The following is a 56,841-nucleotide window of genomic DNA, read 5'->3' as shown; positions in this document are numbered from 1 at the left end:
TCCTGATGCAATCGGGTTTGCTGGGCATTTTCACCTCCAGAGACCTGATCCTCTTCTACATCTTCTTTGAAGCCACCCTGATTCCCGCTCTGGTGATGCTGGCCATTTACGGTGGCCCCAAACGGGTTCAGGCCCTCACCAAGTTTGCGGTGTACACCATCGTGGGCTCCCTGTTCATGCTGCTCAGCATGATCGGCGTGAAGTACTACTCTGGTTCTGCAACCTTCGCTCTGGCCGACCTGATTGCCAAGCCGCTGGATCCCAAAGTGCAAACCTGGCTCTTGCTGGGCTTTGTGGCTGCCTTCAGCGTGAAACTGCCCATGTTCCCCCTGCACGGATGGCTCCCCGAGTTCCACGAAGAAAACCACAACTCGGGTGTGCCCGACGTGATGGGCACCCTTTACAAAGTGGGTGGATATGGGGTGTTCCGTTTTGCCCTGCCCCTCTTTCCAGATGCCAGTGAAGAACTGAAATTCATCCTGATGGCTCTGGCCGCTTTCACCACCCTGTACGCAGCATGGATTGCCTTCCAGCAAACCAATTGGAAACGGGTGCTGGCCTACGCAGGCCTCAGCCACATGGGATTGGTGGCCCTCGGGGTGTTCAGCCTGAACGACATTGCCACCACCGGAGCCCTGTACCTGCTGGCCTTTCAGGGCATCTACACCGGAGCCCTGTTCCTGGCTGTGGGCATGATTCACCAGAGAACCGGCAGTGTCAGCACCCACTTCGGTGGTGTGATGGACGATGCCCCTGTGCTCTCTGGTTTGACCATGGTGCTCTGGTTCGCTGCGATTGCCGTGCCCGGTCTGGCTGGATTCATCGGTGAATTCAGCATCATGCTTGGGGCGTATCAGGTGAGCCCCTGGCTGGCGTTCATTGCAGGTTTGAGCGTGATTGCTGCAGGTGCCTACGCCCTGACGGCTTACCAGAAAACCTACTGGGAAACCAAACCACAGGGCACTGCAGTGCTGAAAGACATCACCCGCGTGGAAGGGGTCATTCTGCTCAGCACCGTCGGGGTCAGCCTGATCTACGGAATTTACAGTTCTCCAGCCATTGCCCTGATCCGTCCGGCAGTGGACCAACTGCTTCAGGGACTGGGAGGTTAAGCCATGCCACTGCAACTGCCTGACATCAATTTTGTGGTGATGCTTCCCATCGTGCTGGTGCTGCTCACTGCAGTGCTGGCCACCATTCTGGGCTTCAACACCACCCGCAGGAACATCGCCATGATGGGCATCACCGGACAGGTGGCCGCCTTTGGCAGCCTGTTCTTCCTGTGGGACCAGAACCAGAGCACTTTTGCAGGTGCTTTGCAGTTTTCCAACACCAGCCTGATTTTTGCAGGGATCATCCTGATCGGCTCGATTCTGAGCCAGCTCACCAGTCTGGACCACACCGCCCGCAGCAACCTGAACTTCCCAGAGTTTGACATCATGCTGCTGTATGGCGTGACGGGCACCCTGTTGATCGCTTTCTCTGGCGACCTGATCGTGATGCTGATCGGTCTGGAAGTGATGTCCCTGTCCACTTACGTGCTGGCCACCCTCCAGGAATCCAAACGCAGCGAAGAAGCCGGCATGAAGTACTTCCTGCTGGGATCTGTTGCCAGTGCCATCCTGATTTACGGGATCGCTCTGGTGTTCGGAGCCACCGGAACCTTTGGCTATGCTGGCATCCGTCAGGCCATTGCTGCCGACGCTTTCCAGAACGACATCTTGCTTCTGACCGGAGCTTTCCTGCTTCTGGCTGGTTTCAGCTTCAAAGTGGGCATGGCCCCCTTCCACCAGTGGACCCCTGATGTTTACGCTGGAAGCCCCACCATCGTGACCCAGTTCATGAGCATCGTGATCAAAACCGCTGCTTTTGCCGGAATGATTGCAGTGTTCCTGCAAGCCCTGCCTCAGGCAGATTGGACACTGCCTGCCCAGATCATTCTGGGACTGACCATGATCGGGGGCAACATGGCCGCCCTCCGTCAGGCTGAAATCAAACGGGCTCTGGCGTACTCTGCCATTGCACACTCAGGCTACTTGGGTCTGGCTTTGCTGGCCAACCCTGAGCAGGGCATTCCTGCCCTGATGTATCACTTGCTGGGCTACACCTTTGCCAACGCAGGTGCATTTGCTGTGATTGCCATGCTGCAAAAAGACGACCGTGGTATGTTGATCCCCAAAATGCGCGGTCTCTATTACCGCAAACCCCTGCACGCCATCTCTCTGGCCATTTTCCTGCTGTCTCTGGCAGGCATTCCACCCTTTGCAGGGTTTGTGGCCAAACTGGTGCTGTTCGGAGCTGCGTTCCAGAGCGGTTACATCGCCATGACCGTGATTGCCATTGTGACCAGCATGATTGCTTTCGTGTACTACTTGCGTCCAGCCGTCCTCATGTTCATGCCTGCTGAAGAAGCTCAGCCTCTGGAAGACCGACCTTACCCCAACAGCACCCTGACGGTGCTGGCCAGTGTGGCTGCCACTGTGGTGCTCGGGGTGCTGCCCAACTGGGTGCTCACCCTCTTTGACAATCCACTGATTCAGCAAGCCATGAAGTGAGCCAAAAAAAGAAAACCCGCGAAAGCGGGTTTTTTGTTGTTTTGAATTGGCCTGGAAGGTCAACGGCGGTATCGTGAGGTTTCGGTCTCCGCATCAAACAGGCCGCGCTTTTGTTTGTGGATGGGTTTGTTGTTCATCAGGGACACATACTGCGAAAGGGTGATGGGATTCAGTTTCCCCTGTTCGTCCCTGACAGTGCGGCCAAACTGCACTTCCTGAATGCCGGTTTCTTTCAAGAAAGGTTGGATGGTTTCATAAGTGAAGCCGTTGGCTTCCACCATGATTTTGAGCTTGGGTTTGTTGAGGTTCACCAGTTTTTGCACTTCAGCCTGGCCATCAATGATGCTGATGGCCTGCCCTCTGGTGGTGACCCGTTCCACTCTGGGATACATGCTGAGCAGCATGTAATTGATGGCCAGATCCTGGGTGTGGTCAAAAGCTGCGTTGAAGGCAATGTTGAAGCCGTAAGTGATCGCCTCTTCCAGCAGAAACCAGTTGATCATGGTGCCTTCCGTGGCACCAAAAGCGATGTTCTGCACCCCTGCCTGACGGTAGGCGTCCAGAATTTTGTAGATGCGAGGCTTGCGGTCCGGGCCGTAGGCAAAGTCCTTCAAATCAGGGCGCACCAGCACGTACAGGGGCACCCGTGTTGCCTCCAGAGATTCAGCAATGGTCTTCAGGTCAGGACTGACGCCACCTTGCATGATGTGGCGCGCCAGAAGGATGCGGTTGGCTCCAGCGTTCTGCGCCGTTCGAACTTCAGTGGCATTTTCTACAATGACCTCGGCGATCATGCAGAAATGCTAGCACCGAATTCTGAGGTCCAGCTGAATGAAGTGCATATTGTTGCCCAGAACAAATAATTACAAATCGATTACAGATCTAAATAAAACCGCGTGGTAAAGCAAAAAACACAAACATCTTCTGAATAGAAAATGTATAAATATTCTTTTTCTTGGTGCTTGTAAACTGGTTTTAACAGCATGAACGACGTGCTGGCGCTGAATTTCTGATGTCCAATGCTTTACGGGCTGTTTCACTTTAAAGATTTATGCATCAAGATGTCCATGGCCTGCTCCAGAAACACCAGATCCAGACGTCCAGAGTCATCTCTGGCCTGCGCCCCGAACTGAATGCCTTGAACCCCAGAGTGCCGGATGAGGTCTGGCAAATGGTTCAGGGAAAAACCAGAAAATTCTGCACACACCTCAATCCGGGTGGGGTTCTGGTAGGCAAGCTCTTTGATGGCATCCCGACCCGCCCAACTGTGTTCGGCATCGCCACGGGTGACCACCCGCTTGATTCTGGGGTACATGCCCAGCATTTTCAGCATTTTCAGGGGTTGCTTGATGCCATTGAAATCCTGAAAAGTGATTTCAAAACCGAAAGACAGGATTTCTTCCAGAAAAAACACATCGACGGACTGTTCTTCTTTGACGCTCACTGCAATGTGAGAAATGCCTGCCTGACGGTAGGCTTTCAAATGGCTGATGAATTTGTTTTTGCGTTCATTTTCATAAAAACCATCTTGATAATCTGGCTTGACCTGCACCACCAGTGGAATCCGTGCTGCTTCCTGGGCCTCTGCAAGGGTTTTGAGGTCAGGACTCAGGCCCCCTTTCAGAACATGGCGGGTCAGCAGCAAGCTGTGAACCCCGAGATGCTGGGCGGTGCGGACTTCGGTGGCATTTTCAACCATCACCTCAGCGAACATGCACCCAGTTTAGCAAAGCCCTGAAATGAAAGCAGTGAAGAATGTGCAGGCCCACCTGCAAAAACCACTGCTCTGGTCAAATGGCTCAGGTGAAGTGGCCTCACAATTCAGTACAATTTGAAGGTGCTGGTACAGTTGAACAACATCCTCAAATATTACGGTCAACAGACCGTTCTCGAAGACCTGACTTTTGCCCTGCATGCCGGAGAACGGGTGGCTCTGGTGGGCCGCAACGGAGCGGGCAAAAGCACGGTTTTGAAGCTCATCACCGGAGAAGAAGACCCCACCTTTGGAGAGGTCAGACGCGCACAGGGCACCACCATTGGCATGCTCAGGCAAGACCCTGATTTTGACCCAGAGGACACCATCCAGAGTGTGCTGGATTCGGCCTTTCATGAACTGGATCTGCTCGAAGAGCAACTGGAGCACCTGCAAGCCCGTCTGGGTGAAGCCACCGATGCCGATTTTCAGGCGTACCACGACCTCCTCGAACACTACCAGTTGCGCGGAGGTTACGAACGCAGGGCCAGAAGGGACGCGGTTCTTCTGAATTTTGGATTCCGAGGTCGGGAGTTTGAACGGATCGGAGGGCTCTCTGGCGGTGAGAAAACCCGTCTGGGTCTGGCCAAACTGCTGGTCTCCAACCCCGAGATCTTGCTGCTTGATGAGCCGACCAACCACCTTGACATCAAAATGCTGGAATGGCTGGAAGGCTTCCTGAGCCGCTATGCAGGAGCCATTCTGGTGGTGTCCCACGACCGGGCTTTTCTGGACAACGTCACCAACAAGACCGCCTACATCCGTGACCGTCAACTGAAGGTTTACCCCGGAAACTACTCCCAATTCCGGCAGTTGCTCGAAGCCGAGATGGAGCATCAGCTGAAGGTTTTTGAAGCCCAGCAACGTAAAATCGATGCCTTCAAAGGGGCTGTGGAACTCAACCGTGTTTGGGCCAGAAAGAACAGCCAACTGTTCAAGCGGGTGCATGCCATGGAAAAACGCCTGGAGCGCATGCAATCCCAGCAGGTGGATGCCCCTCCACCAGACGAAGACGTCACGGAAGTGCAGTTCACCTGCGAAGACTCTGGAGAGGTGGTCCTCGATGCGCGTCACCTGTCCAAGAACTTTGCTGGACGCCAACTGTTCAAGGATGTGGCTGTGCATGTCCGCAAAGGTGAAAAAATCGCCCTGATTGGCATGAATGGGGCAGGGAAGAGCACCTTCCTGAAAAGTTTGCTGGGCCTCTTGGATTCAGACGATCCCCGCAGTTCAGTGAAAACTGGAGCGCGGGTGCGTGTGGGCTACTACGATCAGCAACTGCGTGGTGTGGACCCCGAGAGCACCCTCTACGATGAAGTGCGAGCCCTTGTCGAGAAAGATCAGGAGGCCCACAACCTGCTGGGGGCCTACATGTTCCCCTATGATGCCCAGAGCAAACAGGTCAAAAACCTCTCTGGCGGCGAACGTGCGCGGCTTGCTTTGCTGAAACTTTCCTTGCAGCGCTACAACTTTCTGGTGCTGGACGAGCCGACCAACCACCTCGACATGGAAATGGTGGAAAGCCTGGAAGATGCCCTGCAAGACTATCCAGGCACTTTGCTGATGGTGTCCCACGACCGCCGTTTCATTGAAAACCTTTCCGACCAGATCTGGTTGCTGGAAGACGGCCAGTTTTACAGTTATCCCGGCGGATACCAGTATTACCGTCAGAAACACATTCCCGTAGGCCAGAAAACCGAAGAGGTCAAAGTCAAGGTCAAGCGGGAACGTTCCGGCCCGAGCCTCTGGCACCTGAAGCGCAAACTGGAGCAGATCGAAACGGACATCCAGAGCACTGAAGAACAGCAACAAAAAGCCGCTCAGGCACTCAACGAGGCTGCACCTGATGCGGATTTTGCGGCTCTGGGCAAATCCCTTGCCGATCTGGAAGCCAAGCTCATGGATTTGATGGAGCAGTGGGAGGAGCTCAGCACCCAGATTGCTGGAATTGAAGCCTGAACCTGCAGCAAAGTTGGAACCTCAGTGGGCCACCACCAGAGGTTCCTTTTCTTGTGCAGGTGCAACAGCAAACATCTCCAGCAGGGCGGCACTGAACCCTCTGTCACTGAGGTCCAGAAAAAACCGTGCGATGCAGGTCTTCAGGTAAGCCTCCAGAGCGTCCTGACGGTACAGTGCGCTTTTCCAGACGTTGCTGTCTGGCACATCCATGAAAGAGGTCAACTCCAGTTCCTGCAGCACCTCTGCTCTGGGATGCTGGGTCAGGTGCTCTGGGCCATGCTGATAGGCTTCCAGCAGAGCATTCAGGGTTTTGTCTCCCAGAGCGAAAGTCACTTCGGACTGGGCAAGCCAGCGTTGCAGCACAGCAAAAGGAGGCAGGGCCATCAAGAGGATTTGAGGGGCATCGTCCTGATGGGAAAGCAAACGCACCTCGGGGCAGGTCTTTTGCAGATAAGCAATGCCATCGGATTCTGCATACACAGCAAAGTGTGCAGGGTTGGACTTCAGGGCAGTCAGAGCCTCTTTGACCGATTGCCTGTGCACCCGGATGGGACCTTCCTGATGGCTCAGGTCGAGGGGTTCGTGTTTGCGCACAGACTCTGCATCGAACTCCAGGGTGGTTTTGTTCTGGTAGGTGTTGGTGACCAGAGCCACCGAGAGGTCCACAGGGGTGTGGGGCCTCGGGCCTTTGAAATCCCACTTCTTGCCCCGGATGCCGTGCACCCGGAAGCTGTAGTGTTTGCCGTCTTTGCCCATCTGGCGGCTTTCTTCCAGCGAGCCCCTGACCCAGAAATTGGGTGGGCGGATGCCCTCTCCGTAAGGTTCGAAGTGTTCAATTTCACGGAGCAGGCTGAACCGTGCTGCACTGGATGGAAGCAGGGTGTCCATGCGCACCTGAGGCACAGGCACAGGAAAACGGTTCACGAATTCATGCAGGCGTTTTTCAAGGGCCGGGATGTTCTCCGTATAGATGGCGAAACCTGCTGCTCCAGAGTGCCCCCCGTAACGCTTCAGCAGGTCTCTGGCGAAGTTCAGGCCATCCACAGCACTGATGCCCGGAGTGGACCGCACACTGCCTTTGCCTTGCGCAATGATGAACACCGGTTTGTAAAAGGTTTCCAGCAACTTGCTGGCCACAATGCCCATGATTCCGGCATGCCAGTCTTCGTGGGTGACCACAATGGCCGGATCCTCTGGATTGACGATCTGCAAAGCGTGCTGGAACATCTTGTCCTGAATTTCTTTGCGTTCTTTGTTGCGGGTGTCCAGATACACCCCGAGTTCCTGAGCCCGCCTTTCAGAGTGGGTGGTCAGGAATTCCAGAGCCACTTCGGCCTCGCCAAGACGGCCTGCAGCATTGATGCGGGGGGCGAGAATGAAAGCCACATCCCGGGCACTCGGGGCATCGATGCGGTTTTGTTTCAGGGCGGCCTGGATGCCTGCATGGATGCTGTTTTTCATCTGGCGCAACCCGGCTTTCACCAGAGCCCGGTTTTCCCCGATCAGGGGAGCCACATCTGCAATGGTGCCAATGGTGGCGATGTCCGAATATTCAACGGGATCGGGCAAACCCAATTGCTGGTGCACCGCCCACAGCAAATGGTAAGCCACCCCTGCGCCTGTCAGGTTGTGCAGGTCATGGTCGTACTCTGGGGTCAGGTGTGGGTGCACCACCAGGCATTTGGGAAACTCTGCACCCGGACGGTGGTGGTCGGTGACAATCACTTCTTTGCCTGCCTCCAGCATCCGGCGCACCTCTTCCAGATTGGTGACCCCGCAATCCACAGTCAAAAGCAGGTCGCAGGAATCAATGTGCTCTGGGACCTTGTCCGGGTGCATCCCGTATCCTTCGTTCAGGCGGTGCGGAATGAAAGCGTGCACATCTGCACCCAGAGCCCTGAGTCCCAGAACCAGCACACTGGAAGCCGTGACCCCGTCTGCATCGTAATCGCCGTGAATGCGGATGCGCTTTTTGGCCTTCATGGCTGCAATGATGCGTGTGGCTGCTTCGTGCAGGGCCGGGTTGGGACTGATTTTGAATTCGGGGGTCAGGTGTTCCAGGGTCAGGCCTCTGGAATACAGCACCTGTGCCATCAAAGGGCTGACCTCAAAATCCTGCATCAAGCGGGACAGGGTTTCCCTGCTGGCCGGATTGGCAAGCGACCACACAGCTTCTTTCATGGTTGGTTGGGGCTTTCTGCGGGAGCAAACTCTGGAGGAGAGGAGTTGGCGGCACTTTTGCTGAGTTCAAGGTTGCGCAAGCGCTCGGTGCGTGCCGACCACAAGCTGCGCAGGTAAGGTGGAAGCATCAGGAAGAAAGTATAAAAGGCCCCCATCGCCAGTGTCATCAGGAGAAACCACCCCAGAGAGATGCTGGTTCTGCCCCCAAAAAGAAAAGGGATGCGCACCTCCAGAGGGTTTTCCAGTTGAATCATCAAAATCATGCCCAGCAAGGCCAGAAGCAACAAAACCTGAATGTACTGCAAGACTTTCATGGTTCACCCTGTGCGCCATTCAGCGGATATTTGATGGCATTTTTCTGCATTTTGTCTTTCACAGCAGCTTCAAGATCGATGTCCAGTTGGTTGCACAGGTGCAGGAGGTACAGGAACACATCGGCGACCTCTTCGCCCACATGGGTGAGGGTCTCAGGGTCGTTTTTGACCTGCGCACTGGCCTCTGGGGTCATCCACTGGAAGATTTCCTGAAGCTCGGCGGCCTCGACCATCAGGGCCATCACCAGATTTTTGGGGGTCTGAAATTCACTCCAGCCTCTGGCCTCAATGAACGCCTGCTGCTTTTTCTGTACTGCGCTTAAATCCACATCAAGATTCTATCAGGACTTGATGTGTGCTGGCCCAATCTTTCCAGACACTGGCCGCTTTCTTGCGGGCCTCCTCGTGCTTCTGGACCATCAAATCCTGCAACTCTGGCACATAAGGCTCCAGAAATTCAGGGGCTGCATCCAGATGCCCTTTCAGCACTTCCATGTCTTGCATGTTGCCCAGAGCCTTCAGCAACTTGACCAGTTCCTCTGGGGCCTCCTGCACGATTTCCAGCGTGTAACGGTAACGCTTCAGGTGTTTGCGCCAAGCATGCCAGGTGGCCGACTCCTCGCTTTTCAGGACTTTTTTGGCTTCCCTTTTCAGGTTGCTCCAATCCTCTTCCAGCGTGTCCTGAACCAATTCTTTCAAGTCCGATGGGGATTCCTGATCTCTGGGCCGTGAAGGCAATTCCAGTTCAGACCACAAGCGGGTGCGCTGGCTCTGGAAATGCACTTTCAAAAGCTCCAGGGTGGAAGCGTCCGCCTGAAGTTCTTTCAACAACCGCTTCAGGTGGTCGTAAGTCACATCCAGATCCCGAACTGGGGCCAGTGTGCGGCGCAATTTCTTCCACGGTTTCTGGGCTTTGCGTGAAGCACGCAATGCACGCAAGTAAGCCTGTGCTTTGCGGGTCAGTTTGCGGGCTTCATGAATGGCTTCAACCTGTCCAGCTTCCAATTCAATCCAGAGGTCCTGCAACTGTTTTCCATGGTCCATCCTGACCTCCTGTAGGGGCAGTGGTCCCTCCATGATACGGAATCCACGATCAGGAGAATGTCCTGTGGCACCGAAATGCAGAACAAAAAAACCCCCGAGGGAGACTCGGGGGCATGGAAAGTCAAAATCAGGCTTTGGCAGGTTTGCTGGGTTTTTTGTGGGTGGAACGCCAGTTGTTGTAGAACACCACCATGGGGGCCACGATGTAGATGCTGGAGTACGTTCCGATGATGATGCCCAAAAGCAAGATCATGGAGAAGTCACGCAACACGGCCCCTCCCAGGAAGAACAAACTCACCAGAGGCAGCATGGTGGTCACCGAAGTCATGATGGTGCGGGACAGGGTCTGGTTGATGGAGGCGTTCACAATTTCTTTGAAGGGTTTGCCACGCATGATTTTGAGGTTTTCCCGCATGCGGTCCGAAACGATGATCGAGTCGTTCAGTGAGTAACCGATCAGGGTCAGGATGGCAGCCACCGTCGAAATGGTGAATTCCAGTCCCAGCAAGGAGTACAGACCCATCACAATGCCCACGTCGTGGAGCACGGCGATCACACTGCCCACCCCGAAGATGATGTCAAAGCGGAAAGCCACATAAATCAGAATCAGGATCAGACCCAGCACCACAGCACTCAGGGTTTTCTGGGTGAGTTCCTGACCTACGGTGGGTCCCACTTTTTCAATCTGGGTGACCTCTCCACCTTCCAGCTCTCCCAGGGTGGTGCGCAGTTTGTCTGAAGTGGCGTCGCTGATCTCGCCCACTTTGACGGTGAATTGTGCCCCTGCAATGCCGGGGGTCACAGAGCGCTGGATCACTGCAGCTTTGGCATCCACACCTTCAATTTTGGAGGTTTCCAGTTTGGAACGCACATCTTCCACGTCCACAGAAGTGTTGGTGGAAACGGTGAAAGAGGTTCCTGCTGTGAAATCCACCCCGAGGTTGAAGCCTTTGATCCCAACAATCACGCTGCCCACGATGGCCAGAGCCACACTGATGGTGGTGATGAGGGCGGCCGGTTTGAGAAAGTCGATGGTGGGATTTTTGAAGGCTGCCCAATCTGGAGCAGCGAATTGCTTGCGCTGTGCCATCCCTGTCATCATCCATTTGGAGAAAATCAGGTTGGAGAAAGCCGAGCCAATCACACCCACGGCAAGGGTCACAGCAAAGCCTTTGACGGCTCCAGTGGAGTAGTTGGCCAGAGCAAATGCAGACAGCAGGTGGGAAAGGTTCACGTCAAAAATGGTCCAGAACGAGTGGTTGAAACCGTTGTTGACGGCACCACGGATGCCTTTTCCACGGCGCAATTCTTCTTTGATGCGTTCAAAAGAAATCACGTTGCCGTCTACGGCAGCACCGATGGTCAAGACCAGACCTGCAATGCCGGGCAGGGTCAGGGTAGCGCCCAGACCACCCAGAATGCCCATGATGATCAGGCCCGAGTAAATCAGACCGACAGCAATGACCAGACCGAAGTACAGGCCGTAATAGAAGAATGCAAAACCAAACACCAGTGCAATGCCCACCAGAGAGGCGATGGCACCACTGCGAATGGCATCGGCACCCAATGAAGGCCCGATGGCACGGACTTCAATTTCTTTGAGGGGCACAGGAAGGGCACCAGATTTGAGCACCAGAGCCAGATCAGAGGCTTCTTCAGCAGTAAAGCTGCCAGTGATTTGCCCGTTGGTGGACAGGGTGGATTGCAGGGTGGGGGCACTCTTCACTTGGCCGTCCAGCACAATGGCCATGCGTTTGCCCACATTGGGACGGGTGATGGCTTCCAGTTTGGCGGCTCCATCTGGGGTGGTGGTGAAGCTCACCAACCAGCGTCCGCCTGCATCGGCCTGTGCCTGAGCATTCAGGATGATTTCTCCGGTGCCCACTGCAGGACCCAGATCAGACACTTTCATGTCCTTGTCGAGGGTCTGGTTCAGGGCATCGGGAACGATGTGAAAAGTCAGTTTGGCAGTGGTGCCGATCAACTTGCGGGCTTTTTCCTGCTCAGCAGGCTTGATGCCGGGAAGTTCAATCACCACACGGTTGTTGCCCTGTCGTTGCACGGTGGGCTCTGCAATCCCCAGCGCATTCACCCGGTTTTCAAGAATGGTTTTGGCCTTGTCCACGTCGTCAGCACTGGGGTTGGGGGTGTCCACTTCCATGGTGACCCGCAGCCCCCCTTGAAGGTCCAGACCGAGGTTCAAGAATTTATAGTCCTCAGACCACAAAGACAAGGGTGTAGAGGGGTGCTGCCACGGACGGAAAATCCCGAGCAGAGAGGCAATGAGAACCGCCAACACAATGATGGTGGTCCAGATGGTGTTGCCGCCCGGTGCTCTGGCGCGGCGTTTCTTGCGGGGTGCTTGATGCATTGGTGCTCCTTGGATTCACAACCGAACAGGAACGGCCAGAAAACCACTCTGGTCTGTTGGGTATCGGATTGTGCATGAAATAAAGTCTGGAAAAGGATGGGCCGATTCAGGAGCAGGGAATCAGCCACCCTCCAGCATCAATTTTCCCAACCACGGCAAAGGATAGGGGAGATGCAATTTGCTCTCCCTGACCACCAGAGGCACAACTTTTGCCATGACAAACCAAGGCAAAGTGAAAAACCGGGCTGGAGGTGAAGCCGCTTTGATGCTGGGGATTTGAGGGGCAAGCGCCTGACCGACAGAAAGCTCTGGAATGGGTGCAGGTCGCATCGCCACTTCCAGAGCGCGGTTCCCCTGATTTTTCTCGTACTGGAGGCCCAACCATGGGACCAGAGCAAAAATCAAGGGCAGCAGTGCTTTGAAAATCAAAGGCACTCTGGAACCGGACTGGACTTGCATTGCCGGGATATTTTACAAGGAATTGAAGGTGAGTGCTAGGGGTGGTGTGTTTGTTGCTGAGGGCCAAGGGCCCAGAGCCGAGGGCAGGATGCAACATTCCGTCAAGGATCATCATGGAAGCGAGGTGTGTTGTTCTCTGCAGCGAAGGCCAGATCTTCTCGTTGATGAGGCTTTATGGCTTGTGCTCTTCTGAGCCCTCTTCCCCTCAAGCCCTCGGCTCTCGGCCCTCAGCAACAAAAAAGTCCCGCAAACATGCGGGACTTTTTTGTTTGTTCTGCTTAAGAAGGTGTCACTTCGACCAGTTCAGTGGCCTCGATGATGTCGCCTTCCTGGATTTCATTCCAGTCTACGTTGATTCCGCATTCGTAGCCGCTCTGGACTTCACGCACATCGTCTTTGAAGCGTTTCAGGCCGATGATGGTGCCCGAGTACACTTCTTTGCCTTTGCGTTTGACGACCACTTTGGCGTTGCGTTTCATGCTGCCGTCTTGCACGTAAGATCCGGCAATGGTGCCGAACTTGGGGTGCGAGATGGTCATGCGCACTTCGGCCTTGCCGAGGTAACGCTCTTCGTAGACGGGCTCCACTTCGCCTTTGAGCAGGCGGTCCACTTCATCAATCAGTTCGTAGATGATGCGGAACATCTTGACGTCCACGCCTTTTTGCTCTCCGGCTTTTTTGACAGGAGGGGCAGCGGTGACGTTGAAGCACAGGATGGTGGCACCCGCCGTGGACGCCAGCAGCACGTCGGATTCACTGGGTGCACCAATTCCGGCCAGCATCACGTTGATGTTGAGGTCATCGGTTTTCTTGCGGGCCAGAATGCCCTGAATGGCTTCCAGAGAACCCTGGGTGTCGGCACGCAAAATCAGGTTGACTTCGCGGGTTTCGCCTTCAAGGGCTCCAAACACGTCGTTGAGGGAGAACTTGCGGCGGGTGGAAGCGGCTTCTTCTGCTTCGCGGCGCTCGTCCACACGTTTGCCCACGATTTCGCGGGCTTCGTGCTCGTTCTTGGCGGAAACCACCATGTCACCGCTCTGGGGAACGGCAGAAAAACCAAGGATCTGCACGGGGGTGCTGGGTCCGGCTTTTTTGATGCGTTCGCCGTAGGAATCCACCATGGCTTTCACTTTGCCGTAGGTTTCACCCACCACGAGGAAGTCAGAGACGTGCAGGGTGCCTTCCTGAACCATGACGTTGGTCAGCACACCGGCCTGTTTGTCCACTTTGGCTTCCACGACCACACCCTTGAATTCACCGTTGGGGTCGGCGCGGAATTCTTCCAGTTCAGCAATCAGGGAGATGTATTCGAGGAGTTCCTCGACACCTGCACCGGTTTTGGCGCTGATCTCGGCGGTGATGGTCTGTCCGCCGAATTCCTCGGGAACCAGACCCAGAGCCATCAGGTCGTTTTTGACTTTCTGGGGGTCTGCACCGGGCAGGTCCATCTTGTTGATGGCCACAATCAGGGGAATGTTGGCGGCTTTGGCGTGGGCCACCGCTTCACGGGTCTGGGGCATGATGGAGTCATCTGCTGCAACCACGATGATGGCGATGTCTGCCACTTTGGCTCCACGGGCACGGATGCTGGTGAAGGCTTCGTGGCCGGGGGTGTCAATGAAGACGATTTTGCCGCGGCTGGTTTTGGCTTCGAAAGCACCGACGTGCTGGGTGATGCCCCCGGCCTCTTTGGCCGCCACTTTGGTTTTGCGGATGTAGTCCAGCAAGCTGGTTTTGCCGTGGTCCACGTGGCCCATGATGGTGACCACTGGAGCACGCAGGGGGGTGTCGCCACTGTCCTCTGCTTTTTCGGCTTCTTCTTTTTTGGTGGGCTGCTTGGGGGTTTGCTCTTCGGCAACCATGGCCCGGATCAGTTCCACAATGTCATCTTCGATGGTGCTGGAAGCGGACTTGTAAGACACGCCCAGATCGTTCAATACATCGAGCATTTTTTGGTTGTCGAGGCCTAACTCTTTCGCTAGGGTGTAGATGCGTACTTTGGACATCAAGACCTCCTGGTACTCAATTGTTCGCTTAAACGTTGGGCACTCTTGCCCAGCCTGCGGAGTTTTTTCTCATTCCAGCAGGCTGGAGAATCTGCACACACGTAAGCGCCCCGCCCGAACCTGTCCTCATCCTGCAAAACCCAGCCTTCAGAAGATTTTCTGAAGCGAAGCATCTCTGGTAAGGGACGCTTCTTGCGGCAGGCAATGCAGGTGCGCTCGGGCGTAAAAGACACGGACTTACTCCTTCAGGTCCACGTCACCCTCGGGGGTGGCACTGGCAACGGATTTGGAATCTTTGAACAGGGCATCGAACGCTGCGCGTGCAGAACCGGTGCTGGCTCCAGAGACCTGCTTGTCTCCCTGCTCAGCGGCCTGCAGCATGGCTGCGTCCAGATCGCTGATGGCTTTGGTTTCGCGCAGGTCGATTTTGAAGCTGGTCAGTTTGGCGGCCAGACGCACGTTCTGTCCACCTTTGCCGATGGCCAGAGAAAGCTGGTCGGGCATCACGGTGACGGTGGCTTCTTTTTTGTCTGCGTCCACTTCAATGAAAGCGGCCTTGGCAGGGGAGAGGGCGTTGCGAATGAACTCTCTGGGGTTGGCGTCCCAGAGGATCACGTCCACGCGCTCTTTACCGAGTTCACCAGTGATCGCCTGAATGCGGTTGCCACGGTGACCAATGCAGGCACCGATGGGGTCCACGTTGGGATTGCGGCTGAACACGGCCACTTTGGAGCGCTGTCCAGCTTCACGGGCAATGGACTTCACTTCCACGATGTTTTCGGCAACCTCGGGGATTTCCTGTTTCAGCAGGTAATCCAGCAGGCGCTCATCTGCACGGGACACCAGAATGCTGGGGCCACGGTTGGTCTTTTTGACCTCTTTCAGGTACACCTTCACGCGGTTGCCGTTCAACAGGCGCTCGCCGGGAATTTGCTCCTTGGGGGGCAGGATGGCTTCGCCGTGTCCGAGTTCCACAAAGACATTGCCTTTGTTGTCCATGCGGACCACGGAAGCGGTCAGGACTTCGCCTTCGCGGTCCTTGTACTCGTTGAACACGATGTTGCGCTCGGCTTCGCGCATGCGCTGGGTCAACACCTGTTTGGTGGCTTGCAGGGCAATGCGGGTGAACTTTTCACGCTCGACGGGAAATTCCATTTCCATGCCGATTTCCACTTCGGGGTCCAGTTCCAGAGCATCTGCCAGCGAAATCTGCTTCTGCTCGTCTTCGACTTTCTCGACCACTTCGCGGATGATCAACACTTCCAGTTCACCGCTCTGGGCATCCAGGTGCACTTCGATGCGTTTCTCGGGTTCGACGTTGCGGGTGTAAGCCTGCTGCAACGCCTCCTCGAAAGCTTTGATCAGTTGACCCTTGTCGATGTTGCGCGCAACAGCCAGGTCATTGAGTGCGTCCAAAAATTCTCTGTTCACGTTTGCTCTCCTTGAAAATCAGCGGTGACGGTCCGGGAACTCTGCAAGGTTGGCCTGAAAATCGCCAACGCGCAGGGTCACGCCTTCTTCACCGTGATCAAAAGTCACCATGTCACCGTTCACTTCTTTGATGGGAGCGGTGAAATTTTGTCCACTGGAACGCACCTTGGCTTTCAGGCCCAGCATGCGCTCAAAATGACGGATGGTTTTTAAGGGCCGTTTGGGTCCGGGAGATTCGAACTCCAGACGGTATTCCTTCTTGATGGGGTCCAGACGGTCAAACTCAAGGCCCAAAGTCTGGCTGCACAGTTGCAGGTCTTCGGTGGTCACAGGTTGCTCGTCCAGGCGGTCAATGCGCACCACCACAATGGGGGTCCGCTGGGGATTTTGCACCTGAATTTCCAGAACCTCGAAACCCAGAGGCTCCAGGATGTTGACGGCGATGCTTTCCAGATTCACGTTGCACCTCCCCCATGAATAAAGGGTGGGTCTACACCCACCCCTATGAACACAGGGATTCTTCGCTCAAGGCTTGCCCTCGAACTGCATCGGGCTCAGGCCCGAGACTACACTTAAGTATACGGTATATGGGGGGAAAAAGCGAATTCGTTGCTGCAAAGTCTGGGGGGTCATGTCAGGAGCAGAAGGCAGAAAGCTGAAAGCAGAAGGCAAAGAATACCCTCTGCTTTTACACTGTATGGGTTCCATGAAAGCCACGAACTGCCCAGGTTGGACTTCATATTCATGGTCAAATGTTCACAGATGAAGCTGTGCTTTCAAGCCTTCAGCCTTCGTCCTTCTGCAACCCTTCAGTGCTTGCTTGATTTCACAACCTCAATCACGATGTGGTCGTCTTCCAGACGGGCCATTTCGGCATCGAAGTTTTCGTTTCTGCGCATGGTGTCCATGACTTTGCCCTCTGGAGCACGGGCCACGGCTTTGCCAATGCGGATCTGGGGTGAGGCGATGGGTCTGGCCCAGATCACGCTGGTTTCGTTGCCGTGCGCTCCAGCATGGGCCATTCCGCGCAGGGCTCCGGTCACAATCACATCGCCACCAGCAATGAGTTCCACGCCGGGGTTCACATCGCCGACCACCACGAGGCTGCCGGGGTGCTCGATCCGCATGCCAGAGCGCAGTTGCTGGGTCAGGATGCGGGTTTGAGGGGGCAGGATGGGTTTGCTGGGTGTGGCAGGAACAGCAGGGGCGGCAGCAGGGGTGTTGCTCTGGGATGTGGAGCTGCCACTTGGAGCACTTGAAGTCTGTTGCGCAGGGGCCCGATTGGCCACAGAAGGACGGATGCTTTTGAGTTCGGCACCCAATTCGGTGAGCAGTTGGCGGGTGTGTTCAATGATGTGCCAACCGATGTCCTGTTCAATTTCGAGGGAAACCTGTGCTTTGGACAGGACCTGCGCCCGCTCTCGCAGCTGGGTGTTCAGGATGTCGATGGTGTCTTTGCTGTCCAGCAGCAAGCTGAGACCACTCAGCGTTCCGCGCAATTTCATATCTGTCTCATTCTACATGGAGAGTGGTAGGAAATCATGCCCCCTCATGGTGTACACTGTTTCAAGAGAACCTATGAAGGGAAAACAAAGTGGTATTTGAATCAGGAGCAGTGGTCACAGGGCGGGTTGCCCGCATTACGGATTTCGGTGCTTTCATTCAGTTCGAGAACGGCGAAGTGGGCCTCGTGCACATTTCCCAGATCGCCCACAGCTATGTGAGGAATGTCAGCGACTACCTGCAAGAAGGCCAGACCATCGAGGTCAAGGTCCTCGGGCGCGATGAAAAAGGCCGTCTGGACCTTTCCATCAAAGAGCTTCAGGATGCCCCCGAGGAAATGCCCCGTCCTCGCATGATTGGCCGCCAGAGCCCCGAGTTTGAAAACAAATTGCGGTCCTTCCTGCGCGACGCCAAAGAGCGTGGCCCCGGTGAAAAGGGCGGCAAAAAGCGCAAGAAATAAGCATTCACCATTGCAAAGGAGGTCCCGTGCAGGGACCTTTTTTCATGCCTTTTGGATCTTGCCGGGCTGTGGAGTTTCAGGTCCCATGCCTTGAAACTTCCTGAGTAACCGCCGTATGCACGTATACTTTCCGTCTTGCAAGGGGTCGGTGCTAGGATGTCCTGACCATGACTGCCCGTTTATTGATTCACTGCCCTGACCAGCCTGGCATTGTGGCTGCGGTTTCAGGCTTCTTGACCCAGCAGGGATGCAACATCATCCATGCAGACCAGCATGCCACAGCCAAAAGCGGTGGCGAGTTTTTCATGCGCATCGAGTTTGAACGCGGCAAAGCCTCTGGAGACATCCTCAAAGGGGCGTTTCAAGCCATTGGAGACCAGTTCTCCATGGTCTGGAGCATGAGCTTCGATGAAGTCAAACGCATGGCCATTCTGGTCTCCAAATACGACCACTGCCTGCTGGACCTGCTCTGGAGGCAGCGCAGGGGAGAACTGGACGTGGAAATCCCCCTGATCATCTCCAACCACCCGGACCTTCAAAAAGATGCGGAGTTCTTTGGGGTGCCTTTTTACCACCTGCCAGTCACCAAAAACAACAAGCAGGAACAGGAACAGCGCATCCACGAACTGATGCTGGAACACCGTGTGGACTTTGCAGTGCTGGCCCGCTACATGCAGATTCTGTCTCCAGAGCTGGTGGGCAAGTGGCCCAACCGGATCATCAACATCCACCACAGCTTTTTGCCTGCGTTCATTGGGGCCAAGCCTTACCACAGCGCATTCCAGAGGGGGGTCAAAATCATTGGTGCAACCGCCCACTACGTCACCAACGATCTGGACGAAGGTCCCATCATTGAGCAGGATGTGGTGCGGGTGTCGCACCGTCAGGCCATTGAAGAACTGGTGCGTCTGGGTGGAGACATCGAGCGTCAGGTGCTGGCCCGTGCAGTGCGCTGGCACGTTGAGGAACGGATTCTGGTGTACGCCAACAAGACCGTGGTTTTTTACTGAAGTTTTGCAGAGCAACACTCAACATAAAAAACAGACAAGCATTTGCTTGTCTGTTTCACTTTCATGGATGGGTTCAGGGTTGACGCAGTTTGACTTTGTAAATCACGGCCAACTGGTCTTCGGTTCCAAAAGCATCTGTTCCGTCCAGCACACCGTCCCGGTTGGTGTCTGCACCCACAAAGAAAACAGACGCCGTTTGACCAAAGGCTTTCTGGAATTCATCTGCGGTGACCAGAATGTTGCCATCTCCAATGCGAGACAGGGGTATCCAGTTTTGTTTGTCCAGGCTGACCAGCAACCGGGCATTGGGAGAGACCAGAGTGAACTGCACCAGATCGGTGTTCTCTGGGATGGTCAGTTGCAAGCTCACCCCATTGACCGCTTCATTGACGGTGAACTCTTGCAGATAGGTGATGGTTTCTCCGGGCAGGGCACTGGTTTTGTCGGTGACCTGAATGAGGTTGTATTTTTCCTGTGCAGCGGCCATGGAGGTGAGCAGAGCAGCAACCAGCATCAGTCTCTTCATGGGATCAGCTTAGCGTGTTTGCGAAGCAAAATTCCACAGCTGAAGTTCAGGATTTCATCATCAAAGTCACAGAGAGCAAAGCGTCAATTTCTGCAGGGTCCAGATCCTGCCCGATGAACACCAACTCTGTGAAAGCCTCTGCTGGATTGTTCCACTCGCCCAGAGGTTCAAGGGTCATGAAGCGTCCAGTGTGGTTCCACAAGATGGCAGTGCTGTGCCCTGAGTACACCCAGCCTTTGGAACGGATGATGTTTTTGGGGAGTCCTTGCTCAAGCACCTCATACAGACGGTCGAGGTTGATGGGATCGAAGCTGCGGAAAATGTAGGTGCCCAGACCGTATTCTTCGCTTTCAGGGGTGTGCTCTTTTTCGAGTTCCAGCATCCATGCGTCCAGTTTGCTCATTTCTTCGAAATCAAACAAACCCACGTTCAGGATGTCTTCTGCTGGGACCACGCCTTTGGTGCTTTTCAGGACTCTGGCTTTCGGATTGGTGATGGCCACCAGTTCTTCCAGTTTCTGGACATCCTCTGGATTTGCGACATCTTGTTTGTTGAGGATCAGGATGTTGGCAAATTCCAGTTGTTCTTGCAGCAGTTGCCCGTAACCCCTTTCCAGATCGTCTCCTTCGATGGTGCCGGGTCTGTGGTACATCTCGAAGAACTGGGCAGAATCCACCACGGTCACCATTGCATCAATGTGCACTTTTCCGAGCAGGTTGGGAATGCTCGGGTCCAGATCCAGTTCTTCGGGGGTCAGGCAGAAGCTCTGGGCGATGGGCAGAGGTTCGCCAATGCCGGTGGACTCAATGACGATTTGGTCGAGTTCCCGGGTTTGCAGCAGGTCATGGACGGCTTCCAGCAAATCTCCGCGCAGGGTGCAGCAAATGCAGCCATTGGACAGGTCGATGGTTTTTTCATCGGTGTGAACGATGGTGCTGGCATCAATGTTCACGGCACCAAATTCATTGACGATCACGGCGATTTTGCGGTCTCGGGTGTGGTTCAGGAGGTGGTTGAGCAGGGTGGTTTTTCCGCTGCCCAGAAAACCACACAACACGGTGATGGGGATGCTGTTCATACTGATTAATGATAATCAAATATCAATAAATGTCAAGATGAACCTTCATTTGGTGTGATCTCACACAATTCACAGCTTGTATCAATAAAGTAACTTTTTGGAGGAAGTTCATGAAGAAAATTGTGATGGTCAGCATTCTCGCCCTGATGGGCAGCGCATTTGCAGCAGGCAAAACCTACATTCTGGGCAGCTCTGGTGCAGATGCCAACTTTGTAACGGATGGCAAAGGCAACGCCACTTTTGGTGTGAATTTGGGTCTGGGCCAAGAAAAGTTTCTGGGTGACTTTGATGGTCGTCTGGAAGCAGGTTTCGGTGTTGTTGGGGGCGCTTTTGGCTTCGGTGTTTCTGCCGACCTGCTCTACCCCTTTGGCAAAGGCGATGTGAAGCCTTACATCGGTGCAGGTCTGGGTTTTGATGTGTTCAACAACAACACCGCATTCGTGTTGCGTGGTGATCTGGGGGCCGATTTTGAATTCACCAAAACCGCTTCTTTCTTTGCTGAATTGAACCCCAACATTGTGTTCGCAGGTGGCGACAACGCTGTGAACCTCAGTGGTCGTGTGGGTCTCAAAGTCTTCTTCTGAGAATTTGACCCCCTCAGCAAAAGCAAATGACCCCTGAGGGGGTCATTTTTGTTTGTCAGGATGTGCTTTTACTTCAAGCGGAAGTCCAGAGGCCGCAGGTAAAATTCATTGATGGCGGTGCTGCTGACCACTGCGGTGGCCGGGGTGGTGCGTTTCCAGTGGGTGCGGTTCACCAGCGTTTTGACCCGCTGGATTTCTGCTGCTGTGAACCCGAGGCTTTCGATGTAGGCATCCGGGTACCCTTTCAGGTAGTGTTCCAGAATCACATCGGCCTTTCTGTAAGTGATCCCGAGATCTCCTTCGTCGGTCTGGCCTGCTTCAAGGTCAGCGGTGGGGGCTTTGTGCAGAATGGCATCCGGCACACCCACATGCTCAGAAAGGCCCCAGACCTGCGTTTTGTAGAGGTCGCCCAGAGGGTTGATGGGGGGGGTGTCGTCTGCGTGCCAGGTGAAGTAACCAAACAGGCGCTCGGTCTTGTTGCCCGTCCCGAGGGTCAGGGCGTGGTGTTTTTCCGACTGGTCAAAGAGCACCATCATTCGGGCACGGGCCATCAGGTTGCCTTTGCGGCGTCCGGTGATCTCGGGATCCAGCTGGGCGTAACCTTCTACGATGGGGGTGATGTCCACGGTGTCCAGCTTCACGCCAAAAGCGTCGCAGACCAGTTTGGCGTGCTCAAAAGAGGTGGGTGCAGACTGCCGGTGGGGCATGGCCACTGCATGCACATTTTCTGCTCCCAGAGCCCGAACTGCCAGAGCAAGGGTCAGGGCAGAATCCACCCCTCCGCTGACCCCGATCAGGCCTTTGTGGTAGCCCCTCCAGCTCAATTCTTCCTGAATGAAACGCTGCAGGTATTCTGCCAGCAGGGGGTAATTGAGGTCCAGCATTTCACTGCCCCGATTGGCTTTGAGGATTTTCATTTTTCACCCCGATGCACCACGCGGTTCAGGTCCGGCAGAATGGATGGCAGATTTCCCTGCAAATCGGCCAGCAGGGGGTTGTCGTAGCGCACGGCAGGAATGCGTTCCAGATCGATCTCGGCCAGCAGAGCGGTCTCTTCAAAAGCCGGTGCAGAGACCATGATGTTGCCCTCTGGATCCACGATCAGGCTGCCTCCCACCATGCCCTTGCCCCCTTCAAAGCCGATCAGGGAACTGAGCAGGGTGTACATCCCATGCTCGGCGGAAACCGCCTGTGCCAGAGCGCTCCAGCGCTCCATGTTGGCTGGCCCCTGACCTGCAAACCCTCTGGCTGGACTGGCTGAGGGCACGTAAACCACCTGTGCGCCATCCAGCGCAATGATGGTGCTGGTGATGGTGTGCCAGAAATCCTCGCAGATCAGCATGCCCACGCGACCAAAACGGGAATCAAAGGCCTGAATTCTGGAGCCTCTGGAGATGTAGCGCTCCTCGTCGAAGACCCCGTAGGTGGGCAGAAACACCTTGCGGTGAACGTGCAAGATGCCCCGTCCGCCCAGTTCGATGTAGACGCAGGAATTGAAGAAGGTGCCCCCCTCACGCTCGTAGAAGCCGATCACCAGGTCCAGCAGTCCCGGCCATTCCAGAGCCTGATACAGGCTTTGTAGGTGGGCATAAAGTTCTTGCTGGGTCAGGGCCAGTTCGCGCACCCCGCCTTGCAGAAAATAGGCGGTCAGGAAAGACTCGGGCAGCACCACCACATCGGGTGCCTCGGGTTTCAGTTCTTGCAGGGCACTTTGCAGGCGTGTGAAATTGCCTTGCAGGTTCCCTTTTTCGGGTTTCAGTTGTAAAACGGCGTGTTTGATCATAAAGGCTCCAGCAGGGGAGGAATTTGAAACAGGCTGTGGCGCACTTCATCTGGCTCTGGATAGTCGGTGCGGAAGTGCCCTCCTCGGGATTCCTCACGTTCCAGAGCGCCCCTGAGCACCGTGTCAGCGATGCGGGCAAGGTTTCCAGCTTCCAGTTCTTCGATGCTGCCTGCTCTTGGCTCTGGATGGGGGAGGGTTTGCAGGGCCAAACGGATGGTTTCTGCGGTGCGGTTGATGCCAGCCCCTGCACCGATCACCTGCTGAACGCTGGCTTTGCTTCCCACCGTTTCCAGCACTGTTCTGGAGGCTGGGATCTCAAATTTGAGGTCCTGTCTGGCCGCCTCAACGGCCCGCACCCCAAACACCAGACCCTCTGGCAGAGAGTTGCTGGCCAGACGGTTGGCTCCATGAAGCCCCGAGGAAGCCACCTCTCCAGCAGCGTACAAGCCTTCCAGCGTGGTTTTGCCATTCGTATCGGTCAAAATGCCGCCGATGGTGTAGTGCACCGCAGGACTGACTGGCACAGGTTCTCTGGAAATGTCCACGCCCTGAGATTTCAGGCGCTCATAAATGCTGGGAAAACGCTGCTGAACAAAAGCTTCTCCCAGATGGCGCAGGTCCAGATACACCCGCCCAGTTTTGGTTTCCTCTGCATCAATGGCTCTGGCCACCACATCCCGAGGCGCGAGTTCCTGTAGGGGATCGTACTGGTGCATGAACCTTTCCATCTGCCCATTCAGCAACAGGGCACCTTCGCCTCTGGCGGCCTCGGTGATGAGGAGGCCCCGGTTTCCAGCCAGAAACACCGTCGGGTGAAATTGCACAAATTCCATGTCCCGAAGCACAGCCCCAGCCCGGTAAGCCAGAGCAATGCCGTCTCCGGTGGCTTCCTCTGGTGCGGTGGTGACCGGATACATCTGTCCGAAACCCCCGGAGGCCAGCAGAACTGCACCTGCAACGTGGTTTCCTTCGGTGGTTTGCACACCCACCACACGGCCAGTGTCTGAAAGAAGCAAGGACTGCACAAAAGCCCCTTCCAGCACTTCAATGCCCTGATCGCGCACGACCTGTGTGAGGGTTACACTGACCGCACGACCCGAGGCATCCCCCCAGGCGTGAAACACCCTCGGGTGGCTGTGACCTCCTTCAAGGGTCTGGTGGTCCTCGAAGGGAACCCCGTAAGAGAGCAGCTTTTCAAGGTGCTGGGAGGCTTCTTCCACAAACAGGCGCACGGTGCTTTCATCACACAGGCCGCGACCTGCCTTGAGGGTGTCCTGAATGTGGGGCTCGATGTCCTCTGGACTGGTGGGAAAGGCCAGACCCCCCTGTGCCCAGAAGGTGGATCCACTTTCCAGCTTTGCCTTGCTGATCAGCAGCACGCTGAGACCCAGAGCTTTGGCGTGCAGAGCAGCATACAGCCCGGTGATTCCACTGCCCACAATCAACAGATCATGCTGCATTCTGTGCTCCATTGCTGTGCTCATCGAAAATGACCTCATTTCTACAGAAATGAAGGCACAGGGTCACTGTGCCTTGCAGGTTGGGATCTTCAACATCATCCGATCTGGATCATGCGCTCGATGCTTTTCAGGGCTTTCTGAGCGACATCCTCTGGCACCTCGATCTGGTTGTTGAGGTCGCGCAGGGTTTCATACACGTTTTCCAGAGAAATCATTTTCATGTACTCGCACAGGGCGGTGCGGTTCACCGGAATGAAGTTCTTGTCAGGGACTTCACGGCGCAGGCGGTGCACCATGTCAATCTCGGTGACCACGATAAAATCCTTGGCGGCAGACCCTCTGGAGTGGCTGATCATGGCCTCGGTGGACAGCAAAGGGGTGTCCGGGAAGTTGTAAATGGCGTGGCTTGCACATCCACACTCTGGGTGGATCAGGAACTCTGCACCGGGATTCTCGGCTTTTTGTTTGTCGATGTCCTCGGGACGGATTCCGGCGTGCACGTGGCACTCTCCGAGCCAGATGTCCAGTTTGCGCCCGGTCTGGCGTTCAACGTGGGCGGCCAGAAACATGTCTGGAGCGAAGAAAATCTTCCTGTCTTTGGGAAGAGAGTTCACCGCAGCCACGGCGTTTCCGCTGGTCACGCAGTAATCGGCTTCTGCCTTCACATCTGCGGTGGTGTTGACGTAAACCACCACCAGACCGTCTGGGTTTTCCTGTTTCCAGTTGCGGACATCCTGAGCGGTGATGGTGTCTGCCAGAGAGCACCCTGCATTCAGGTTGGGCAGCAGCACTTTCTTGTTGGGGTTCAGGATGGAGGCGGTTTCGGCCATGAAGTGCACGCCTGCAAAGACGATCACTTCGGCTTCGGTTTTGGCTGCCTGACGGGCCAGTCCGAGGGAGTCTCCGACGTAATCGGCGACCTCTTGCACCTCGGGACGCTGGTAATTGTGGGCGAGCACCACCGCTTTTTTCTCCACTTTCAGACGCTGGATTTCAGCTTTCAGTTCTTCGGTGGTGCGGAAGGGCTCCAGTTGAATCAGGTTCATCTCGTCACCTCTTGGGGTTCGAAGCCGGGGAAATCGGGTGGCACTTGGGTGCATCACCCCTCCGGGCAGACCTACTTTCTCTCATAATAGCGCCATAGATCTATGGGAATCATGAGAGGTGTTACGTGTTTTGCGTAACTTGCAGGGGAACCTCTGGAGGTTGTTTGGATGTTTTGAAAAAGAGATGAATTTGCAGGACAGCAAAATTCCATCCAAAAACAGTCTGGTGGATCAACCTCCGAACCTAAAGGTCAGGACCCATCACCAGACTGTCATTTTGGTGTCAGGACAGCCGAACATCCAGCGAAATGTCCAAACTTGTGGCGGAATGGGTCAGTGCCCCCACGCTTACGAAATCCAGACCGAAAGTTTTGATGCGATGCAAACGCTCGATGGTCATGTTTCCGCTGGCCTCCAGAGAGACCTCTGGTTTGAGCTGGTTGCGGATCTGCACAGCTTCCTGCAGGTTTTCATCGTTCATGTTGTCCAGCATGATGCGGTCTGCACCCGCCTCAATGGCCTCATGCAATTCTGCAAGGGTCTGCACTTCACACTCGATTTTGATCAGGTAGAACTGCTCTTTGGCAGACTGGATGGCGTTTTTGACTCCTCCGGCTGCGACCACATGGTTGTCCTTGATCAGCAAACCATCGTCCAGACCGAAACGGTGGTTGTGGCCTCCGCCTGCACGGACTGCCGCTTTTTCCAGATCCCGCCAGAGGGGGGTGGTTTTGCGGGTGTCCAGCACCCTGGTGTTGCTGCCTTCCAGCGCATCTGCAAACTTGCGGGTCAGGGTGGCCACGCCAGAGAGGCGCTGCATCAGGTTCAGGGACAGACGCTCACCCAGCAAAATGCTGCGCATGCTGCCTGTGACCCTTCCGAGCACCTGCTTCTCAAGCTGTGCACCGTCCTGAACGTCCCATTCCACGTTTAAGGCAGGATCAACCAGATGGAAGACCTCTCTGGCCACCTCCAGACCAAACACCACACCGGGACTTTTGAGTTTCAAAAGCCCGATGCCCTGCTGGCCCTCTGGCACGGTGGACAGGGTGGTGACATCGCCACGGCCAATGTCTTCCTGAAGGGCAAACTTCAGGCGGTCCTGTAAACTGAGCATCTTTAAGCCTCTTGGGAGGTGATGAACGTGAGGTTGCGGTCCCTCTGGGAGCGGTCCAGACCGAACCCATACACGAAGGCATCGGGGATTTCAAAGCCGGTGTACTCGACAGGCACCTGCACTTTGCGACGGGAAGGCTTGCTGAGCAGGGCAGCCACTTTCAGGCTGGCAGGCTGACGGCCTTCCAGATAGTGCAGCAGGTAATTCATGGTGATGCCGGTGTCCACAATGTCTTCCACCAGAATCACATGGCGGTTGGAAATGGGCAGGCTCAGGTCCTTGATGAGTTTGACTTCACCGCTGGACTGCTTGGCATTGCCATAGCTGGACACCGCCAGAAAATCCACGGTCAGGGGGAGCCCGATGGCCCGCACCAGATCGGCATGGAACAGGAAAGCACCATTGAGGACGCAAATCAGGTGGGGCTCCTGACCAGCATAGTCGCGGGTGATCTGCTCACCGATTTCTTTGATGCGCTGTTGCACCGCTTCAGCGCTGATTTGAACTTCTCCGTTACCAGGGGAAAACACCATACCCAAAGAGTGTAACATGTCGGGAGAAGGCCGAGGGGCCTGCGGCCCGCCGAGGGCCGAGAGCACAGGGCCGAGGGCTAAAAAAGCTTTGGCCAAAGCAATCAAGGGCGCAGCACGCTGCACCCCTACATTGACCTTTAACCATTTTTAACATATTTGAGACGATGCTCTCGGCTCTCGGCTCTCGGCTCTCGGCTCTCGGCTCTCGGCTCTCGGCTCTCGGCTTTAAGTTGACAACTCTTCCTTCTCCCTGACCCTCAGCACCCTCACCGCTCTGGGCAGCACCCGAGCGTGCACCGGGGTCACGGCGTCCTCGATGACTTCTCCGTCGTATTGGATGGGCAAAACGGGATCGGTGCGGATGGTGATTTCACGGCAGTGGTAAATTTCCACCCGGTCGCCATAATCCACCTTGCCGACTTTCAGGTGTTTTTTGATGCTCTCGATGATGCTGGGGACCAAAGCCAGAGGGGTGTTGCCTTTCAGGACAATGATGGTCAACAGCCCATCTGCAGGGTCAATGCCTTCTGCAATGGGCAGACCAAAAGTGGCCATGCCAAAGTTGGCGATCATCACACTCATGCCTCTGGTTTCCACGGTGTGCCCGTCCATTTCAAGGACAATGTCTGCCTCTGGAACAGCAATTTTTTTCATCATGGCCACCACATAAGCGGCCACCCCGAGGGTGGGTTTGAGTTCTTCACTGGCATGGATCATTTCGGCATCAAGGCCAACCCCGGCCAGCATGGTGAAGCCGTATTGTTTGGTGCCCACCACCAGTTCCGCCAGATCGATTTTGGAGGACTCTCCATGTTCGAGGAGGTCATACAGGTTTTCGGCATGGTCCTGAATCCCGAGGTTGACGGCAATCAAATTGGCGGTTCCAGCAGGAAAGGGCAGCATGGGGATGTCCTTTCCTTGTAGGGCGTGGGCCACACAACTGATGGTTCCGTCTCCTCCTGCGGCCACCACCGCATCAAAGGTGTCTGCATCTGCTGTGAGGGCTTGAGGGGTGGTTTCATGGCTGAGTTCCCGTTCCACCACATTGATGCCTTTTTCAATCATCAGGTCACGAAATTCATGGAGGTTGTGGTTTCCCCGGCCTGCTTTCTTGTTTTCAATGATCAGAACCCGTTGCATATGTTCTCATGGTAGTGATCCGTACACATCCACAATCGTGAAAAGCGCTACAGGTCACTTTGCCTCAAGGCTTCGTTAAACGACTTGCCTTGCTGCATGGTGCATCCAGATACAATACGTCCATGCGTTTACCCGACCTCACTCAGGTTCCCGGGGTGCTTGGTGAAATCTGCACCCTGAGGGCCCAGGATTACACCCTTCCTGCCACCACAGACTTCCCTGTGCAGCCCAGAGCCCACCGTTTCGAGCAGGCCCTCAGAAGCCAACCTCTGGCCCTCATCGCAGAGGTGAAGCAGGCCAGTCCATCCAGAGGGGCCATCGCCGAATTGGACCCTGTTGATGCTGCCCTCTCGTATCAGAGGGGTGGAGCCAGTGCCATCAGCGTGCTCACCGAGGAGCGTTACTTCAAAGGTTCCCCTGAATTTCTGAAAAGCGTGGTTGCCAAAGTAGAGATCCCTGTTTTGCGCAAGGATTTCGTGTTGCATCCCCACATGATTGAAGAGGCTAAAGAATGGGGAGCCAGCGCAGTCCTCCTGATGGTGTCTGTCCTTGGAGACCTGACCAAAGATTATCTGGACTACACCCACCACTGTGGTCTGGACGCCCTTGTGGAGGTCCACACCGCTGCAGAACTGGAGATTGCGCTGGCCTCTGGAGCACCCATCATCGGGGTGAACAACCGCGACCTGACCACCCTCAACATCGACCTGGAGGTATCCCCCAGACTGATTGCACAGGCCAGAGGGGCCGGTTTTGAAGGCGTCCTGATTGCAGAGAGTGGCTACTCCACCCCAGAGCAACTTTCCCGCATCCGTGGGGTTGCCGATGCCGTGCTGGTGGGCTCCAGCCTCTCTGGAAGTGGCAGTCTTGAGCAGGCGACCAGGGAGCTGTTGAAGGTTTAAGGGTTCAAGGGGATGTGTTTTTGAAAAAGTTTACAGTTGACAGCAGACAGCAAGATTTTTCTGAGCTGAAGCGCGCAAGATTTGCACCGCTCTCAGACCACCAAAAACCACCCAAACTGTGAACTGTCTGCTGTCAACTGTAAACTTCTCGAAACGGAGATGCCATGCCAGAACTGGTTTTCATGGGCACATCGGATTCCAAAGGGGTCCCGCGCTATTACTGCACCTGCAAGGTCTGTGAGCAGGCCAGAACCACCGGCCAGAACCGCAGAACCCGGTCCAGTCTGCTGATTCAGGGTGCACAAAACACCCTGATCGATGCTGGACCCGATTTTCATGCCCAGTCCACACGGGAAAAACTCACTGAAATCCATACCCTCTTGGTCACCCATGCCCACAATGATCACATTCTGGGCCTCGGGGATTTGCTGGATTTTGTGACCTACGCCAGAGGCCACCTCCCCATGTACGCCCCGTCAGAAGTGGTTCCCATGGTGAAATCCCGCTTCGCTTATCTGGACCGTCTGGACTGGTTGAAACCCCTGCCCGGTGGTCTGGTGCTGGAAGGGTATCAGGTGCAGGCCTTCAAGGTGCCACACGGGGCCAACGGCTTCAGCTATGCTTACCGTTTTGACAGCCTGAATTTTGCGTGGGTCTATTGCCCGGACAGCATCAACATCTCTCCTAAAACCGAGGAGGAATTCATGCTGGGACTGGACCTTCTGATCCTTGGGACGTCCTTCTGGAAAGAACCTTACCCGATGCAGACCCGCAGCGTATATGACGTGCAGGAGGCTCTGGACCTGAAAAGCGTTCAGGCTGCCAAAAAGGTGATCCTCACCCACATGAGCCATGACATTGATGCAGAGGTTGCCGTGCTGCCAGAGCATGTGAGCTTGGCGTTTGATGGGATGAGGGTGTGGGTGCCCTAAGAAGGCCAAGGGCCGAGAGCACAGGGCCGAGGGCTAGAAATGCTTTGGCATCAGCAATGAAGGGCGAGGCATGCCTCGCCCCTACAGACGTTTCCCTTGACGATTTTTACTGTGTGTCACACGATGCTCTCGGCTCTCGGCTCTCGGCTCTCGGCTCTCGGCTCTCGGCTCTCGGCTCTCGGCTCTCGGCGAATCCTTACTTCACCCTCACCACCAGAAACCCATCCAGCCCCTTCTGCGTGAACGTCGGAACCATGATGGCTTCCACACGTGGGTCCATGCCAATGAACGCGTTCAGTTCGCGGATTTTGCGGTACTGGCTTTCTTTGAGGCTGTTGTCCAGCACTTTGCCGTGTTGCACCACATTGTCCAGCACGATCACGCTGCCCGGACGCACCAGACGCATGGCGAATTCATAGAACTCGGGGTAGTGGGGCTTGTGGGCATCGATGAACACAAAATCGAAAGGCTCTTGCTTGAGAAGGCCTTTCATGGTCTGGATCGCGTCCCCTTCGATCAGCTGAACCCGACTCTCCAGTCCGGCCTCCTGGAAGGTTTCTCGGGCCACCTGTGCAGCCAGAGGGTCCATTTCGAGGGTGACGAGTTGTCCGTTTTCAGGAAGGGCTCGGGCCAGCCATGTGCCGCTGTATCCACCCAGACTGCCCACTTCCAGAATGCGTTTGGAGCCGTGGATTTTCACCAGCATCTGGAGCATTTTGGCCTGTGTGGGGCTCAGGTGGATGTTTCTCAGGCCTGCGGCCTCACTGCGGGTCAGGATGTTGCGCAAAAGGGCGTCTTCATGGGCGTAATGTTTCTGGATGTAGTGGTCCAGAATGTACAGGGTGTCCAGATTGAGGGTTTCGTCGGTCACAGGTCACGCTCCAGCCAGGAGATGTTTCCTCCGGCACTTTCCAGCACGCCATCCAGACTGTCCAGAAAACGCTTTCTGGCATTTGGGTAGTCTGGATGGTCTTTCAGGGACCTCAGCAGGTCAAAAAGCACCACATTCGGATGCACCACCCCATCCACCGTCACATCGGTGCGGAAGTGGGTGTAGTGGTCCAGCAAACGGTAGGCGGGCTCCAGAGCGCAGGAGGCATCGAATGCTGGGGGTTTGGGGGCAGCAAACTCGATCATGGCTTTAACTTAACAGGAAACTGTGGCCAGAGGATGAACTTTTCTTGCCATTTGTTCGCTGTCTTACTCGATCTTGAGCAGGATGGATTTCAGGTACAGGCTCTCGGGGACCAGCAGCATCCACGGGTGATCGGCAGGTTGGTAAGTCACGGTGATCACTTCGGCAGTGCGTCCGGTGTCGGCCATGGCCAGTCGGGCAGCGTCCAGCATGTCTTCCACGCGGATGTAGTGGGCACAGGTGCTGACCAGCACATGTCCGCCGGGGGAGAGCATTTTGAAGATGTGCCCAAGCCCCTCACTGAAGATGCGTTTGGCCTGAGGCACATCGTCTTTGCGCTTGGCCAATGTGGGCGGATCAAAAACCGCATGCTGAAAGGTGCGTTTTTCTTTGACCAGATCGGAGAGCACTTTGATGGCATCTCCCAGACGCATGCCCACCTGACGGTCCAGGCCGTTTTTCTGGGCCACCCGTTCCAGAGTCGCCAGAGCGGTGGCATCTTTGTCAATGGCAAGGGTTTTGGCTCCCTGTTTTGCTGCATGCAGGCTGAAACCGCCCGTGTAGCTGTACACGTCCAGAAAGTGATCCCCGTCTTTGACCAGACTGGCCATCAGATGGCGGTTGTCCCTCTGGTCCAGAAAGAAACCGGTTTTCTGGCTGTCCAGAGGTCGGAAAGAGAACGCCACGCCTCCCTCGGTGAACTGCACCTCCTGAGGCACTTCTCCCCACAGGATGCCAGTGGTCTGGCCCATGCCTTCTTTGTTGCGTTCCACAGTGTCAGAGCGTTCATAAGCTGCGCTGGCTCCGGTCACCTGCTTCAGGGCAGACAGGATGATCTCACGGTGCTTCTCTACGCCAGCATTGCGAAATTGCACACTCAGGATGCCATTGAAATAATCCGCCACGATGCCGGGGGTACCGTCTGCCTCTGCGTGCAGCAAACGAAAAGCCTCGGCTTCAGGAAGGCGGGCTTTGCGCTTGTCCCATGCCGCCTGAATGCGGGCACGGTAAAATTTTTCGTCGATGTTTTCCCGTTTCAGGGTCAGCATGCGCAGGGGAATGCTGCCTGTGGGATTGAAGTACGCCCGACCAATGAACATGCCGCCTTCGGCATGCACATCCACCACGCTTCCGGCCTCAACTTCTGGGACCTCCAGAAGGTCTCCCGAGTAAGCGAAGGGGTAATGGTTCAGGAGTTTCTTTTCTTTGCCGCTTTTAACTCTGACTTTCACGCGTCTCAGTGTACCCTGTCAGACGCTGAAGTTCTCCCAGAACTTCTGAGCCGTGACTGAAGGGATTCACAAAACGCCAGTGGCGGGCGATGTTTCCATCTGGACCAATCAGGAAGGTCTGGCGGTCTGCCTGTCCGGTCAGTCTGCTGAACAACCCGAGCACCCCATACTGGGCACAAATTTTCTTGTCGCTGTCTGGTATGAGCGGATAGTGCAGGGTGCAGCTCTGGCGGAACTTGGCCTGATGGGCTTCGGTGTCGGTGCTGATTCCGATCACCTGTGCCCCGAGCCTCTGGAACTCTGGAAGGGCGTTCTCAAAACTTCTGGCTTCGATGCTGCAACCCTGTGTGTTGGCTCTGGGATAGAAAAACAGGACCACCCAGCGGCCTCTCAGGTCTTGCAGGTTGATTTTTTCCCCCTGATCGCTGGTGCCTTGAAAGAGGGGTGCTGGATCTCCAATGCTGAGTGACATGGGGTCATTTTAATGAATCTCTGGGTCCTTTGTTTGTAATGTGGTGCCGGGTCGGGAATAAATGCTGTTCTGCCTCACCATCAGACGTTCATTGATCAAAGAGCGCCTCAGGGTGGCCACATCGTCATGGAAGGCCACCAGCACCCGGTTGACTTCCAGTTCAGTGTAGGTGCGGTCAAAATCAAAAGCCTCCACCAGTTTTTCCAGCACAAAGCGCTGCTTTTTCAGTTGTGAAGGAAACTTGACCAGTTTTCCATCTTTGAAAAAAGCATGCAGCACTTTGTCTTTTTCGCTGAAGCTCTGGTCTTTGGATGGGCGAAACAGAAGCAAGTTCTTGATTTGCACGTCCAGAGCCTTTTCATTCAGGCGGTAAACCTGATAGTACTGCTCTTTCTGGGCAAGCACCAGTTGCTCTTCCAAGAGCAGGTTCATGTGATGGGAAACGGTGGCCGGACTGAGGTTGAGCAACTTCGCCAGTTCCTCCCCATGCCTGCTCTGTCCTTGCAGCAAGTGCAGGATCATCAGTCTGGAAGGGTGGGAAAGGGCTTTGAACAGGGAGGCGCTTTTCTCTGGGGTGGTGAAATCTGGTTTGATGTCCATAAAACCAGATTAATCCAATTAGATAAACTTCGAAATAAATCAAATGGCTTGCAGAGGGCCTGAGGGCAAAAAAGCTCTGGCTTCAGCAATGCAGGGCGAGGCACACCTCGCCCCTACCATTTTTCTTGACCATTTTTCTGGGTGAAAAATCATGCTCTCGGCAAAGCTTGACAACTGTTAATGGATCATCCACCATGCCTTCTGCCTTCTGCCTTCTGCCTTCTGCCTTCTGCCTTCTTCTTGCCCCTTAAAGCGTGCCTCGGTGACGGCACCGTCGGCACTGGGGCGCTGCCTTCTGCCTTCTGCCCCCAGTGTTGTACCCTATCTACCACATGCCTGACCTGCTGGACCCTTTAACTGCATTTCGTGGAAAACCTGTGCTGCTGGCCCTCTCTGGAGGTTCAGATTCGGTGGGCATGCTGCTGGCCCTGCACCAGTTGGGCATTCAAGTCACCGCTGCCCACTTCAACCACCAGATCCGTGAAGAAGCCGTACAAGACCAGGGTTTCGTGCAAGACCTCTGCCAGAGGTTTGGAGTTCCTCTGGAGGTGGGGACGGCTCCAGTGAAAACCATTGCTGCACAAAAGGGATGGTCGTTGGAGGAAGCTGCACGCAATCTCAGGTATGGTTTTCTGAGCAGGGCAGCCAAACAGCACAAGACGGAAGTCATCCTGACCGCCCACACCCTGAACGATCAGGCCGAAACGGTGCTCTGGCAACTGGTGCGTGGTACGGCCAAGGCCACTGGTATTCCTCCTGTGCAAGGGAGGGTAGAGCGTCCTTGGCTCGGGGTTTCCAAGCAAGACATTCAGGACTTTTTAAAGCAGGCTGGTCAAGACTGGCGTGAGGATGCTTCCAATCAGGACCCTGCCTTCACACGCAATTTCTTGCGCCTCAACGTCTTGCCAGAGCTCAGACGGCTCAATCCTCAGGTGGATGTGGCTCTGGCAAGATTTGCCCGGTACAGCAGGGAAGACGATGCTTTACTCTTTGAACTGGCAAGCAACATCACCCCTTACACAAGGTGGGACCAGCAACCTGAGGCTTTGCAAAGGCGTTTGATTGCCCAGAGCCTTGCCAAAGCCGGGATTGAATTTGACAGCCAGCACATCGAGCGGGTGCAAAAAGCCCTCCATTCCCCTCAAGTCCAACATCTGACTTTTCCCGGAAACCACCAGATTACAGTGCAGCAAGGGCAAATCTCAAAATCTGCTGTTTACGCCAAACCAGAGTTTGCTTATCCAGAGCATCTGGAGTTGCGTCACCGTCAGGATGGAGACAGAATTCGCCTTTCTGGAGGGACCCGCAAGGTTTCTGATGTGCTCACCGACCTGAAAATTCCCCGAGCAGAGCGGGATCAGGTCTGGTTGCTTGCAGAAGGGCAGCAAGTGCTCTGGTTGGGCCTCCATCCCGCTGTGGTTGCAGAGGGGTTCATGGACCTCAAAACCGATGCCCACTGGATGAAGCAGGCTTTGCAGGAGGCCGAAAAAGCCAGAGATCAGGATGAAGTTCCCATCGGAGCGGTGATTGTCAAAGAAGGCAAAGTGATTGCTGCTGCACACAACCAATGTGCTGCACTGCATGACCTCACCAGACACGCTGAACTGGAAGCCATCCGTCAGGCCAGCACAGGGTCCAGAGGGTACCTCACAGATTGCACCCTGTATGTCACCCTGGAACCCTGCCCAATGTGCATGGGGGCGATTCTGGAAAGCCGGATTTCGCGGGTGGTGTTTGGGGCCAGCAATCCCAAAATGGGTGCTCTGGGGGGAGTGTATGATCTCCTGAGAAACCACTGGGGCCACATCCCAGAGGTCACGCCCCATGTGATGGAAAAGCAATGTGCTGCCCTGCTGACCGGTTATTTTGCCTTGAAGCGCCAGAGCAAGAAAGGAAACCATGGAACCTGAACCACAAGACCTCCCAGAAGCTGTCAAAATGCAGGTGGATGCCCACATCGAACAGGCCATTGCTCTGGAAGAACAGGGGCAATTGCAGCAGGCAGAGCAGGTCTATCAGGCTGCGCTCAACCTCATCCCGGAGCCGAAATATGCTTTCTGGGAAACCATGCGGATTTACGTGGGCTTTGGCGAGATCCATTTTGTGCAGGGCCAATTTGAACAGGCTGCCCACTTTTATCAGGAGTGCATGAAAATGCCTGAGGGTTTCATCAACCCTTTTGTGCTTCTCAGGCGGGGTCAGATCGCTTTTGAGCAGGACGATGCCATCACCGCTGCGGAACACCTGACCCGAGCCCTGATGCTGGAAGGCACCGAAATCTTTGATGAAGAGGACCCCAAATATCTGGATTTTTTGAAAACCGTTCTGAAAGCCCCTCCGGGCGGATGGTGATCCAAAAAAGCAGGGAATGGCCCTCCTCTGGAACCCCTCACAACCTTCAGCCGATGTTGAGACCCACATTGAAAGTGGCGGTGTACCCTTTCTCTGGACTGCCCGAGAGGGTCAGCATCATCTGGTTTCCACCGTTTTTGTAAAGCATGTCGGTGCTGTTGGGGGTGTCCCGTTTGCCTTTGCCCTTGTAAGGGGCCACAGCATGAACCTTGTCGGTGACGGCCTCATCGAAGAAAAGCTGGGAAGCGAAGTCTCCGGTCACTTTGCCGTTGGTCACGGTCCGCAGGCGGTAATGGATGTGCACTGCGCGGCCTGAATACCAGCCCGGATAAATGGTTTTGAAGGTGGCTTCGCCTTTTGCATTGGTCATCTGGTAACCACGCAAGAAATTCTGACCTGTGGTGTCAAAACTGCGGTCACTGGCATCGGAGTACACGCCCAGAGCGTCGCAATGCCAGATGTCCACCATCACGTCACTGCGGGGCTCGCAGGTGTTCAGGGCGACTCTGGAGACTTTGAAAATCAGGGTGAGAGGAACCCCTTCTTTGACTGTTCCGGTTTTGGTGTCTTTGCGGACATCGCTGCGGTTCAGTTTTTCATCCACCCAGTAAGGGCCTTCGGTCATGGCAGGGCGCACCACACAACCGGGCAGGCCACTGGCTCCACTGTTGCCTGCACTGGTGCCCATCCTCTGGGAAAGGGCACTTCCAAGGAGGGTGGCCCCTGCTGCTGTGCCAGAGGCCCATCCAAAGAGCTGGAGTGCCTGTCTGCGGCTGAGCACCTTGCCTATGGGTTGGTCATCGTTGTCCATCTGTTCTCTCCTTGTGGGGTGATTTGATGAAACCGAGTATGGCAACAGGGTGTTAAGAAGCGGTGAAGCTTCAGCGAATCACTTTGGCAGGCTCAATGCGTGCGGCTTTGCTGGCAGCAGCAAAACCAGCCAGCAAAGTGGTGGCCAGACTGACGATGTTGACCCACACGAAATCCAGAGCCTGAATTTGCACAGGCAGACTGGAAATGAAATACAGGTCTCCGGGCAAGCGGATCGGATTGAGTTTGAAGTAGTAACTCACCCCAAAACCCAGAATGTTCCCGAGGATCAACCCACCCACCCCCAGAATCAGGCCCTCCAGCATGAAGGTCTGCAAAATCCATTTCTCCGGGGTGCCCATGGCCCGCAGGATGGCGATTTCCTGTGTTTTCTCGAAGACACTGAGGATCAGGATGTTGGCGATCCCGAAGGCTGCCACAATCACGATCAGGAACACCACAATCCCAATCACCCGTTTTTGCAGGGCCATTTGTTCAATCAACGTGGCGTTGATGTCCTGCCATGGCTGGGGGGCATATGCCTGATATTGTCGCATCAGGTCAAAGCCCACTTCCCGGGCTTCCATGGGGTCTTTCAGGTTGATGCGGTAGCTGATTGGGCTGTCTGGATTGAGTTTTTTGATGTCCTCCAGACGCATGAATGCATAAGCCTGATCGATCAAAATGTACCCAGAGCGAAAGGTCCCTTTGACTTTCAGGCTGCCCCGTTTGTACTGGCTGTTGAGCAAGCGCACTTCATCGCCGGGAAAAGCCCCGATGGTGCGGGCCAGCACCTCGCCCAAGACAATTTCATTGGGTTTGAGGGTGCTGATCAGTTGCATTTCCTCTGGGCGCAGGTTGAGCACCCCGGCTTCCTGAGAGGTCACCCCGAGCAAGGTGGCAAAATCCACACCTGCAGGCAGACCTTCCGTGGCCGGACGGGTGATCAGGGCTTTGTCTGCAGCAAATGCACTGAAAGCCTGAACTTTGGGGTTGGCTTCAAGGGCTTTTTCCAGCTCCAGATTGCGCTCGGGTTTGCTGCCCACCAGGGCAATGTGTGGGATGGTTTTCAAGGTGGCATCAATCAGGGATTGGGTGAATCCATTGGTCAGTGAGAGGGCCGTCACCAGCACCATGACCCCCACAGCAATGCCCACAAGGGTCAGGGCATTCTGGGTGCGCCTGCGGCGCAGGTGTGAGAAAGCCAGAGTCAGAATCAGTCGCATGACGCCATCAGCTTAACTGAGGACTGTGAGAGGATGTCTGTTTTGCATTGCAAAGGCCCATTTGCAAAAAAGGTCAGAAATGGCCCTGCAAGCGGTTCAGACCCAAACAAAGGGCTGTCACCCGATTTCCCTGCACTTCCAGAGCGCACTTCAGGGGTTGCTCGGGATCTTCGATTTCAAACACATTCTGGCCCAGAGGTTTCAAGTTTACCCCCCGGCGCCATGGTCCAGTCAGGGTGTGAATCAGCAACTTTCCATTCTGGAAACGCAGTTTCAAACCTCCGGGTTGAGACAGGAAAACCAGAGGTTTTTCCACGCCACGCACCTGTTCTGCATAACTGCGGGCAAACTTCAAACTGGACAGGGGCAAGCGGGTTTCTTGAGGTTCAGGTTGTCCCAGAGCTTCCTGTAAAAATTTCAGGGGCAGGGTTTGCACTTCAGGAGATGCAGAATTGGCCATCACCACCACCGCCAGCCCTTTTTCTGGACACACAAACAGGTTGCTGTTGTAGCCGATCCAGCCTCCAGAGTGGGAATACACTTCATGCCCTCCTTGATTTTCGATCAGAAAACCCAGTCCCATGCCCATCAGGTCTGGATGGACCTGATGGTGCCTCTGGAACACCTCTTTGAACGACTCGGGTTTCAGCAGGGCAGGAGAGAAGACAAGCAGGCTCTGGGCATAAGCCACCATGTCATTCAGGTTTGCAAACACCGCTCCGGCGGGTTTCACCACGATGTCCAGATCAGGTGCAGCTTTAAAACCTTGTTTTTTCTGGAGGTGTGGCAAGGCACGTTTCTCTGGCCTTCCATATGCAGGATTTTGCATGCCTGCAGAAAGCAACACCCTTTGAATCAACACTTCAGAGAAAGGTTGCCCGGTCACATCTTCCACCAGTTGCCCGAGCAGTGCAAAGGCATGGTTGCAGTAACTCCAGCGGTCCTCTGGGGGATAAATGGGGGTCAGGCCTTTGCGGTAGTACTCAGGCAGGGGAGGGGCATCCTTGAGGCTTCCCAAAGCGCCTGCAGGCAAAAGCAGGTCTGTCAAACTGCGGAAATAACCCAATCCAGAGGTGTGGGTCAACAGGTGCCGGATGCGAATGGGGTTGTTCACAAAAGGGCTGTGAATCTGGATGCTTTTGAGGTGCTGTTCCACCGGATCATCCAGTTTGATTTTTCCACCCTCGACCAACTGCATGATGCACAGGGCCACCATGGTTTTGGTGATGGATCCAATGCAAAAAGGGGTCTCTGGCGTGATGGGAACCTGCTTCTGGACATCGGCCCATCCGGCCACGTGGGAGTAAATCACCTGATGGTTCCAGAGCACCGCCACGCTGTTGCCTGCGGTTGACGATTTGAAGGGTTCAAAGATGCGTTGTGCCACTTCAGAAAGGTTCATGGTGCCTCCGTTTCAAGTGAGCCCTGACCTGTTCCAGCACAGCCCGTTCTTTGCTCTCTGGTGGCAGCAGGGCCAGAAGGATGAATTCGGCTGTCGGATCATTCAGCACCTCTGGAGGCCCGAGCAACGGACGCAAGAAGTCACTTTCTGCAAACTCCAGAGCCAGACGGTCCAACTCGGCGGGGTCATCGGTCTGGTCCACCCTTTGGGTCCAGGACACCAGCTGGTCACGAACTTCAGGGTGTTCTTCCATGAACCGAATGTCCTGTTCCAGTTGTGCTGGATCTTGCAAGGCCGGGTAACTCAACATCTTGCCCATCAACTGTTTTTCACGGGCAATGGCGGTTTCTGAGAGGGTTCCAGAGAGGTTTTCAAGCTGTGCTTTCCAGACCTCTGGCAGTTTCTGTTCCAGCAAGTCCTGAAAGGGTTGCCCTTTTTGCAGGAGGTGTTCGGCTTTGCGTTTTTGCCCTTGCATTTGTTCGATCTGGCGGTCCAACTCCTGCACCTTCAGGGTCAAGAGTTGTTGCAGCACTCGATCACGTTCTGGGCTGTCCAGCACATATCCAATCTCATTCAAGGTCAACCCGAGGTTTTGCAGGTCACGGATTTGACGGATGCGCTCCAGATCCTCGGGGGTGTACATGCGGTATTGCCCTTCGGTGCGCGATGGGTCCCTCAGCAATCCCACTTTCTGGTAATGGCGCAGGGTTTTGGTGCTCACCCCCAAAAGGGCAGCAATCTGACCAATTTTGAGCCACACTTCAGGCATGCTGTTCACCTCTGTGGCAGCATACAACCCTGCCCGTGGGACAAGGTCAAGCCCACAAAAAAACACCCCTGCAGGGGTGTTCAGAACCACTTGAGATTCAGGCGGGCCGGATTTCGATGCTGCAAGGTGCTTCTTTGAAGGTGAAGCTGAAGTGGCTCTGGATGAAGCTTTGCAGGGCGTCCAGAGAAGCTTTGATTTGCAGCACAAAAGTCGGTCTCTGGGGATCGGGTGGCAACACGCACAAAGCGTGGCCTTCTTGTTGTGCAGCGAGGGTGAGCTTTTTGATCAGCCGTTTCAGGCGTTTTTGCTGGGAATCAGGAAAAGACAAATTCAATTGATGCATGGTGATGAAGCCTCCTAAAAATGGCATTCCGGAAGAAGGGGTTGAGGCCGGTTTTGCCTGATACGTGCACAGTCTAGAAATTTCACAGCTTAGAAGTGTTAGCAGGATGGTTGCGGGTTCTGCATCAAACCTTTAAGTGCTTTTCAGCTTCATCACAGCCTGAAAACATTGTGTTGCAGGGTCAAATTCTGATGTTGAAAATCAAAAGGAGGTGGATTCAAATCCACCTCCTTTACAGCCTCTGGATTTTTACTTCAGGATGGTCAATTTGACCTGACGGACACCCCAGGCTCGGGCTTCGCTCATGGTGCGCATCCAGATGTCCACCTGACCGTACTTTCTGGGATGCATGGTGTCTTCCACAAAGAAAACCGTTTGTGACAGCATGCGGTTGTAGTAAGAGGCACCAGCGCCCAGCAGTTCAATTTTGACTTTGCTGCCATAGGGAATTTTGCGCAGCATGTCCCGGCTCAGGGCCACCACGCCAAAACGGGTGCGGGATCCTGTGGCAGTGATGTTGGGGGTGGCATCGGTTTGCCCGACAAAACTGTTGTAGGCGGTGGCTTTCAGGACGAAGCTGTTGCCTGCACGATAGTTGGCCGGTACCACTTTTGCTTGTGCTTTGGGTGTGGCCTTTGCAGTCTGGACTTTCTGGGTCACTTTGACCGTCTGGACAGGTTTGGCCACAGGCTGGGTGAGTTCCAGAGCCTTTTCTGCCAGCTGGTCTGCAGGCAAAATGGGATCGGTGGGAACTTCAACTTTTACAGATTTTTTCTCGGCTTCTCCAAAGGCGGAGTTGCTGATGTTGAGGACGCTGCAAAGCATTGCAGTTCCGATCAGGGTCAATCTCAGGGTGCTTTTTGCCATAAGTCAATGAGTCCTCTACCCACCTGTTTGTGGGTGATGTAGATGCAGGTTGTGCTGCTTTGGGTCGATCGATGCGTGGTCTCAGGTTGGATTCAACACGCGACTGGCTTTTCCCGAGGACTGGATGTGCCGTTGATGCTTTGTGGGCCTTGGATTCACTGCTGCTGAATGCTGAAGGCGAAAGCAATTCTAGACTTGCCTAACTTAAGTTATGCTGAATCTGTGAGTAAAGTCTAATAAAATGTCTTTTTGTTACTCATTTTATTCTCACGAAGATGGTTAAAATTGATACGAATCAAAATTTTTTTCCTTTGTGGTACAGCAGAAGAAACATGATAAAACATTAAAACGAAAAATTAAGATTCTCATCATTTTTGAATTGTAAAGGGGTGTTTCAGCGGGTTTTTGCCTGCTTTCGAAGCCTCAAAGAGCAAAAAAGGGGGTTTTGCCCCCTTAAGTTTGTCAAAACCCCTGAAGAAAGCTGAGGATCCCCAAGATAAACTCATAAACTACTCATTATGTCTATGGTTAAAAATGAGAAATCATTCGTTCAGCAACCCTTCGTACACTCTCAAATACTGCGGAACAATATGATGGGGCTGAAAATGCTCGACTGCCCGAGCTCGGGCCCTTGCACTGAAAGCAGCATGAAGTTGCTCATCCTGAAGCAAATTTAATGTTGCATCGGCCATGCCATCGATGTCGCCCACATCACACAAAAAGCCTGTCTCCCCCTGAATGTTGACTTCAGGGATGCCCCCAATGTTGCTGCTGACCACCGGAACTCCACAAGACATGGCCTCCAGAGCCACCAAGCCAAACGATTCCTGACTGGAAGGAAGCAGGAACACATCTGCAATGCCCATGATGGTTTCCACAGACGGGTAAGACCCGAGGAAATGCACCCGCCCAATGACACCGAGTTTCTGGGCCAGCTCAAAAGCTCTGGAACGGTCTGGACCATCGCCGACCATCAGCAGGCGAGAAGGAACTTCGGTCTGGACCCGAGCAAACAACTCAATCACATCAAGGGTGCGTTTGATGCCCCTGAAATTCGAAAGATGCAAAATGATTTTCTCGTCTGGATGGGCAAATCTTGCCCGATACTTGGCGTCCGTGTTGCGCTGAAAGCGGTGCACATCCACAAAGTTGTAAATCACATCAATGGGCACATCCACATTGAAAATGTCTTTGGTGTGGTTCGCCAGATACTGGGAAACTGCAGTTACCCGATCAGAACGCACAATGGCATGCCGCGTTGAATGGCGAAAAGCCGGATCCAGTCCGATCAAGGTCACATCGGTGCCGTGCAAGGTGGTGACCACCCGGGTTCTCTGGGTGATGTCCTGCGCCATCAGGGCACTGGTGGCGTAAGGAATCGCGTAGTGGGCATGGGTGATCTGGATGTCGTGTTCTTGAATCACTTCTGAAAGGGTGTTTGCTGTATTGATGGTGGTCAGGGCCTGCTCGAACAGGGGATATTCGTAGCGCCCCACCTGATGAAAGAAAACATTGGTGCAACAATCCAGTGCAGACAGGCGGAAAGGCTGTGCTGTGGAAACAAAATGCACTTCATGGTCACGCTGGGCCAGTTCCACCCCGAGTTCGGTGGCAACCACGCCCGAGCCACCGGCAGTGGCATGGCAAAGGATGGCAATGTTGGCGTTGTTCACGGGTAAGATTATAGACCTCTCATTTCCATCCCATCGTCACGGAAAGCAGGTTTATCAGGAAGACTAAGCCATTCACCTTATCGGCTGTTTGAAGAAGGTCAAAGCAGCACATGCAGTTTGCTTTTCAAGATGTTCTGAACGTTTCTGGGCACAAAAGGATGGTGTCTGAGGGTCCACTTTTCTTTGAGGGTGAGTTCATGGTGCAGGTAATCGTGCAAAATCACCTCATCAAAGTCTGCTTCTGGTCTGAACATCCGTTTGTATCTCCAGAATTCCCGAATGGTGGACCGCCCGAGCAAAGCCCCCACATACAGAATCTGTCCGATGATGCCAGTGCTGGACAAGAAACCACTCTGGTGGTAGCTGTCAAAAAAAACTGAGTGGTCAAAAGCAGTCCGTTTGAACTGGATGTTCCATGTGCCCTTTTGGCCTTCCAGCACCACATAAGCTGCATGGGGCTCGGGTGCGTCTTCGACAGAGAATCCCACAGAACCCACATTGCAGAAGGTTTGGCGGTTCAGGCTGGTTTTGCGCTGTCTGTGCGTGTGTCCTGCCAGCACAAGACCAAAAGAATGCCCGGACAGCACACCAGAGAATTCAGCATCTGTCATGGAAAGGACTTCATCAAATGCACTTCTGGGACTGGCGTGGCAGAGCAACACCTCTGGAAGCCCTGTCACCTGAAGGGTGTGGGTCAGGGGCCACTGCAAGAGGGTGCTTTCCCCATCTTTCATTTGGTTGGCCCAGAAACGTGCTGGAGCAAAACTGGCAGAAGTGTAATGTTCTTCGGGGGCAGTGCCCTGCAAGTGATGCAAGAGCATCACTTCATGGTTGCCATACACCGTGACCAGTTGTTGTTGCTGGATGAGGTTCAGAACCTCTGGTCCTTGTACCCCCCAGTTGACGTTGTCGCCCAAAAGCAGGATCTGGTCTGCATCCTGTACGGCCTGCAAAACGGCTTCAAATGCCTGTAAATTCCCGTGAATGTCGGACAGCACTGCAATTTTGCTGGATCGTCCCATGTATTGAGTATGTTGTGTAAGACCATGATAATGATGAACATGCTCATCGATTTTTGAGCGTTTCGCAAATCGGGTATAATGAAGTGTTATCGCCCCGAAATCACGGGGTTTTTTCTTGCAGAGGTCACAACATGTCCAACCTGTCCCATGAAATTCAACGCAGACGCACGTTTGCGATCATCTCCCACCCGGACGCCGGGAAAACCACCATGACCGAAAAGCTGCTGCTCTACGGAGGCGCCATCCAGAGTGCAGGTTCGGTCACCGCCAAGCAAAACCAGAAACAAACCCAGTCCGACTGGATGACCATCGAGCAGCAGCGTGGAATTTCCATTTCCAGTTCAGCTCTGGTCTTCGATTACCACGGTTACCACATCAACCTGCTGGACACCCCCGGACACCAGGACTTCTCGGAAGACACCTACCGCACCCTGATGGCCGTGGACAGTGCCCTGATGATGCTGGACGCTGCCCGTGGTGTGCAGGCCCAGACCGAGAAACTGTTTGCGGTGTGTCGCAACAAAAACATCCCCATCATCACCTTCATGAACAAGATGGACCGTCCGGCCATGGACTTCTTCGAGCTTCTGGAGCAGGTGGAAAGCACCCTCAAAATCAAAGTGGTGCCCATGACCTGGCCGATTGGCTCGGGTCCAGATTTCAAAGGGGTGTACGACCTGCAACAGAAACGGGTTTTCCTGTTTGAACGCACCGAACACGGCAAAAAACGTGCCCCTGTGCAGGTCGCAGACCTTTACGATCCCCAACTGGAAAGCCTGCTGGGCTCTGATGCCCTGCAGTTGCTCCAAGAACAGGTCGAGATGGTGGAGGGTGTGCTCGATCCCCTCGACATGGACCTGTTCCTGAGAGGGGAGATGACCCCGGTCTTCTGGGGAAGCGCCATCACCAACTTCGGGGTGGAAAACTTTCTGGACGCTCTGGTGGAACTGGCCCCTGCACCCCATGCCATTGAAACCACGCTGGGCAAGCTGGAACCCACCGAAGAAACGTTCACTGGCTTCATTTTCAAATTGCAAGCCAACATGAGCAAACAGCACCGGGACCGCACCGCCTACATGCGGGTGGCCTCGGGCACTTTTGAACGCGGAATGGCCGTGATGCACACCCGCACAGGCCGCGAAATCCGCCTGTCCAGAGCACACACCCTGTTCGCACAGGACCGCGAAAGCATCGAGGTGGCCTACCCCGGTGACATCGTGGGTCTGGTGAACCCCGGTGTGTTCCAGATTGGCGATGTGGTCAGTGTGAATCCCAAGATTCGCCTCACCGATTTCCCGCGGTTTACCCCAGAGCACTTTGCAACGGTGTCTCCCAAAGACGTGAGCAAGCGCAAAGCCTTCAGAAAAGGTCTGGAGCAACTCTCTGAAGAGGGTGTGGTGCAAATTTTCTTCCCCACCGATGGGGCCAGAGATCCCATTCTGGGCGTGGTGGGCCAGTTGCAATTCGAGGTCTTCGAGCACAGGATGCTGGAAGAGTACGGCGTGGCCATTGATTTGATGCACTCCAGCTACAAACTGGTGCGCTGGTTGGCCGGTGAACCGGGTGCTCTGGCCCGTTTCGCCAAACACGTGGAAGACGACCGTGGCCGTCCGGTGATGCTGTTCAGAAACCGTTTCGATCTGGAATTTGCCCTTGAGCAGCACCCTGATCTGGAATTCTTGCCCCAGCCCAAAGACATGACGGTCATTCAAGACTGAAGTTTTCAAAACATGGTGTTCAGAGGGGTGGGAGATGCAGGTCTTCCACCCCTTTTGTCTATACCTTTTTGATCAATGAGTGAATTCTGCTGAAAAAATCGGTCAGCCAGAAAGTGGCTCTTGGAGCAAGCGCAGACCTCTGGTTTTTGCCTCTGAAAAAATTTTCAAGATGATCGGAGGCACGTGAAAGCCATGAAATCCTTTTCGTGAACCAAAACACATTGAAAAACAGATGTCTGGAATGAATTTTTTCTCTAAATTGTGTCTTTGAGAGAAAGCGCAAAAAGGGTCTGAAAAACACCCTTGTCCCGAGTTTGTTCTGTTGACGGATAAACCCGGGCTTGCTAACGTGGACATACTTACCGTTAAAACATCCACCAAGGAGAAAAAAGATGTCCAGAACTGCACTCTGGCTCACTGCCGTGTTGACCCTCGGCGTGGGCACCACCTCTTGCAACCTTTTTCAGCCCCCAGTAGACACCCAGGCACCAGATGCTGCCCTGAAAAGTTCTGCCACAGCCGTCACTGCACAAGGGCCCATCAAGCTCACGGCCACCACCACGGCCACCGATGTGGCCAGAGTGGTCTTCTACAACAAAGGCAAAAAAGTCTCAGAAGACACCTCTGCTCCCTATGAAGCGGTGATTGACGCCACGGCAGCCCTCAACGGAGAACACATTTTTACGGCACAGGCCATCGACCGCTCTGGAAATGCAGGCATGTCCGATGCCGTCAATGTCAGCGTGAACATCGCAGACACCTCCATTGTGGAACTGTTCAACAACGGGAATTTTTCGAATGGGGACGCTGGATGGTGGACCAGTGGCACCTCGCCCCTCAGCATCAACAATGGGGAAGCTTGCACCACCATTGGCAACCCCGGAGCCAACCCTTGGGATGTGATTGTCGGGCAAGGCGGAGTGGGTCTCAATCAAGGGGCCACCTACACCCTGAGTTTCAGGGCCAGAGCAGATGTGGCAACGGGTTTCAAGCCTTTGTTGCAACTGGATGGTGCCCCTTACACAGGTTACTTTGCCACAGAGGTCAATGACCTTGGGCCAGCAGCCAAAGATTACCAGTTCACCTTCGACATGAAGGAAAAAAGCGATGCCAAAGCCACCTTCCAGTTTCAGATGGGTGGAAAAGTGGCCACCAAAGTGTGCATTTCCAATCTCTCCCTGAAAGGCCCCAAATTTGGAGCAGACGGCACCTCTGGACCCGTGGACCGACGGGCCATTGTGCGTCTCAATCAAGAAGGCTACCTGCCAGAGGCCCCCAAAACCGCCAGCATCGCCCACGATTCCCTTGCCCCTCTGGACTGGAAAATCCTCAAAGACGGCAAAACAGTCACCAGTGGCAAAACCAGAGTGTTCGGACAGGATGCAGGTTCTGGAGAACACGTCCATCAGGCGGATTTCTCCAAACTGAATGCTCTGGGCGACGGTTACGTGCTGGAAGTGGGCGGTCTGAAAAGCCATCCTTTCCGCATTGCCAGAGACATCTTCAGCAAACTGCAATACGACGCTCTGGCGTACTTCTATCACAACCGCAGCGGCATTGAAATCAAAGCCGACCTGGTGGGAGACGCCAAATGGGCCAGACCTGCGGGACACGTTGGCGTGGCACCCAACAAGGGAGACCTTGCGGTGCCTTGCTTCGATGGCACCGACACACAGGGCAACAAGTGGGAAGGCTGCAGTTACACCATTGACGGCTCCAAAGGCTGGTATGACGCAGGAGACCATGGCAAATACGTGGTCAACGGTGGAGTTTCGGTCTGGACCCTCATGAACCAGTATGAACGGGCCAAAAAGCAGAACCTGCTTGCGGTTACGGCAGACGGCAAACTCAAAATCCCCGAGAAGTCCAACGGCACCAACGACCTGCTGGACGAAATCCGCTGGGAAATGGACTTCATGATGGGCATGCAGGTGCCAGATGGACAGACCCTCAAATTGCCCAGAGGCGACCAGAGCGGCAATCTGAAGGCCCTCACCATGACCGCCGTGGACGCCTCTGGCATGGTGCACCACAAACTGACCGACGTGGCATGGACAGGATTGCCTTTGCGCCCTGACCTCGACCCTCAGGCCCGTTATGTGTATCCTCCTTCCACTGCAGCCACACTGAACCTTGCTGCCACTGCTGCCCAGTGTGCCCGCCTGTTCAAAGGTGTGGACAACGCCTACAGTGCCAAATGCCTTGCTGCTGCCGAAAAAGCCTGGAATGCTGCCAACCGCAACCCGGATGTGTACGCTTACGACCTGTTTGTTGGTGGTGGTCCATACGGTGAAACCACAGTTTCGGACGAGTTCTATTGGGCCGCTGCAGAATTGTACGCCACCACAGGAACCGCCAAATACCTGACTTTCCTGAAAGCCAGTCCGCTGTTCTTGCAGGCTCCCGTCAAAAAAGACATTTCATGGGGCGAGTTGACGCAGGCAGGCACCATCACTCTGGCCACGGTGAACACGGGTCTGACCAGTGCAGAAGTGCAGAAGGCCAGAGACAATCTGGTGACCGCTGCAAATGCTTATGTCGCAGACGTGGACAAAGTGGGCTACCGTTTGCCCTTCCAGGCAGAGCAGTACCCCTGGGGTTCCAACAGCAGCATCGTGAACCGTGGGATCGTGATGGGCGTGGCTTATGATTTGACCGGCCAGCAAAAATTTGTGGACGGCATGCTGGAAGGCATGAATTACCTGCTGGGACGCAACCCCATGGACAAATCCTACATCTCGGGCTACGGCGAGAACCCACTCAAAAACCCCCACCACCGTTTCTGGGCGCACCAGAACGATGCCAGCTTCCCAGAGCCACCTGCTGGAGCCCTCTCTGGAGGTCCCAACTCTGAGAGCTTCAGCGATCCCGTGGCTGCCCTGATGAAAGGCAAATGCGTGGGCTTGACCTGCTACATTGATGACATCGGGGCATGGACCATGAATGAAATCACCGTCAACTGGAATGCGCCACTTTCCTGGGTTGCTGCTTTCCTCGACAGCAAAGCCAGCAAGTAAATCTTTCAACAAAATCAAAAGCCAACCTCAAAGGTTGGCTTTTTCAAGTTCTGGTTTTCTCAAATGTTTTCCAAGACAGGCCACTTTCTGATGTCTGAACAGAACCACATGCAAATTTCTTCAGGTTGGGGAAACAGGCTTAATGTGGTTCCAAAACGAAAGCGAAGTGCAACTCTGTACCCTCAGGAAAATGCTTTTGAAAGTAGGTTCGAATTTCAGAGATGGCTGCCTGAATGGCGTCTCTGGGATCACAATTTTGGTTTAGTGAGGTGGCATAGATGTGTTCCATCTGTGGATGGCGGTGACCCTCTGGGGTGATTTTGAAAGCATCAAAGCCAAGAATCAGGATGTTTTCTGTCTCGCATTGTTCCAAGAGTAAGGGAACAGCAGAGGCAGAAAGGAGGAAGTCCTCACCCATCATGATTGTTTTGGGATCAACTGAAAGAAAAAAATCATGTTCAGACCACATTTCATCCTCTGGCTTGACGTGTTGCAGTTGGCTTGCAGATTGTCACAGGAATTTCAACACTGACACCCAATGAAGTTCAGTTTTCCAGAGCCATGCCCAGAGCCAGCAGAAGGGGCTCTGACCACGCGGGGCCAGTCAGGGTCAGGTTCACCCCCATGCCATCTTCTCGGAAGCCCACAGGCACGGTCAGGCCGGGATATCCAGCTTTTGCAGGCACATCGTAGCCGTACCATTTGGGGTAAACCAGAGCATCGAGCTGGTGTTCTTGCAGCAGGTGGTCCACCCCGAGGTCTCTGGAGTACTGCAAGTCCAGTTCACGGGCATGGTTGTATGCAGGGTTCCCAAGCGTTCCAGAGGTGCCATTGGCAGCAAGCAGCAACATCTGACCGTACTTGAGGCCCTGCTCGGGGTTTTCATCGTAGAAAGCGATCAGTTCGGTCAGGTTGGAGGGTCCATTTTGAACCCCAGCAAGGTAAGCGTTGAGGCCTTCTTTGAATTCGTAGGTCAGGACCTCCCACCTCCACTGGTGGCTGAGGTCTGGATGCGGATATTCCACATCCACCAACTCCATTCCTTGATCCTGAAACTTCTGCAAAGCCGCTTCGAGCAAAGGGGTTTCTTCTTCGGTCAAGAGTTTGAAGCTTTCCCTGAACACCCCGAGACGCATACCAGCTTTCACCTCTGGCAGCGTTGGATCTGGAAATGCCTGCGATTGAGGGTCTGATGGGTCTTGCCCCAGCATGGCGTGAAACAGCAACGCAGCATCTTGAACGGTGCGGGTCATGGGTCCTGCTGTGTCCTGACTGAAGGAAATGGGAATGATGCCCGCTCTGGAAATGCTGCCCACGGTGGGCTTCAAACCCACCACCGCACTGTGGTTGGCCGGATGGATGATGCTTCCACTGGTTTCAGAGCCAATCGCAAACACTGCCAGACCTGCTGCCACGGCCACGCCACTGCCAGAGCTGGAACCGCCCGTATCCTGACCTTTCAGGCGGAAATTGACGGTCTGACCGCCCAGAGAACTGTACCCATTGGGCATGTCGAGGGTCATGAAGTTGGCAAACTCGGTCAGGTTGGTTTTCCCGAGGATCACACAGCCTGCTTCGCGCAACTTGCGGACCAGAAAAGCGTCCTCCTGAGGAAAATGGTCTTTCAGGGCAATGGACCCGGCGGTGCAAGGCACCCCCACCACATCGATGTTGTCTTTGATCAGGATGGGGAGGCCATGCAAAGGGCCACGCACCTGTCCAGCCTGGCGTTCATCATCAAGGCGCTTTGCCTCTGAAAGGGCCTCTGGGTGGGTGCAAATCACGGCATGCAATTCAGGGTTGAGTTCTTCAATGCGCTGCAAGAAATGCCGGGTCAGGTCCACACTGGTCAATGGACCGGACTCCAGTTGCCTTTGCAATTCCGGGGCCGATTGCTCATGGAGGGGTTTCATGGGGTCAATCTAACAAATTCATGAGGGGCCACAGTAAGGGTTATTGCTTACCACCACGCTGGACGGTGTTTTTTTGATGTTCGGGACGTTTGTTTTCTGGACTTTGTGAAACGGGGACAAAAGGTCTGGTGTTTTCATCGAGATGTGTTAAGATATGGACACCAAAGACGGTGTAGCCTCGAAAAAAGGCGTATGGGACAACATGCGCTGAGCCGCTTTGGCGTTATACAAGAGGGGTGATCGTGTGAACATCTATAAAATCTCTGGACGTAACCTTGAAATCACCGAGGCCCTCCGCGACTACGTGAGCAGCAAACTCTCCCGACTGGACCGCTTCAATGAAAACATCACGGAAGCCCGAGTGGTGATGAGTGTGCGTGAAGCGCGCGACTCCCAACGCAGAAACCGGATTGAAGTGCAAATCAACATTCCCGGTGGGATCATCCGTGCCGAAGAATCCAACAGTGACATGTATGCCGCCGTGGATCGCGTGGTGGACGTGCTGGAGCGCCAGCTTCGCAAATTCAAAACCAAACTGCTGAAACGCCGCCATGAAACGGTCCCTGCAGACATCACCCTGCATGAGACCGAAGAGTTTGAACACCCCGAGATTGTGCGTTCCAAACGCTTCGAAATGCGTCCCATGAGCCCAGAAGACGCCGCTGTGCAGATGGAAGCTCTGGACCACGACTTCTACGTGTTCCTGAACAGCCAGACCGATACCGTGGCTGTGGTGTACCGCCGCAAAGACGGCCATTACGGCCTGATCGAACCCAACATCTGAACCCACCTGACCTTGTGTCCCCGGAGTTTTCTGGGGATTTTTGTTTGTCTGTGACGGACATCATCACGGGTAGACCTCTGGCTTCTATCATGGATTCTGGAGAGGTGCCCCATGCTCACCCGTGCCCGTGGTTTTCTTCAACACTTCTGGACCCACCACCACCAGCAGGTCAAAGACAGTGCCATGAACACCCTCTTTGTGGTGGTCATCGTGGGTGTGCTTTCCCTGTTTCTGGCTTTTGCAGATGGACCTGGCAGAAACATCACAGTGGTCACCATGCTGGCCAGTTCCCTGAAAAACATCAGCCAACAGGCTTTTGACACGGTGAATTTCGTGCAATCGGGCATGGCCACTTCAGGCAAGACCGACCAGAAGGTGTTTCTGATTGATCTGGACCAGCAAACCGTTCAGCAGGCTGCAACCCAGCAAGCCGCCCAGAGCCGCTGCGAATTTCAGGACCCCCGCAAATGTGAAGCTCAGGGGATGCCCTATTTCAACCGGAATGCGCTTGCAGGCATCCTGAGCAACCTGTCCCGTTTTCCAGAGAAGCCACAGGCGGTTTTCATTGACTTGGACCTCTCCTATCCCGATCCCTACTCAGATGGAAAGGCTCTGGTTCAGGCCCTGAAAACAGCCCCTTATCCGGTATTTTTGCCTGTTCAAAAACATTCCCGTCCGGGCACCTTTGTGCTGGATGGTCGAATTTATCCCATGCAGCAGTTCCCCAGCCTCTGCTTCGTAGACCACCACCTGCTCCTCGATGAGGGGGATTTCAAAGTTCGGCAACTGGCCAACCCCACCGAAGGCCGTCCTTCTGTGGCAGAAGCCCTGTACCGTGTGGGCAGAGGAGAACAGGTCAAAACCCCGGACCGGATTTGCAATGCTGCTGGGCAGCCTGCTTCAGGAAGCATGGAGGTGGGGGCTCTGGTTTACAAACGCCTCAACAGAAACACCGAATTGCAGTTCTGGGAAGGGCTGGAGGTTCGCAAAGGCACAGATTTCCTGAACCACCCAACAGAGCAGCACCTGTTTGACCCCGGACTGGTTTTGATTGGGCGCACCGATCCTGACAGCGGAGACAACTACTACACCCCCATCAGTTCGTTTCTGAAAACCCCCACCAGTGGTGTCGAGGTGCATGTGACCAGCCTGATGAATCTGCTCAGTTACAACCATTTTGGAAAAAACGCAGCAGGAATTTACGTGCTTTTGTTTGCAGCCGTGACTTTGTTTGCCCTGCAACTGGCTGCCACCCTCTTGATTGACAGTGCTTTCAAGCTGAAAAACCTGTTTGGTGATTTTCTTGAAATTGTGATGGTCTGGCTTCTCATGTTGATTCCTGCATCAGCCATTTTGCACGGGCAGGGTTATTTTCTGGATTACACCCTGCCTCTGGTGGCCCTGTATTTGCTGCGCACGTTCATGAAACTCCGCAACCCTGAAGAGGCTTCTGAGCCTGCCAGTGACCCACCCGAAAACCCAACCCCTCCCGAGGAGGCCCGAGCATGACCCGAAAGTTGCTGCCCATATTCCTGAGTCTTGCCCTGCCACTCTGGGGTTTTGCCTCTGCCCAGAACGTTGAGCTGACCATCACCCCACGGTCCAGCACCACTTACAAACTGGTTCTGCCCAACCAGAGCAGCAAAACCTACACCGGAAAACAAACCTTCACATGGAACAAAGGTTCAAAAATTTGTGTGGAAAAAGGCTCCATCCGCTATGACCTGCTGGTCAATGGCAAGAAGAAGCTGTCCAAATCGATGTTTCCAGACTCGGGCTGCGAAAGGATATGGGCACCATCCCCTTCTTTCACAGAAGCGGTGGCCAATTACTTTGATGGCATCACCCGCTTTTTCCTGCCTGCTGAAAACACTGTGACGGTGGCGGGATCGTCCAAATCCCTGACCCTGACCACCTGTTTTGACCTGAGCACCGACGTGGTGTTGCCTCCGCAATACCCTTTCAATGTTGTGGTTTTTCCCCTTGATCTGGGAAAACCTGCACTGCTGCAACTGAAAGACGATCAGGACCGGATTTTGCTCCGGCAGGTGTCTTCTGGCACAGACACCTCTTTGCAGGTGGCCGTGCAGGACTTCAAAAAAGCCAGAAAATACGAGGTGTATGATCTCAGCTCTGGCTCACTCACCTTGCTTTTTGAGGGAAAAACCTTCTTTGGAGACTGGCAGGAGTTGGATTTCAGTGCCATGACCCTTGAAGAAAACATGAACTGGTTGCTGGAAAGCCAGATTCAGCCCTACAAGGTTGCGGTTTACAATCACCTGTCCCACCAGTCGGACCAGCAAAGCCAGAGTGTGGCCAAACGCATCGCTGAAGACATCCGTCAGGCTTACCTTGCTTATGACCCAGACACGGCATTTGAATGCAATGCCATTCTGGACGAGCACCAGATGCAGTCCAACTGAGCGGCACTGCTCCATCTCTATACCCACATTCAGCAAAAAGGTCGCTTTTCAGCGACCCGTTTTCATTCCATCCAAGCCAGAGCGGTTTGTCTGTCCAGGTCCAACTGTGCTTTTAAAGCGTCGAGGCCAGCAAATTTCTGCTCATGCCGGATGAAGCGCTTGAATTTGACGGTGACCTCCTGACCATACAGGTCGCCCTGAAAGTCCAGCAAATGCACTTCAAGGCGCACGTCTTCGCCTTCCACAGTGGGGCGTTTGCCCACGTTGGCAATGCCAGAGAAGCTCTGGTTGTCCCAGCAGAACTCCACAAAGTAGACCCCTTTGGGAAGGAGTTTGCCCTCTGGAACTGCCACATTGGCTGTGGGGAAACCGATCAAGCGACCCCGTTTGTCTCCGTGCACCACCACGCCCATGGCTTCATACTCCCGGCCCAGCAACTGGTGGGCATCTTCAACTTGCCCACTGTTCAAAAAGCCTCGAATGCGGGTGCTCTTGACCGCCTCACCATCCAGACTGAGCATGGGCAAAGCAATCAATTCCGGGGTGATGGTGCGCAGGTCATCCAGACCACCGCTGCGGTTCTTGCCAAACCCAAAATCCTGCCCCACCACCACTGTTTTGGGACGCAACAGGCTGAGGTCGTTCAGGAATTCCTCTTTGGGACGGGCTGCAAATTCACGGGTGAAGGGCACCGCAATGACCTCATCGATCCCGAGTTGCTTGAGCAAAGCCAGTTTCTCTGGCAGGGTGGACAGGAACTCTACCCCCTGAATCAGCACACGGGTGGGTGGGTCGAAGGTGTAAACCACACTGGGCACATGGTGCATTCGGGCTTCGGCAATCAGGGTGTTGAGCAGGCTCTGGTGCCCGAGGTGCACGCCATCGAAAGAACCGATGGCAATCACGGTGTCGGTGTGGGGTCTCTGGGTGGGATGCTGGTAGGTTTTCATTTTGAAGGGCCTGGGATTGTCGGACTTTCGTCACAATCAGCAGATAACAGTGTACAGGGAAATGACAGAGGTGTGGCAGGGATGGGCAGAAGCCGAGAGCAAAGGGCCGAGCCGAGGGCAAAATGCAAAGGCAGAAGGGGCCAATCGCCATCGTAGGGGCGAGGCGTGCCTCGCCCTGAATTGCACAAGCCAAAGCTTTCTGGTTGTCCTCGGCTCTCAGCCCTCGGCAACCAACAAAAAAGGCCAGGGATTCCCCGGCCTTTTTTGTTGGTTCTTCAGTCCCTGTCGCCGTATCTCAGAAAGGCGGGGATGTCAAAATCCAGTTGGTCCACTTTTCCCCGGGTCTGGCGGGCCATGCTTTCGATGGCGCTGCGACGCTGGGTTTGCACAGGAGATTCGTTGAAGCCGGTGGCAATCACGGTCACGCGCACTTCGTCTCCGGCGTTTTCGTCGAAGGACACACCGAACAGCATGTCGGGTTCGTCAAAGCCAGTGGCTTCGCGGATTTTCTCCACGATGGCGTTGGCATCGTCGAGGGACAGGTCGTAACCGCCCGTGACGTTGACCAGAATGCGTCTGGCACCTTCGATGCCGCGTTCCAGCAGGGGAGAGTGCACTGCACTGGCAGCAGCCTCTTCTGCAAGGTTGTCGCCACGTCCAGAACCGATGCCCATCAGGACCGTGCCAGCACTGACCAAGAGGTTGCGCACGTCGGCGAAGTCCACGTTGATCATGCCATCGACGTTGATCACGTCGCTGATGCCCTTCACGCCGTAGTACAACACGCGGTCTGCAATCAGGAAAGCATCCCGGACGCTGACTTTGGGCCCCACGGTGGTGAGCAGACGTTCGTTGTTGACCACAATCATGCCATCCACGCGCTCGGCGAGTTTGGCGATGCCTTCTTCAGCAACGCGGCCCCGTTTGGGACCTTCGAAGCGGAAAGGACGGGTCACGATGGCCACCGTCAGAATGCCCATTTCTCGGGCAATTTCGGCGACCACGGGGGCACTGCCGGTTCCGGTTCCTCCGCCCATTCCGGCGGTGATGAACAGCATGTCGGTGCCGTCCAAGTATTCACGGATGCGTTCGCGGTCTTCCAGAGCGGCTTTTTCGCCGACCTCTGGATCTGCGCCTGCACCCAGGCCACGGGTGAGCCTGTCCCCGAGCTGGATCCGCACCTCGGCATGACTTTTGGCAAGAACCTGCGCGTCGGTGTTCCCTGCAATGAACTCCACGCCTTCAAGTCCAGATTCGATCATGCGATTTACGGCGTTGTTCCCAGCTCCGCCTAATCCAATCACGCGTATCTTCGCTGCTTGCATTGCTTCTCCTTATTCACACATCCTACTTTATTTTTACCGTGTGCAACCCGTCCAAATGTCTTCTTTTCAGAAGAAATCTTTGAAGATGTCCTTCAGGCGATCCAGAATGGATTTGTTGTTTCCGGGGGCCTTCTGGGGTTCTTTTGGCGCGGTTGTGACGGGGTCGTCCAGAACCGTGGTGGGTTGAATCACCGGGGTGCTGTTCACGACCGGAGCAGGGGTGTGCGTTTGCACTTCCTGAGGGGTTGAAGGGACGGTGGCGGCCACAGGTGCCTTGGTGCGGGTGGCTCCGGAAGTGGGCTGTTCATCCTGCATGTAGGCGAATCGCAGGAGGCCGATGGCGGTGGCATAACTGGGTTTGGCAACCAGATCCTTGAGCCCCCCGAGTTTGGTGGGGGTGCCCAGTTTGACAGGCAAACGGAAACGGTCCCGGGCCAGTTCTCCCATGCCTTTCATCATGTTGGTGCCGCCCGTGAGGATCACGTTGGAGGTGATGATCTCGATGGGGCCCATGGCATGGTCAATCTCACCACGCACCAGAGCGAAAATCTCTGCGACGCGGGGTTTGATGATGCGCGACAGTTCGAAAGGGGAGATGCTGGTTTGCACACCCGCTTGCGTGATTTCCAGCATGGCGTCTGGATCGGCAAGCTCGGGGATG

Annotated in this window: 54 protein-coding genes (2 of these 54 running past the window's edge); 15 read left to right on the top strand and 39 right to left on the bottom strand. The window is 54.7% G+C overall.

Annotated elements, in window-relative coordinates; genetic code table 11:
• Window positions 1-1,112, top strand: the 3' portion of a protein-coding gene (locus tag Q371_RS07590) for a complex I subunit 4 family protein (RefSeq protein ID WP_034338371.1). Its footprint begins 310 nt before the window's first position; the window shows 1,112 of its 1,422 coding nt (coding positions 311-1,422); its start codon lies beyond the left edge, outside the window; its stop codon occupies window positions 1,110-1,112.
• Window positions 1,113-1,115: 3 nt separating this feature from the next.
• Entirely contained in the window at window positions 1,116-2,555 is a 1,440-nt protein-coding gene (locus Q371_RS07585; protein ID WP_051963623.1) for an NADH-quinone oxidoreductase subunit N, read from the top strand.
• Window positions 2,556-2,614: 59 nt separating this feature from the next.
• On the opposite strand, the gene Q371_RS07580 is transcribed toward Q371_RS07585, so the two are convergent.
• Window positions 2,615-3,349 (bottom strand): copper homeostasis protein CutC, encoded by a 735-nt coding sequence (locus tag Q371_RS07580; RefSeq protein ID WP_034338368.1) that lies wholly within the window; start codon window positions 3,347-3,349, stop codon window positions 2,615-2,617.
• A 242-nt stretch (window positions 3,350-3,591) separates the two neighbouring features.
• Window positions 3,592-4,269 (bottom strand): copper homeostasis protein CutC, encoded by a 678-nt coding sequence (locus Q371_RS07575; RefSeq protein ID WP_034338365.1) that lies wholly within the window; start codon window positions 4,267-4,269, stop codon window positions 3,592-3,594.
• 123 nt (window positions 4,270-4,392) lie between these two features.
• Between Q371_RS07575 and abc-f the strand changes: the two genes are divergently transcribed.
• On the top strand, window positions 4,393-6,267 hold the full coding sequence (gene abc-f / locus Q371_RS07570) for a ribosomal protection-like ABC-F family protein (protein ID WP_034338584.1): 1,875 nt from the start codon (window positions 4,393-4,395) through the stop codon (window positions 6,265-6,267).
• A 21-nt stretch (window positions 6,268-6,288) separates the two neighbouring features.
• On the opposite strand, the gene recJ is transcribed toward abc-f, so the two are convergent.
• From recJ to Q371_RS07520, 11 genes are all read right to left on the bottom strand, one after another.
• On the bottom strand, window positions 6,289-8,448 hold the full coding sequence (gene recJ, locus Q371_RS07565; RefSeq protein ID WP_034338362.1) for a single-stranded-DNA-specific exonuclease RecJ: 2,160 nt from the start codon (window positions 8,446-8,448) through the stop codon (window positions 6,289-6,291).
• Window positions 8,445-8,762: a LapA family protein gene (locus Q371_RS25495; RefSeq protein ID WP_051963621.1), complete on the bottom strand. Its 318-nt coding sequence runs from the start codon at window positions 8,760-8,762 to the stop codon at window positions 8,445-8,447. Before Q371_RS25495 ends, recJ begins: the two co-directional genes overlap by 4 nt.
• Window positions 8,759-9,091: a MazG-like family protein gene (locus tag Q371_RS07555; protein WP_034338359.1), complete on the bottom strand. Its 333-nt coding sequence runs from the start codon at window positions 9,089-9,091 to the stop codon at window positions 8,759-8,761. The genes Q371_RS25495 and Q371_RS07555 overlap by 4 nt, the downstream gene beginning before the upstream one ends.
• Before the next feature lies 1 nt (window position 9,092).
• Window positions 9,093-9,806 (bottom strand): CHAD domain-containing protein, encoded by a 714-nt coding sequence (locus Q371_RS07550; protein ID WP_051963620.1) that lies wholly within the window; start codon window positions 9,804-9,806, stop codon window positions 9,093-9,095.
• A 127-nt stretch (window positions 9,807-9,933) separates the two neighbouring features.
• Window positions 9,934-12,177: a protein translocase subunit SecD gene (secD, locus tag Q371_RS07545; RefSeq protein WP_034338354.1), complete on the bottom strand. Its 2,244-nt coding sequence runs from the start codon at window positions 12,175-12,177 to the stop codon at window positions 9,934-9,936.
• A gap of 120 nt (window positions 12,178-12,297) precedes the next feature.
• On the bottom strand, window positions 12,298-12,636 hold the full coding sequence (locus Q371_RS07540; RefSeq protein ID WP_034338351.1) for a hypothetical protein: 339 nt from the start codon (window positions 12,634-12,636) through the stop codon (window positions 12,298-12,300).
• Window positions 12,637-12,914: 278 nt separating this feature from the next.
• Entirely contained in the window at window positions 12,915-14,642 is a 1,728-nt protein-coding gene (infB, locus tag Q371_RS07535; RefSeq protein WP_034338348.1) for a translation initiation factor IF-2, read from the bottom strand.
• Entirely contained in the window at window positions 14,642-14,875 is a 234-nt protein-coding gene (locus tag Q371_RS26430; RefSeq protein ID WP_281174287.1) for a DUF448 domain-containing protein, read from the bottom strand. Before Q371_RS26430 ends, infB begins: the two co-directional genes overlap by 1 nt.
• A 4-nt stretch (window positions 14,876-14,879) precedes the next feature.
• Window positions 14,880-16,073: a transcription termination factor NusA gene (nusA, locus tag Q371_RS07530; protein ID WP_034338345.1), complete on the bottom strand. Its 1,194-nt coding sequence runs from the start codon at window positions 16,071-16,073 to the stop codon at window positions 14,880-14,882.
• Window positions 16,074-16,091: 18 nt separating this feature from the next.
• The gene (gene rimP / locus Q371_RS07525) at window positions 16,092-16,532 is read right to left on the bottom strand and encodes a ribosome maturation factor RimP (RefSeq protein ID WP_051963618.1); all 441 of its coding nucleotides are present in this window, start codon (window positions 16,530-16,532) and stop codon (window positions 16,092-16,094) included.
• Window positions 16,533-16,882: 350 nt separating this feature from the next.
• Entirely contained in the window at window positions 16,883-17,578 is a 696-nt protein-coding gene (locus tag Q371_RS07520) for a septum site-determining protein MinC (RefSeq protein ID WP_034338343.1), read from the bottom strand.
• 89 nt (window positions 17,579-17,667) lie between these two features.
• On the opposite strand from Q371_RS07520, the gene Q371_RS07515 reads away from it, so the two are divergent.
• Entirely contained in the window at window positions 17,668-18,036 is a 369-nt protein-coding gene (locus Q371_RS07515) for a S1 RNA-binding domain-containing protein (RefSeq protein WP_034338341.1), read from the top strand.
• Between the two features lie 167 nt (window positions 18,037-18,203).
• Entirely contained in the window at window positions 18,204-19,046 is an 843-nt protein-coding gene (gene purU / locus Q371_RS07510) for a formyltetrahydrofolate deformylase (RefSeq protein ID WP_034338338.1), read from the top strand.
• 73 nt (window positions 19,047-19,119) lie between these two features.
• On the opposite strand, the gene Q371_RS07505 is transcribed toward purU, so the two are convergent.
• The gene (locus Q371_RS07505) at window positions 19,120-19,572 is read right to left on the bottom strand and encodes a hypothetical protein (RefSeq protein WP_157442587.1); all 453 of its coding nucleotides are present in this window, start codon (window positions 19,570-19,572) and stop codon (window positions 19,120-19,122) included.
• Window positions 19,573-19,618: 46 nt separating this feature from the next.
• Window positions 19,619-20,650, bottom strand: coding sequence for a CobW family GTP-binding protein (locus tag Q371_RS07500; protein WP_034338332.1), 1,032 nt, complete (start codon window positions 20,648-20,650; stop codon window positions 19,619-19,621).
• A 110-nt stretch (window positions 20,651-20,760) separates the two neighbouring features.
• On the opposite strand from Q371_RS07500, the gene Q371_RS07495 reads away from it, so the two are divergent.
• The gene (locus Q371_RS07495; RefSeq protein ID WP_034338329.1) at window positions 20,761-21,234 is read left to right on the top strand and encodes a hypothetical protein; all 474 of its coding nucleotides are present in this window, start codon (window positions 20,761-20,763) and stop codon (window positions 21,232-21,234) included.
• A gap of 68 nt (window positions 21,235-21,302) precedes the next feature.
• On the opposite strand, the gene Q371_RS07490 is transcribed toward Q371_RS07495, so the two are convergent.
• The 7 genes from Q371_RS07490 to Q371_RS07460 form a co-directional block, all read right to left on the bottom strand.
• The gene (locus Q371_RS07490) at window positions 21,303-22,151 is read right to left on the bottom strand and encodes an NAD+ synthase (RefSeq protein WP_034338326.1); all 849 of its coding nucleotides are present in this window, start codon (window positions 22,149-22,151) and stop codon (window positions 21,303-21,305) included.
• Window positions 22,148-23,017, bottom strand: coding sequence for a nitrilase-related carbon-nitrogen hydrolase (locus tag Q371_RS07485; protein WP_034338324.1), 870 nt, complete (start codon window positions 23,015-23,017; stop codon window positions 22,148-22,150). The genes Q371_RS07490 and Q371_RS07485 overlap by 4 nt, the downstream gene beginning before the upstream one ends.
• Window positions 23,014-24,477 carry an L-aspartate oxidase gene (nadB, locus tag Q371_RS07480; RefSeq protein WP_211253814.1) on the bottom strand — a complete coding sequence of 488 codons (1,464 nt, stop codon included), beginning with the start codon at window positions 24,475-24,477 and terminating at the stop codon, window positions 23,014-23,016. The genes Q371_RS07485 and nadB overlap by 4 nt, the downstream gene beginning before the upstream one ends.
• Before the next feature lie 95 nt (window positions 24,478-24,572).
• Window positions 24,573-25,523 carry a quinolinate synthase NadA gene (gene nadA, locus Q371_RS07475; RefSeq protein WP_051963615.1) on the bottom strand — a complete coding sequence of 317 codons (951 nt, stop codon included), beginning with the start codon at window positions 25,521-25,523 and terminating at the stop codon, window positions 24,573-24,575.
• Window positions 25,524-25,806: 283 nt separating this feature from the next.
• Window positions 25,807-26,640 carry a carboxylating nicotinate-nucleotide diphosphorylase gene (gene nadC / locus Q371_RS07470; protein ID WP_034338315.1) on the bottom strand — a complete coding sequence of 278 codons (834 nt, stop codon included), beginning with the start codon at window positions 26,638-26,640 and terminating at the stop codon, window positions 25,807-25,809.
• A gap of 2 nt (window positions 26,641-26,642) precedes the next feature.
• Entirely contained in the window at window positions 26,643-27,173 is a 531-nt protein-coding gene (hpt, locus tag Q371_RS07465) for a hypoxanthine phosphoribosyltransferase (protein WP_034338571.1), read from the bottom strand.
• A 225-nt stretch (window positions 27,174-27,398) separates the two neighbouring features.
• Window positions 27,399-28,313: a diacylglycerol/lipid kinase family protein gene (locus tag Q371_RS07460; RefSeq protein ID WP_051963612.1), complete on the bottom strand. Its 915-nt coding sequence runs from the start codon at window positions 28,311-28,313 to the stop codon at window positions 27,399-27,401.
• 122 nt (window positions 28,314-28,435) lie between these two features.
• Between Q371_RS07460 and trpC the strand changes: the two genes are divergently transcribed.
• Both trpC and Q371_RS07450 read left to right on the top strand, forming a co-directional pair.
• Window positions 28,436-29,215, top strand: coding sequence for an indole-3-glycerol phosphate synthase TrpC (gene trpC / locus Q371_RS07455; RefSeq protein WP_034338312.1), 780 nt, complete (start codon window positions 28,436-28,438; stop codon window positions 29,213-29,215).
• 164 nt (window positions 29,216-29,379) lie between these two features.
• The gene (locus Q371_RS07450; RefSeq protein ID WP_034338310.1) at window positions 29,380-30,147 is read left to right on the top strand and encodes an MBL fold metallo-hydrolase; all 768 of its coding nucleotides are present in this window, start codon (window positions 29,380-29,382) and stop codon (window positions 30,145-30,147) included.
• Between the two features lie 196 nt (window positions 30,148-30,343).
• Here the strand turns inward: Q371_RS07450 and Q371_RS07445 are convergent, their stop codons facing one another.
• From Q371_RS07445 to Q371_RS07425, 5 genes are all read right to left on the bottom strand, one after another.
• The gene (locus tag Q371_RS07445) at window positions 30,344-31,018 is read right to left on the bottom strand and encodes an O-methyltransferase (RefSeq protein WP_051963610.1); all 675 of its coding nucleotides are present in this window, start codon (window positions 31,016-31,018) and stop codon (window positions 30,344-30,346) included.
• Window positions 31,015-31,284, bottom strand: a complete 270-nt coding sequence (locus tag Q371_RS07440; protein ID WP_034338307.1) for a hypothetical protein — start codon at window positions 31,282-31,284, stop codon at window positions 31,015-31,017. The genes Q371_RS07445 and Q371_RS07440 overlap by 4 nt, the downstream gene beginning before the upstream one ends.
• A 63-nt stretch (window positions 31,285-31,347) precedes the next feature.
• A complete protein-coding gene (locus tag Q371_RS07435) occupies window positions 31,348-32,514 on the bottom strand; it encodes a class I SAM-dependent rRNA methyltransferase (protein WP_034338304.1) in 1,167 nt (388 codons plus the stop codon).
• Window positions 32,498-32,986, bottom strand: coding sequence for a peroxiredoxin (locus Q371_RS07430; protein WP_034338302.1), 489 nt, complete (start codon window positions 32,984-32,986; stop codon window positions 32,498-32,500). The genes Q371_RS07435 and Q371_RS07430 overlap by 17 nt, the downstream gene beginning before the upstream one ends.
• A gap of 9 nt (window positions 32,987-32,995) precedes the next feature.
• Window positions 32,996-33,586, bottom strand: coding sequence for a DUF2087 domain-containing protein (locus tag Q371_RS07425; RefSeq protein ID WP_051963607.1), 591 nt, complete (start codon window positions 33,584-33,586; stop codon window positions 32,996-32,998).
• Window positions 33,587-33,918: 332 nt separating this feature from the next.
• Between Q371_RS07425 and tilS the strand changes: the two genes are divergently transcribed.
• Both tilS and Q371_RS07415 read left to right on the top strand, forming a co-directional pair.
• Window positions 33,919-35,496: a tRNA lysidine(34) synthetase TilS gene (gene tilS, locus Q371_RS25490; RefSeq protein ID WP_084571301.1), complete on the top strand. Its 1,578-nt coding sequence runs from the start codon at window positions 33,919-33,921 to the stop codon at window positions 35,494-35,496.
• Entirely contained in the window at window positions 35,486-35,938 is a 453-nt protein-coding gene (locus Q371_RS07415) for a tetratricopeptide repeat protein (protein WP_051963599.1), read from the top strand. Before tilS ends, Q371_RS07415 begins: the two co-directional genes overlap by 11 nt.
• A gap of 46 nt (window positions 35,939-35,984) precedes the next feature.
• Here the strand turns inward: Q371_RS07415 and Q371_RS07410 are convergent, their stop codons facing one another.
• The 8 genes from Q371_RS07410 to Q371_RS07375 form a co-directional block, all read right to left on the bottom strand.
• Window positions 35,985-36,749 carry an intradiol ring-cleavage dioxygenase gene (locus Q371_RS07410; RefSeq protein ID WP_034338299.1) on the bottom strand — a complete coding sequence of 255 codons (765 nt, stop codon included), beginning with the start codon at window positions 36,747-36,749 and terminating at the stop codon, window positions 35,985-35,987.
• Window positions 36,750-36,819: 70 nt separating this feature from the next.
• On the bottom strand, window positions 36,820-37,974 hold the full coding sequence (locus Q371_RS07405) for an ABC transporter permease (protein WP_034338296.1): 1,155 nt from the start codon (window positions 37,972-37,974) through the stop codon (window positions 36,820-36,822).
• A 73-nt stretch (window positions 37,975-38,047) separates the two neighbouring features.
• Window positions 38,048-39,376 carry a serine hydrolase domain-containing protein gene (locus Q371_RS07400; RefSeq protein ID WP_034338294.1) on the bottom strand — a complete coding sequence of 443 codons (1,329 nt, stop codon included), beginning with the start codon at window positions 39,374-39,376 and terminating at the stop codon, window positions 38,048-38,050.
• Window positions 39,363-40,145, bottom strand: a complete 783-nt coding sequence (locus tag Q371_RS25485; RefSeq protein ID WP_157442586.1) for a MerR family transcriptional regulator — start codon at window positions 40,143-40,145, stop codon at window positions 39,363-39,365. The genes Q371_RS07400 and Q371_RS25485 overlap by 14 nt, the downstream gene beginning before the upstream one ends.
• Window positions 40,146-40,242: 97 nt before the next feature.
• The gene (locus tag Q371_RS07390; protein ID WP_157442585.1) at window positions 40,243-40,488 is read right to left on the bottom strand and encodes a hypothetical protein; all 246 of its coding nucleotides are present in this window, start codon (window positions 40,486-40,488) and stop codon (window positions 40,243-40,245) included.
• Between the two features lie 249 nt (window positions 40,489-40,737).
• Window positions 40,738-41,355, bottom strand: coding sequence for a 3D domain-containing protein (locus Q371_RS27875; RefSeq protein WP_084571300.1), 618 nt, complete (start codon window positions 41,353-41,355; stop codon window positions 40,738-40,740).
• 542 nt (window positions 41,356-41,897) lie between these two features.
• Window positions 41,898-43,028: an N-acetyl-alpha-D-glucosaminyl L-malate synthase BshA gene (bshA, locus tag Q371_RS07380; RefSeq protein WP_034338289.1), complete on the bottom strand. Its 1,131-nt coding sequence runs from the start codon at window positions 43,026-43,028 to the stop codon at window positions 41,898-41,900.
• Window positions 43,029-43,126: 98 nt separating this feature from the next.
• Window positions 43,127-44,050 (bottom strand): metallophosphoesterase family protein, encoded by a 924-nt coding sequence (locus tag Q371_RS07375; RefSeq protein WP_034338287.1) that lies wholly within the window; start codon window positions 44,048-44,050, stop codon window positions 43,127-43,129.
• Between the two features lie 131 nt (window positions 44,051-44,181).
• Here Q371_RS07375 and Q371_RS07370 point away from each other — a divergent pair, with 131 nt between their 5' ends.
• A complete protein-coding gene (locus Q371_RS07370; protein WP_034338284.1) occupies window positions 44,182-45,768 on the top strand; it encodes a peptide chain release factor 3 in 1,587 nt (528 codons plus the stop codon).
• 392 nt (window positions 45,769-46,160) lie between these two features.
• On the top strand, window positions 46,161-48,785 hold the full coding sequence (locus tag Q371_RS07365; RefSeq protein ID WP_157442584.1) for a glycoside hydrolase family 9 protein: 2,625 nt from the start codon (window positions 46,161-46,163) through the stop codon (window positions 48,783-48,785).
• 545 nt (window positions 48,786-49,330) lie between these two features.
• On the opposite strand, the gene Q371_RS07355 is transcribed toward Q371_RS07365, so the two are convergent.
• Complete coding sequence (locus Q371_RS07355) at window positions 49,331-50,698, bottom strand: amidase family protein (protein ID WP_034338278.1); 1,368 nt, start codon at window positions 50,696-50,698, stop codon at window positions 49,331-49,333.
• A gap of 244 nt (window positions 50,699-50,942) precedes the next feature.
• On the opposite strand from Q371_RS07355, the gene hpf reads away from it, so the two are divergent.
• From hpf to Q371_RS07340, 3 genes are all read left to right on the top strand, one after another.
• Window positions 50,943-51,482, top strand: a complete 540-nt coding sequence (hpf, locus tag Q371_RS07350; protein ID WP_034338276.1) for a ribosome hibernation-promoting factor, HPF/YfiA family — start codon at window positions 50,943-50,945, stop codon at window positions 51,480-51,482.
• A 111-nt stretch (window positions 51,483-51,593) separates the two neighbouring features.
• Window positions 51,594-52,991: a CHASE2 domain-containing protein gene (locus Q371_RS07345; RefSeq protein ID WP_034338274.1), complete on the top strand. Its 1,398-nt coding sequence runs from the start codon at window positions 51,594-51,596 to the stop codon at window positions 52,989-52,991.
• Window positions 52,988-53,905: a hypothetical protein gene (locus Q371_RS07340; RefSeq protein ID WP_034338271.1), complete on the top strand. Its 918-nt coding sequence runs from the start codon at window positions 52,988-52,990 to the stop codon at window positions 53,903-53,905. The genes Q371_RS07345 and Q371_RS07340 overlap by 4 nt, the downstream gene beginning before the upstream one ends.
• Window positions 53,906-53,967: 62 nt before the next feature.
• On the opposite strand, the gene ribF is transcribed toward Q371_RS07340, so the two are convergent.
• The 3 genes from ribF to ftsA form a co-directional block, all read right to left on the bottom strand.
• Window positions 53,968-54,855 carry a riboflavin biosynthesis protein RibF gene (gene ribF / locus Q371_RS07335; RefSeq protein ID WP_034338268.1) on the bottom strand — a complete coding sequence of 296 codons (888 nt, stop codon included), beginning with the start codon at window positions 54,853-54,855 and terminating at the stop codon, window positions 53,968-53,970.
• A gap of 275 nt (window positions 54,856-55,130) precedes the next feature.
• The gene (gene ftsZ / locus Q371_RS07330; protein ID WP_034338265.1) at window positions 55,131-56,180 is read right to left on the bottom strand and encodes a cell division protein FtsZ; all 1,050 of its coding nucleotides are present in this window, start codon (window positions 56,178-56,180) and stop codon (window positions 55,131-55,133) included.
• 66 nt (window positions 56,181-56,246) lie between these two features.
• Window positions 56,247-56,841, bottom strand: partial view of a cell division protein FtsA gene (gene ftsA, locus Q371_RS07325; protein ID WP_034338262.1) — the final stretch only. 785 nt of this gene lie beyond the right edge of the window; the window shows 595 of its 1,380 coding nt (coding positions 786-1,380); its start codon lies beyond the right edge, outside the window — the gene reads right to left on this strand; it ends in the stop codon at window positions 56,247-56,249.

Origin of the sequence: Deinococcus misasensis DSM 22328 (genome assembly GCF_000745915.1) — a bacterium.
GTDB lineage: Bacteria > Deinococcota > Deinococci > Deinococcales > Deinococcaceae > Deinococcus_C > Deinococcus_C misasensis.
Note: the sequence above shows the minus strand (reverse complement) of the source record. Positions and strands in the feature narration are given on the sequence as shown.

What these genes read in the sequence shown, in the direction of transcription:
- Q371_RS07585 (WP_051963623.1), top strand. Translation starts at nt 1,116, where the DNA reads ATGCCACTGCAACTGCCTGACATCAATTTTGTGGTGATGCTTCCCATC.
- Q371_RS07580 (WP_034338368.1), bottom strand. Translation starts at nt 3,349, where the DNA reads ATGATCGCCGAGGTCATTGTAGAAAATGCCACTGAAGTTCGAACGGCG.
- Q371_RS07575 (WP_034338365.1), bottom strand. Translation starts at nt 4,269, where the DNA reads ATGTTCGCTGAGGTGATGGTTGAAAATGCCACCGAAGTCCGCACCGCC.
- recJ (WP_034338362.1), bottom strand. Translation starts at nt 8,448, where the DNA reads ATGAAAGAAGCTGTGTGGTCGCTTGCCAATCCGGCCAGCAGGGAAACC.
- Q371_RS25495 (WP_051963621.1), bottom strand. Translation starts at nt 8,762, where the DNA reads ATGAAAGTCTTGCAGTACATTCAGGTTTTGTTGCTTCTGGCCTTGCTG.
- Q371_RS07550 (WP_051963620.1), bottom strand. Translation starts at nt 9,806, where the DNA reads ATGGACCATGGAAAACAGTTGCAGGACCTCTGGATTGAATTGGAAGCT.
- secD (WP_034338354.1), bottom strand. Translation starts at nt 12,177, where the DNA reads ATGCATCAAGCACCCCGCAAGAAACGCCGCGCCAGAGCACCGGGCGGC.
- Q371_RS07540 (WP_034338351.1), bottom strand. Translation starts at nt 12,636, where the DNA reads ATGCAAGTCCAGTCCGGTTCCAGAGTGCCTTTGATTTTCAAAGCACTG.
- infB (WP_034338348.1), bottom strand. Translation starts at nt 14,642, where the DNA reads ATGTCCAAAGTACGCATCTACACCCTAGCGAAAGAGTTAGGCCTCGAC.
- Q371_RS07520 (WP_034338343.1), bottom strand. Translation starts at nt 17,578, where the DNA reads ATGAAATTGCGCGGAACGCTGAGTGGTCTCAGCTTGCTGCTGGACAGC.
- purU (WP_034338338.1), top strand. Translation starts at nt 18,204, where the DNA reads ATGACTGCCCGTTTATTGATTCACTGCCCTGACCAGCCTGGCATTGTG.
- Q371_RS07505 (WP_157442587.1), bottom strand. Translation starts at nt 19,572, where the DNA reads ATGAAGAGACTGATGCTGGTTGCTGCTCTGCTCACCTCCATGGCCGCT.
- Q371_RS07500 (WP_034338332.1), bottom strand. Translation starts at nt 20,650, where the DNA reads ATGAACAGCATCCCCATCACCGTGTTGTGTGGTTTTCTGGGCAGCGGA.
- Q371_RS07495 (WP_034338329.1), top strand. Translation starts at nt 20,761, where the DNA reads ATGAAGAAAATTGTGATGGTCAGCATTCTCGCCCTGATGGGCAGCGCA.
- Q371_RS07490 (WP_034338326.1), bottom strand. Translation starts at nt 22,151, where the DNA reads ATGAAAATCCTCAAAGCCAATCGGGGCAGTGAAATGCTGGACCTCAAT.
- Q371_RS07485 (WP_034338324.1), bottom strand. Translation starts at nt 23,017, where the DNA reads ATGATCAAACACGCCGTTTTACAACTGAAACCCGAAAAAGGGAACCTG.
- nadB (WP_211253814.1), bottom strand. Translation starts at nt 24,477, where the DNA reads ATGCAGCATGATCTGTTGATTGTGGGCAGTGGAATCACCGGGCTGTAT.
- nadA (WP_051963615.1), bottom strand. Translation starts at nt 25,523, where the DNA reads ATGAACCTGATTCAACTGGAGCCCTTCCGCACCACCGAAGAACTGAAA.
- nadC (WP_034338315.1), bottom strand. Translation starts at nt 26,640, where the DNA reads ATGCTCAGTTTACAGGACCGCCTGAAGTTTGCCCTTCAGGAAGACATT.
- hpt (WP_034338571.1), bottom strand. Translation starts at nt 27,173, where the DNA reads ATGGTGTTTTCCCCTGGTAACGGAGAAGTTCAAATCAGCGCTGAAGCG.
- Q371_RS07460 (WP_051963612.1), bottom strand. Translation starts at nt 28,313, where the DNA reads ATGCAACGGGTTCTGATCATTGAAAACAAGAAAGCAGGCCGGGGAAAC.
- trpC (WP_034338312.1), top strand. Translation starts at nt 28,436, where the DNA reads ATGCGTTTACCCGACCTCACTCAGGTTCCCGGGGTGCTTGGTGAAATC.
- Q371_RS07450 (WP_034338310.1), top strand. Translation starts at nt 29,380, where the DNA reads ATGCCAGAACTGGTTTTCATGGGCACATCGGATTCCAAAGGGGTCCCG.
- Q371_RS07440 (WP_034338307.1), bottom strand. Translation starts at nt 31,284, where the DNA reads ATGATCGAGTTTGCTGCCCCCAAACCCCCAGCATTCGATGCCTCCTGC.
- Q371_RS07430 (WP_034338302.1), bottom strand. Translation starts at nt 32,986, where the DNA reads ATGTCACTCAGCATTGGAGATCCAGCACCCCTCTTTCAAGGCACCAGC.
- Q371_RS07425 (WP_051963607.1), bottom strand. Translation starts at nt 33,586, where the DNA reads ATGGACATCAAACCAGATTTCACCACCCCAGAGAAAAGCGCCTCCCTG.
- tilS (WP_084571301.1), top strand. Translation starts at nt 33,919, where the DNA reads ATGCCTGACCTGCTGGACCCTTTAACTGCATTTCGTGGAAAACCTGTG.
- Q371_RS07415 (WP_051963599.1), top strand. Translation starts at nt 35,486, where the DNA reads ATGGAACCTGAACCACAAGACCTCCCAGAAGCTGTCAAAATGCAGGTG.
- Q371_RS07410 (WP_034338299.1), bottom strand. Translation starts at nt 36,749, where the DNA reads ATGGACAACGATGACCAACCCATAGGCAAGGTGCTCAGCCGCAGACAG.
- Q371_RS07405 (WP_034338296.1), bottom strand. Translation starts at nt 37,974, where the DNA reads ATGCGACTGATTCTGACTCTGGCTTTCTCACACCTGCGCCGCAGGCGC.
- Q371_RS07400 (WP_034338294.1), bottom strand. Translation starts at nt 39,376, where the DNA reads ATGAACCTTTCTGAAGTGGCACAACGCATCTTTGAACCCTTCAAATCG.
- Q371_RS25485 (WP_157442586.1), bottom strand. Translation starts at nt 40,145, where the DNA reads ATGCCTGAAGTGTGGCTCAAAATTGGTCAGATTGCTGCCCTTTTGGGG.
- Q371_RS07390 (WP_157442585.1), bottom strand. Translation starts at nt 40,488, where the DNA reads ATGCATCAATTGAATTTGTCTTTTCCTGATTCCCAGCAAAAACGCCTG.
- Q371_RS27875 (WP_084571300.1), bottom strand. Translation starts at nt 41,355, where the DNA reads ATGGCAAAAAGCACCCTGAGATTGACCCTGATCGGAACTGCAATGCTT.
- Q371_RS07375 (WP_034338287.1), bottom strand. Translation starts at nt 44,050, where the DNA reads ATGGGACGATCCAGCAAAATTGCAGTGCTGTCCGACATTCACGGGAAT.
- Q371_RS07370 (WP_034338284.1), top strand. Translation starts at nt 44,182, where the DNA reads ATGTCCAACCTGTCCCATGAAATTCAACGCAGACGCACGTTTGCGATC.
- Q371_RS07365 (WP_157442584.1), top strand. Translation starts at nt 46,161, where the DNA reads ATGTCCAGAACTGCACTCTGGCTCACTGCCGTGTTGACCCTCGGCGTG.
- Q371_RS07355 (WP_034338278.1), bottom strand. Translation starts at nt 50,698, where the DNA reads ATGAAACCCCTCCATGAGCAATCGGCCCCGGAATTGCAAAGGCAACTG.
- Q371_RS07345 (WP_034338274.1), top strand. Translation starts at nt 51,594, where the DNA reads ATGCTCACCCGTGCCCGTGGTTTTCTTCAACACTTCTGGACCCACCAC.
- Q371_RS07340 (WP_034338271.1), top strand. Translation starts at nt 52,988, where the DNA reads ATGACCCGAAAGTTGCTGCCCATATTCCTGAGTCTTGCCCTGCCACTC.
- ribF (WP_034338268.1), bottom strand. Translation starts at nt 54,855, where the DNA reads ATGAAAACCTACCAGCATCCCACCCAGAGACCCCACACCGACACCGTG.
- ftsZ (WP_034338265.1), bottom strand. Translation starts at nt 56,180, where the DNA reads ATGCAAGCAGCGAAGATACGCGTGATTGGATTAGGCGGAGCTGGGAAC.